Origin of the sequence: Rhodonellum sp. (assembly GCF_030656585.1) — a bacterium.
In the GTDB taxonomy this organism is placed as follows: domain Bacteria; phylum Bacteroidota; class Bacteroidia; order Cytophagales; family Cyclobacteriaceae; genus Rhodonellum; species Rhodonellum psychrophilum.
On the sequence record NZ_JAUSPP010000037.1, the window covers coordinates 1 to 56,685 of the forward strand.

At 43.5% G+C, this 56,685-nt stretch carries 41 protein-coding genes; 26 read left to right on the top strand and 15 right to left on the bottom strand.

Annotated elements, in window-relative coordinates; genetic code table 11:
- On the top strand, positions 1 to 1,271 hold a 1,271-nt coding region (fucP, locus tag Q7J63_RS10300; RefSeq protein ID WP_304885908.1), incomplete at its 5' end, for an L-fucose:H+ symporter permease.
- Between the two features lie 48 nt (positions 1,272 to 1,319).
- On the opposite strand, the gene Q7J63_RS10305 is transcribed toward fucP, so the two are convergent.
- Positions 1,320 to 2,081 carry an SDR family NAD(P)-dependent oxidoreductase gene (locus Q7J63_RS10305; RefSeq protein WP_304885910.1) on the bottom strand — a complete coding sequence of 254 codons (762 nt, stop codon included), beginning with the start codon at positions 2,079 to 2,081 and terminating at the stop codon, positions 1,320 to 1,322.
- A 362-nt stretch (positions 2,082 to 2,443) separates the two neighbouring features.
- Here Q7J63_RS10305 and Q7J63_RS10310 point away from each other — a divergent pair, with 362 nt between their 5' ends.
- The 3 genes from Q7J63_RS10310 to Q7J63_RS10320 are packed head-to-tail and all read left to right on the top strand — an operon-like array spanning position 2,444 to position 6,638.
- Positions 2,444 to 4,060 carry an ABC-F family ATP-binding cassette domain-containing protein gene (locus Q7J63_RS10310; RefSeq protein ID WP_019598649.1) on the top strand — a complete coding sequence of 539 codons (1,617 nt, stop codon included), beginning with the start codon at positions 2,444 to 2,446 and terminating at the stop codon, positions 4,058 to 4,060.
- A 12-nt stretch (positions 4,061 to 4,072) separates the two neighbouring features.
- The gene (locus Q7J63_RS10315) at positions 4,073 to 5,470 is read left to right on the top strand and encodes a sodium:solute symporter family protein (protein WP_304885912.1); all 1,398 of its coding nucleotides are present in this window, start codon (positions 4,073 to 4,075) and stop codon (positions 5,468 to 5,470) included.
- Positions 5,454 to 6,638, top strand: a complete 1,185-nt coding sequence (locus Q7J63_RS10320) for a class I SAM-dependent rRNA methyltransferase (protein ID WP_304885914.1) — start codon at positions 5,454 to 5,456, stop codon at positions 6,636 to 6,638. The genes Q7J63_RS10315 and Q7J63_RS10320 overlap by 17 nt, the downstream gene beginning before the upstream one ends.
- A 280-nt stretch (positions 6,639 to 6,918) precedes the next feature.
- On the opposite strand, the gene Q7J63_RS10325 is transcribed toward Q7J63_RS10320, so the two are convergent.
- From Q7J63_RS10325 to Q7J63_RS10340, 4 genes are all read right to left on the bottom strand, one after another.
- The gene (locus Q7J63_RS10325) at positions 6,919 to 9,657 is read right to left on the bottom strand and encodes a M14 metallopeptidase family protein (protein WP_304885958.1); all 2,739 of its coding nucleotides are present in this window, start codon (positions 9,655 to 9,657) and stop codon (positions 6,919 to 6,921) included.
- A 72-nt stretch (positions 9,658 to 9,729) separates the two neighbouring features.
- Positions 9,730 to 10,356, bottom strand: a complete 627-nt coding sequence (locus Q7J63_RS10330; protein WP_019598653.1) for a hypothetical protein — start codon at positions 10,354 to 10,356, stop codon at positions 9,730 to 9,732.
- 64 nt (positions 10,357 to 10,420) lie between these two features.
- Positions 10,421 to 12,007, bottom strand: coding sequence for a SusD/RagB family nutrient-binding outer membrane lipoprotein (locus Q7J63_RS10335; RefSeq protein WP_304885917.1), 1,587 nt, complete (start codon positions 12,005 to 12,007; stop codon positions 10,421 to 10,423).
- Between the two features lie 20 nt (positions 12,008 to 12,027).
- On the bottom strand, positions 12,028 to 15,279 hold the full coding sequence (locus tag Q7J63_RS10340) for a SusC/RagA family TonB-linked outer membrane protein (RefSeq protein WP_304885919.1): 3,252 nt from the start codon (positions 15,277 to 15,279) through the stop codon (positions 12,028 to 12,030).
- Between the two features lie 762 nt (positions 15,280 to 16,041).
- Between Q7J63_RS10340 and Q7J63_RS10345 the strand changes: the two genes are divergently transcribed.
- On the top strand, positions 16,042 to 16,476 hold the full coding sequence (locus Q7J63_RS10345; RefSeq protein WP_304885920.1) for a hypothetical protein: 435 nt from the start codon (positions 16,042 to 16,044) through the stop codon (positions 16,474 to 16,476).
- 190 nt (positions 16,477 to 16,666) lie between these two features.
- On the opposite strand, the gene Q7J63_RS10350 is transcribed toward Q7J63_RS10345, so the two are convergent.
- Together Q7J63_RS10350 and Q7J63_RS10355 are read right to left on the bottom strand one after the other, a co-directional pair.
- Positions 16,667 to 17,569, bottom strand: a complete 903-nt coding sequence (locus Q7J63_RS10350; RefSeq protein ID WP_304885922.1) for a DUF1684 domain-containing protein — start codon at positions 17,567 to 17,569, stop codon at positions 16,667 to 16,669.
- Between the two features lie 116 nt (positions 17,570 to 17,685).
- Positions 17,686 to 18,573 (bottom strand): neutral zinc metallopeptidase, encoded by an 888-nt coding sequence (locus Q7J63_RS10355; RefSeq protein WP_019598660.1) that lies wholly within the window; start codon positions 18,571 to 18,573, stop codon positions 17,686 to 17,688.
- A 369-nt stretch (positions 18,574 to 18,942) separates the two neighbouring features.
- On the opposite strand from Q7J63_RS10355, the gene Q7J63_RS10360 reads away from it, so the two are divergent.
- The 3 genes from Q7J63_RS10360 (at position 18,943) to Q7J63_RS10370 (ending at position 24,046) form a co-directional block, all read left to right on the top strand.
- Entirely contained in the window at positions 18,943 to 19,716 is a 774-nt protein-coding gene (locus tag Q7J63_RS10360) for a DUF1080 domain-containing protein (protein WP_304885923.1), read from the top strand.
- 978 nt (positions 19,717 to 20,694) lie between these two features.
- Positions 20,695 to 21,948 carry a polysaccharide lyase gene (locus Q7J63_RS10365; RefSeq protein WP_304885925.1) on the top strand — a complete coding sequence of 418 codons (1,254 nt, stop codon included), beginning with the start codon at positions 20,695 to 20,697 and terminating at the stop codon, positions 21,946 to 21,948.
- An 859-nt stretch (positions 21,949 to 22,807) separates the two neighbouring features.
- The gene (locus Q7J63_RS10370; protein WP_304885927.1) at positions 22,808 to 24,046 is read left to right on the top strand and encodes a polysaccharide lyase; all 1,239 of its coding nucleotides are present in this window, start codon (positions 22,808 to 22,810) and stop codon (positions 24,044 to 24,046) included.
- Positions 24,047 to 24,852: 806 nt separating this feature from the next.
- Here the strand turns inward: Q7J63_RS10370 and Q7J63_RS10375 are convergent.
- A complete protein-coding gene (locus tag Q7J63_RS10375) occupies positions 24,853 to 27,069 on the bottom strand; it encodes an acyl-CoA dehydrogenase (protein WP_370691890.1) in 2,217 nt (738 codons plus the stop codon).
- 344 nt (positions 27,070 to 27,413) lie between these two features.
- Between Q7J63_RS10375 and Q7J63_RS10380 the strand changes: the two genes are divergently transcribed.
- Positions 27,414 to 27,752 (top strand): antibiotic biosynthesis monooxygenase, encoded by a 339-nt coding sequence (locus Q7J63_RS10380; RefSeq protein ID WP_304885931.1) that lies wholly within the window; start codon positions 27,414 to 27,416, stop codon positions 27,750 to 27,752.
- A 289-nt stretch (positions 27,753 to 28,041) separates the two neighbouring features.
- On the opposite strand, the gene dinB is transcribed toward Q7J63_RS10380, so the two are convergent.
- From dinB to Q7J63_RS10395, 3 genes are all read right to left on the bottom strand, one after another.
- Complete coding sequence (gene dinB / locus Q7J63_RS10385; RefSeq protein ID WP_019598674.1) at positions 28,042 to 29,130, bottom strand: DNA polymerase IV; 1,089 nt, start codon at positions 29,128 to 29,130, stop codon at positions 28,042 to 28,044.
- A gap of 17 nt (positions 29,131 to 29,147) precedes the next feature.
- Positions 29,148 to 30,398, bottom strand: coding sequence for an anthranilate synthase component I family protein (locus Q7J63_RS10390; protein WP_304885934.1), 1,251 nt, complete (start codon positions 30,396 to 30,398; stop codon positions 29,148 to 29,150).
- 85 nt (positions 30,399 to 30,483) lie between these two features.
- The gene (locus Q7J63_RS10395) at positions 30,484 to 31,206 is read right to left on the bottom strand and encodes a YceI family protein (protein WP_019598676.1); all 723 of its coding nucleotides are present in this window, start codon (positions 31,204 to 31,206) and stop codon (positions 30,484 to 30,486) included.
- A gap of 143 nt (positions 31,207 to 31,349) precedes the next feature.
- Here Q7J63_RS10395 and Q7J63_RS10400 point away from each other — a divergent pair, with 143 nt between their 5' ends.
- From Q7J63_RS10400 to Q7J63_RS10445, 10 genes are all read left to right on the top strand, one after another.
- Positions 31,350 to 31,865, top strand: coding sequence for a gamma carbonic anhydrase family protein (locus Q7J63_RS10400; RefSeq protein ID WP_026333728.1), 516 nt, complete (start codon positions 31,350 to 31,352; stop codon positions 31,863 to 31,865).
- A 349-nt stretch (positions 31,866 to 32,214) separates the two neighbouring features.
- On the top strand, positions 32,215 to 32,721 hold the full coding sequence (locus tag Q7J63_RS10405; protein ID WP_304885937.1) for a hypothetical protein: 507 nt from the start codon (positions 32,215 to 32,217) through the stop codon (positions 32,719 to 32,721).
- A gap of 481 nt (positions 32,722 to 33,202) precedes the next feature.
- Entirely contained in the window at positions 33,203 to 33,916 is a 714-nt protein-coding gene (locus Q7J63_RS10410) for an alpha/beta hydrolase-fold protein (RefSeq protein WP_019598680.1), read from the top strand.
- A 16-nt stretch (positions 33,917 to 33,932) separates the two neighbouring features.
- A complete protein-coding gene (locus Q7J63_RS10415) occupies positions 33,933 to 34,889 on the top strand; it encodes a RimK family alpha-L-glutamate ligase (protein WP_304885938.1) in 957 nt (318 codons plus the stop codon).
- 2 nt (positions 34,890 to 34,891) lie between these two features.
- Complete coding sequence (locus Q7J63_RS10420) at positions 34,892 to 35,998, top strand: carboxylate-amine ligase (RefSeq protein WP_019598682.1); 1,107 nt, start codon at positions 34,892 to 34,894, stop codon at positions 35,996 to 35,998.
- A 177-nt stretch (positions 35,999 to 36,175) separates the two neighbouring features.
- Positions 36,176 to 37,015: a type 1 glutamine amidotransferase gene (locus Q7J63_RS10425; protein ID WP_304885940.1), complete on the top strand. Its 840-nt coding sequence runs from the start codon at positions 36,176 to 36,178 to the stop codon at positions 37,013 to 37,015.
- Between the two features lie 14 nt (positions 37,016 to 37,029).
- The gene (locus tag Q7J63_RS10430) at positions 37,030 to 38,220 is read left to right on the top strand and encodes a hypothetical protein (RefSeq protein ID WP_304885941.1); all 1,191 of its coding nucleotides are present in this window, start codon (positions 37,030 to 37,032) and stop codon (positions 38,218 to 38,220) included.
- 367 nt (positions 38,221 to 38,587) lie between these two features.
- Entirely contained in the window at positions 38,588 to 39,712 is a 1,125-nt protein-coding gene (locus Q7J63_RS10435; protein WP_304885942.1) for an NAD(P) transhydrogenase subunit alpha, read from the top strand.
- Positions 39,713 to 39,714: 2 nt separating this feature from the next.
- Positions 39,715 to 40,032, top strand: coding sequence for an NAD(P) transhydrogenase subunit alpha (locus Q7J63_RS10440; protein ID WP_019598687.1), 318 nt, complete (start codon positions 39,715 to 39,717; stop codon positions 40,030 to 40,032).
- Positions 40,032 to 41,438, top strand: coding sequence for an NAD(P)(+) transhydrogenase (Re/Si-specific) subunit beta (locus Q7J63_RS10445; RefSeq protein ID WP_304885960.1), 1,407 nt, complete (start codon positions 40,032 to 40,034; stop codon positions 41,436 to 41,438). Before Q7J63_RS10440 ends, Q7J63_RS10445 begins: the two co-directional genes overlap by 1 nt.
- 629 nt (positions 41,439 to 42,067) lie before the next feature.
- Here Q7J63_RS10445 and Q7J63_RS10450 read toward each other — a convergent pair.
- Positions 42,068 to 42,814, bottom strand: a complete 747-nt coding sequence (locus tag Q7J63_RS10450) for an NUDIX domain-containing protein (RefSeq protein WP_304885943.1) — start codon at positions 42,812 to 42,814, stop codon at positions 42,068 to 42,070.
- Positions 42,815 to 43,121: 307 nt separating this feature from the next.
- Between Q7J63_RS10450 and Q7J63_RS10455 the strand changes: the two genes are divergently transcribed.
- A complete protein-coding gene (locus Q7J63_RS10455) occupies positions 43,122 to 45,221 on the top strand; it encodes a M28 family peptidase (protein ID WP_304885944.1) in 2,100 nt (699 codons plus the stop codon).
- A 234-nt stretch (positions 45,222 to 45,455) separates the two neighbouring features.
- On the opposite strand, the gene Q7J63_RS10460 is transcribed toward Q7J63_RS10455, so the two are convergent.
- From Q7J63_RS10460 to Q7J63_RS10470, 3 genes are read right to left on the bottom strand one after another with little or no spacing between them, the layout of a single operon-like run.
- Positions 45,456 to 46,628, bottom strand: a complete 1,173-nt coding sequence (locus Q7J63_RS10460; RefSeq protein ID WP_304885946.1) for a class I SAM-dependent RNA methyltransferase — start codon at positions 46,626 to 46,628, stop codon at positions 45,456 to 45,458.
- 57 nt (positions 46,629 to 46,685) lie between these two features.
- Positions 46,686 to 47,513, bottom strand: coding sequence for a DUF4249 family protein (locus Q7J63_RS10465; protein WP_019598693.1), 828 nt, complete (start codon positions 47,511 to 47,513; stop codon positions 46,686 to 46,688).
- A 16-nt stretch (positions 47,514 to 47,529) separates the two neighbouring features.
- Positions 47,530 to 49,926, bottom strand: a complete 2,397-nt coding sequence (locus tag Q7J63_RS10470; protein ID WP_304885948.1) for a TonB-dependent receptor — start codon at positions 49,924 to 49,926, stop codon at positions 47,530 to 47,532.
- A gap of 715 nt (positions 49,927 to 50,641) precedes the next feature.
- Between Q7J63_RS10470 and Q7J63_RS10475 the strand changes: the two genes are divergently transcribed.
- The 6 genes from Q7J63_RS10475 to Q7J63_RS10500 all read left to right on the top strand — a co-directional run bounded on the left by Q7J63_RS10475 (position 50,642) and on the right by Q7J63_RS10500 (position 56,505).
- The gene (locus Q7J63_RS10475) at positions 50,642 to 51,607 is read left to right on the top strand and encodes a VWA domain-containing protein (RefSeq protein ID WP_304885950.1); all 966 of its coding nucleotides are present in this window, start codon (positions 50,642 to 50,644) and stop codon (positions 51,605 to 51,607) included.
- 80 nt (positions 51,608 to 51,687) lie between these two features.
- Positions 51,688 to 52,476 (top strand): hypothetical protein, encoded by a 789-nt coding sequence (locus tag Q7J63_RS10480; protein ID WP_304885952.1) that lies wholly within the window; start codon positions 51,688 to 51,690, stop codon positions 52,474 to 52,476.
- A gap of 119 nt (positions 52,477 to 52,595) precedes the next feature.
- On the top strand, positions 52,596 to 53,774 hold the full coding sequence (locus Q7J63_RS10485) for an acetyl-CoA C-acyltransferase (RefSeq protein WP_019598700.1): 1,179 nt from the start codon (positions 52,596 to 52,598) through the stop codon (positions 53,772 to 53,774).
- Positions 53,775 to 53,873: 99 nt separating this feature from the next.
- The gene (locus Q7J63_RS10490) at positions 53,874 to 54,992 is read left to right on the top strand and encodes a toxin-antitoxin system YwqK family antitoxin (RefSeq protein ID WP_304885954.1); all 1,119 of its coding nucleotides are present in this window, start codon (positions 53,874 to 53,876) and stop codon (positions 54,990 to 54,992) included.
- Between the two features lie 59 nt (positions 54,993 to 55,051).
- The gene (locus Q7J63_RS10495; protein ID WP_304885957.1) at positions 55,052 to 55,993 is read left to right on the top strand and encodes a phosphoribosylaminoimidazolesuccinocarboxamide synthase; all 942 of its coding nucleotides are present in this window, start codon (positions 55,052 to 55,054) and stop codon (positions 55,991 to 55,993) included.
- 131 nt (positions 55,994 to 56,124) lie between these two features.
- A complete protein-coding gene (locus tag Q7J63_RS10500) occupies positions 56,125 to 56,505 on the top strand; it encodes an STAS domain-containing protein (protein WP_019598703.1) in 381 nt (126 codons plus the stop codon).
- Positions 56,506 to 56,685: the final 180 nt, after the last annotated feature.

The following is a 56,685-nucleotide window of genomic DNA, read 5'->3' on the forward strand; positions in this document are numbered from 1 at the left end:
AATCCCTCCTTGTCCCGTTTATCCTGATCACTTCTCTTTTTGCCCTGTGGGGATTTGCGAACGACATCACGAACCCGATGGTGGCCACTTTTAAACGGGTTTTGGAATTGAACAATGTTCAAGCATCTTGGGTGCAGATGGCATTTTATGGCGGTTATTTTACCATGGCTTTGCCGGCAGCAATTTTTGTGAAGCGCTATACCTACAAGAAAGGGGTGATTTTCGGCTTGTGTCTTTATGCTTTTGGGGCACTCCTCTTCTACCCTGCCGCAGCTTGGGAAAGCTATTTCTTTTTTCTCATTGCATTGTATATCCTCACCTTCGGACTTGCCTTCTTGGAGACCACTGCCAATCCCTATATCCTTTCCATGGGATCGGAAGAAACCGCTACCCAAAGATTGAACTTTGCCCAAGCCTTTAATCCTATGGGCGCACTGGCTGGATTATTCGTTGCCAAGGAATTTATCCTCGACGCTTTGGAATCCAACAACAGAAGTTCTGATGGCAGTTTGCTCTACGACTCCCTGGATGTTTCGGCCAAGGCAATTGTCCGCAGCAATGATCTAATGGTCATCCGAGATCCTTACGTGCTGTTGGGTATATTCGTGATCTTTATGATCGTTCTGATCTTGTTGGTCAAAATGCCTGAAAGCAAGGAGAAAAACGGGAATTTAGACTTTTTGCCTTCCATGAAACGATTATGGACGAATCCCAATTTTGTGGAAGGAGTAATTGCCCAGATGTTTTATGTAGGCGCTCAAATCATGTGCTGGACCTATATTTATCAATATGCGGAAGTATTGGGAATAGAGAATGCCGATGCCGTAAATTACGCTTACGCTGCATTGATTGTCTTCTTGACAGGAAGATGGATCTGCACGTATCTTTTGAGATTCATCTCTTCAGGAAAACTCCTTTACTACTTTTCCATTCTGGCCATGATCCTTGTCTTGGGGACTATGTTTATACAGGGCATGGCAGGATTGTACTGCTTGGTGGGCGTTTCCTTTGCGATGTCACTGATGTTTCCGACGATTTATGGAATTGCTTTGGAAGGTCTGGGGGAAGACGCAAAATACGGCGCAGCATTCTTGGTGATGGCGATCGTGGGCGGTGCCATCATGCCGACGCTTCAGGGAATGATCTTGGATATCGGAGGGACAGGTTATGCCGATACCTTCATCCTTGGCGTTCCGGAAGTCAATTTCTCCTTTATCCTTCCCTTGCTTTGCTTTGCTGTCGTAGGTGTCTTTGCGTTCAGAAGGATTTGAAAAGGGGGAAGTCAAGCCATGCTAAAAATTTCCCATTCAAAACCTATATTATCCTCCCGCCAAAATCCCGCCGTCAATGGTGTAGGAACTGCCAGTGATCCAACTCGCATCCTCTGAACTCAGGAAAAGCACCAATTTGGCGATATCCTCAGGGGCACCCAATCTCTTGAGCAAGGTGGCTTTTCCGGCATTGGCGACGGCCTCTCCGGGATTGGGAAAAGCGACTGCCGAAGCATGGATAAACGGGGTATCCACCGGACCTGGACAAACACTGTTGATCCGGATAGTCGGGCCATAATCCACTGCCAACTGCTTGGCCAATGCCACAAGAGCCGCCTTGGAAGCACAATAAGCGGGGTGATTGGGAAAGGATTTAAAGGCTGCGATAGAGGCATTGACCACTACGGAAGCCGATGGTCTCTTCAGCATTTCCGGCAAAGCATATTTGAGAAGAAAATAGACACTGTCCACATTTGTACGGAAGGTATCGTCCCAGACCTCCGGGGCCAGATAGGTGAGCGAACCCAGACCGAGCATTCCAGCATTCGTGACCACACCATCCAATTGTCCAAAATGCGCTATGGCCAATTCCACCAGATTTTGATTGAAGGCAATATCTCCCACATCACCTGCCAAAAAAATGCATTCCCCATTCAAGGGCAGCAATTCCTCCAAAAGCACCTTGCCTTTGTTTGCATCCCTCCCCGTGACGAGTAGGCTGGCTCCCTCCTTCGCAAAACTTAAGGCAATGGCCTTGCCCATGCCACTTGTGGCTCCGGTGATGATAAATGTCTTGTGAAGAAGTTTCAATTGCTCTTGAATTTTGGTAAAACCTGAGAAATAATATCCAATACAAATATGTGGAAATTGGGATTTTAATTGTCCACTCCCCCTGGTTTTCTTTCATCCTCCTGCTTATCATCCTCTGCGGCATGTAGTGGAAGGATTTAAAAAACAAAGCATTTGCACACTGCAAAGTTTTCAATAGCGCTTTCCCATGGCCCGCCATCAACTAACTTCATTGTATTAAAGTCAATTCTGCAATATTCCCGAATAATATTGATAATCTATTGGTTATGCATGATACAAATTACAATAAGGGAATGCATAACGCTTTTTCTTTTGGAATTTCGTATCTTTGTGACTTCAAAAAAACAAGGAAAAAAAATTAAATGATTTCAGTCGACAATCTCTCTCTCAAATTTGGCAAAAGAACCCTATTTGATGAAGTTAGCCTTAAATTCATCCCCGGAAACTGTTATGGTGTCATCGGTGCCAACGGTGCAGGAAAATCCACCTTTCTGAAGATTCTCTCTGGGGAAATCGACAGTACCAGCGGAGCTGTCAACATCTCTCCCGGCCAAAGAATGGCGGTTTTGAGTCAAAATCACTTTGAATTTGATGAGATAGAGGTATTGAAAACCGTCATCATGGGGCACAAAAAGCTCTACGCCATCTTGGAAGAAAAAGATGCCATCTACATGAAGGAGGATTTTTCCGAAGCAGATGGGATCCGTGCTTCTGAATTGGAAGGTGAATTTGCCGAAATGGATGGTTGGAATGCAGAATCAGATGCTGCCTCCATGCTTTCCGGATTGGGCATATCCGAAAACCTTCACAATCTGAAAATGAAGGAACTTGCCGGAAATCAAAAAGTAAGGGTATTATTGGCCCAAGCCCTATTTGGCAACCCCGACATCCTTATTCTGGATGAACCTACCAATGATCTGGATTCAGAAACCATCAATTGGCTGGAAGATTTCTTGGTGAATTTCAAAAACTTGGTCATCGTGGTTTCCCACGACAGGCATTTTCTGGATGCTGTTTCGACCCATATCGTCGATATTGATTTCTCCAAAATCAGGATCTACTCAGGAAACTATACCTTCTGGTATGAATCTTCCCAATTGGCAGCCAAACAGAAGACTGACCAAAACAAGAAAGTGGAAGAGAAAAGAAAGGAACTCCTATCCTTTATCGAACGATTTTCCGCCAACGTGGCCAAATCAAAACAAGCCACTTCCAGAAAGAAAATGCTGGAAAAACTCAATGTGGATGATATCCAGCCTTCCACCCGTAAATATCCGGGCATCATTTTCAAACCTGAAAGAGAAGCCGGTGATCAAATCTTCATGTCTGAAGGATTGGAATTGAAGGATGATGAAAACATCTATTTTACGGATGTCAACCTGATGTTGGAAAAAGGAGATAAAGTAGCCTTCGTCTCCAAAACCAAACAGGCTGTAACCAAATTCTTCCAAACGATCATGGAAGAAATACCGGTTCAAAAAGGCAGTTTCAAATGGGGGGTTACGATCAACAAAGCCTATTTGCCCAACGACAACTCCAAATATTTTGCGACGGATCAAAACCTGATCAATTGGTTGAGCCAATATTCCACCAATCAGGAAGAAGCCTATGTCCGTACTTTCTTGGGCAGGATGCTGTTCACGGGAGAGGATTCACTCAAGAAATCAAGTGTGCTCTCAGGTGGTGAAAAGGTGCGTTGCATGATCTCCAGGATGATGCTCCAGAATCCAAACCTTTTGGTTATGGACGAACCGACCAATCACTTGGATTTGGAATCCATCACCGCATTCAACAATACCATTATCGAATTCAATGGCACCGTGATGATGACCTCCTACGATTATGCCTTTGTGGAATCTTCCGCAAACAGGATCGTGGAATTCACCCCAAAAGGGACCATCGACAAGCGCATGCCTTATGAAGATTACTTGGCGAGTGAAGAAGTAAAAGCGCTCAGGGAAAAAATGTACAGCAAATAAGCAACCCTTCCGTTGTTACTCACAGCTGTCATTGTTTATATTTTCATCACCGTGGCGATAGGTGCCTGGTCGTCAAAACTGGTCAAGAATTCCAATGATTTTGTTTTGGCGGGCAGGCAGCTCCCACTTTTTTTATCTGCATCTGCACTGTTTGCGACTTGGTTTGGTTCGGAAACCATCTTTGGCGCTTCCTCAGAATATCTGGAAAATGGCCTCCAAGGAGTCATTGAAGACCCCTTTGGCGGAGCACTGTGCTTGATCCTTTTTGGGATTTTTTATCTCAAACCCATGTACCGCATGAATGTGCTGACCATCGGGGATGTTTACAAAAGGATCTTTGGCAAAAAAGTGGAGTTTGTCGCTTCCATTTTTATGATCCCAGCCTATTTTGGTTACGCGGCGGCGCAGCTGGTGGCGCTTTCCTTGATATTTTCCAGCATCGCCGACATTTCGATGCTGCAGGGAATCCTTATCAGTGGTGGCATTGTGGTTTTCTACACCTTTCTTGGGGGGATGTGGGCGATTTCGATCACCGACTTCATCCAGACCACATTGATTGTGGTGGGCTTGATATGGGTTGCCGTCATGGTCGCCCAGCAAGCCGGGGGCGTCATGCCCATCCTGGAGTCAGCTCCTGAAGGCAGTTTTCAATTCTTTCCCGATGCCAATCCCATTTCCTGGATCAATTACCTTGGCGCTTGGATGATCATCGGCCTTGGAAGTATCCCCAGCCAGGACATCTACCAAAGGGTGATGTCTGCAAAATCCGAGAAAGTGGCGGTCAGATCCACCTATTTGGCCGGTGGGTTTTATGTGACTTTTGGCCTTCTTCCCTTGTTCATTGCCTTGGGCGCCAAGTACCTGTACCCTGAAATCTACCTGGAAAACAAACAAATGCTGCTGCCAGAGATGGTCCTCAGGCATGGAGGCCTACATGTCCAGATCCTTTTCTTTGGTGCCTTGATCTCCGCGATCATGAGTACCACGAGTTCAGGTCTATTGGCGCCAGCTGCCATCGTATCGGAAAACCTGATCCGGCCCTATTTCGGCGGGAAACTGAAAGACAAACACTTTCTTTGGATTTTGAGATTGAACATTATTGTTGTAGCCATTATTGCCACGCTATTGGCACAATGGAAATCCAATATTTATGAATTGGTAGCGGAAGCCTCCATTCTGATGTTGGTTTCTCTTTTTGTTCCCCTCACGGCGGGTCTCTATTGGAAAAGAGCTTCAGAAATGGGCGCTTTGTTGTCCATCGTGCTGGGAATGATCTCCTATTTGGCATTTTCCACTTTAGAACTGCCTATTTATCCCCATATTGCAGCACTCTGCGTCAGTGCATTGTCGATGCTTTGCGGCTCCCTTATTTTCCCCAATAAAACAAATCTTCATGCTTCAATATCCTAAAATCACCCTCCTCAAAGGAAAAGAAATTTCCATCATCAGAAAACACCATTGGATCTTTTCCGGTGCGATCGACAAAAAAGATCCCGATTTGGAAAACGGACAATTGGTCCAGGTTTTCAGCGCCAGAGACCTATTTTTGGGAATCGGACATTACCAAAACGGATCCATCATGGTGCGGATGATCTCATACGAGGAGGCGCCAATTGATCTGGATTTTTGGCAAAAACGAATTGGGTTGGCTTACGCAATGCGACAAAGCTTATTATTGACCAACAGTCAAGAGACCAATGTGTACCGGTTGATCCATGCAGAAGGCGACGGATTGCCGGGATTGATCATTGATTTTTACAATGGTACCGCTGTGATCCAGGCCCATTCCATTGGGATGGTCCAGCATTTTGATGACCTTTCCAAAGCCCTTCAAAAAGTGTACGGAGACGGTTTAAAAGCCGTTTATGACAAAAGCGCAGAGACCCTTCCCAAAAACCTTCCGGGAATCCAAAACAAAATGCTCTTCGGGACACCCGAAACCAATCTTGTTCAGGAATACGGTTGCACCTATGCCATCGATTGGGAGCATGGCCAAAAGACAGGTTTTTTTGTTGACCAAAGGGAAAACAGAAAACTTTTCGGCAGCTACGCAAAAGGGAAAAAAGTCCTGAATGCATTCTGCTATTCGGGCGGATTTTCGGTTTCCGCCTTGAATGCGGGCGCAAAAGATGTGCATTCTGTGGACATTTCTGCCAAAGCGATCGCCCTAACCGAGGAGAATGTGGCCTTAAACCCGGGTTTTGAAGGCACGCACAAAGCCATTGTCGCGGATGTGGTCGAGTACATCCGGGAAATCGACTTGGATTATGACCTCATTGTCTTGGATCCACCGGCATTTGCCAAGAACATCAAATCCCGTCACAATGCCATCAAGGCGTATAAAAAGCTGAATACGGAGACGCTTAAACATATCAAATCAGGGGGGATTTTATTCACCTTTTCCTGTTCACAGGTGATTGACAAACAGCTTTTTGCCAACACGATCACTGCCGCCGCAATCGAATCCGGGAGGAATGTCCGAATCCTCCATTACCTCTCCCAGTCTGCCGACCATCCGATCAATATTTTCCATCAGGAAACCGAGTATTTGAAAGGATTGGTGCTATTTGTGGAATAGTGGAGTATGGAATCAAATAAAACGGGAATTTTCCATTGTTAACCAATAAGGCGCAATCAAAAATAATCAACAATTGATTGTCAGTCAATTACAATATTGAATTGAGTCCGAATTGCATAAAACGGGTTAAACGGTCTGGCATGTACCACCCATAAGTATTCATAAGAAAAATAATCAGTAACCTGACGTCCAATTTGTATCCTTTGGGCTTGAGGTTACGATGGAAAGCATAAAGAAACGGCACGGAAAATCCGTGCCGTTTTTTTACTTTATAAACCTATTACTTCACATTATACAAATTGTTGAAAAGCATTTTAAAAGTGCCGTGGGACTGGGCCCTAAAGGTAATTTCAGGACTGTAAACAAATAAACTGCCTTTTCCAACCGGTGCCTTAAAAGCAAGTACACCATCCTCAAGATAAGATTGGCCCCAAGCCCATCCACTTTTCAATGGATCCGGTCTATCAAACCAGGCCAAAGGTTCAAGGCCAATTTGTTTTGCTTCAGGCTTCAATTTAAAGACAAGGCTGTTATTGAACATGATATCGGAATAGGGTTTCATACCCCAGTTGGCAGGATTTGAAGTTTCCATCTTCGCTACCATCACACTGCCGGGCACATAATATTTTTCACCTGGCAAATTAGATTCCTTCCCATCCCTGCCGATTTCCATCAAGGCATTTTTCACGGGCAAATCCAAGTGAAAAGCCAGTTGCGCACTGCTTCCCACGGTCAGTACATCTCCGCCATTTTCAAGAAACTTCTTGATTTGTGGGATTGATTTTTCGGGCGTGATTTCACCCAACAAGTGATGGTATTGGGATGGAATTTCCTCAGGAGTGGGCATTCTTCTGGCATAATTGGAAGGCGCTTCTCCATCATTTAAGGAAGGAATACCTCCACTGATAAACAAGAGGATATCATATTTTTTATGAAGTTCTCCTGCATCGATATCCTTGGCATACACCACATCAAAATCGAAATGGTATTGTTCCAGCATCCACCTTACCCAACCGGACGGCATGGATCCTCCATAGGTATCAAAAAGCGCGATTCTTTTGGCCTTGACTTTCACCAAGTCTTTCGGACTGTTTTTCATCGCCAAAACAGGAATCCCGAGATTTTCGGTCAATTTCCCAAGGGCGGTTCCACCATTGCTGGGAATATAAAACGAACCCTCAGGCAATCCTTGGAATGCACTTTTGGTCCTGAAAACATCAACTTTTCCCTTGATCAGTTCATTTACCAATACGAAAGCATCATTGACGTGCGCACTGATCATGTATCCTGATTTGGAGGATTCAAACTTGGAAACCGGAATCCCCTGTAATTCTCCATAAGAAAGGGTTTCGAATGGCCCATCAAATGCTTCCATTATCCGATCAAAACCCACACCCATCTGGTAGGCCAAAGTCCAACCCGCGGCATCATAAGGTCTGATAGGAGGACCTCCTGGATATTGGAAGTCATTTGGATAATCCTGAGGCTCAAACATGTCAATTACATGGGGACGAAATGCCTGGTCCGTTTTGACTACATAAGCCCCTTTCAAATATTTTTTTCCGTTGACTGTAAAATCTGCCATGGCTTTTTCAATCCTTATCCCTGTTCTGACAAGCGCATTGACAAACTTAACCGCTGTGGCAAAATCTGTCTGATCGGCAGGAATGATGAAACCTCTGGGATCACGCTCCATTGGTGCCAAATAGATACTGTCATAATATTTGGATGGGATCACACCGCCTCTGGCTTCCCTTCTGGTATTTCCGGCGGCTTGTTTTGTCAAGTCTGCTTGATGTGCTTTTTTGATGGCATCGATTTTCCTTGGAAAAGCAGTCCAATAATCCATATTCCCTTTACCAATGGAGCTTTTACCCATTGCATAAATATTGTAAAGCAAATGGTCCTTGTTTCTGGCGGCATAATCCAAAAGCGCAAAATTCAGCGAAACAGAATAATCGATGGATTGCTGAAAGTGCCAGGATTTTTGGGGCATCACCGGAAATGGTGTGTTGCTGTTAGGAATCATTCTGTCTGGCACCAAAGGAATTTCTTCCGGATTTGGTCCGCCGATAATTTCCGTCAGGATTCCGATCATGTTGTGAAAGTGGGTGTTGGTCCGAAGGCCTCCATTGTACCATGTAGAGAAAGAAGATCCATCCATTCGGGTAAATCCAGGCTTATTTTCGGTGATCAAACGGTTGTACATCGCGGCACCAACTGCATCGATACCTGTCACCATCAGCGGATCAAACACATAATTGAAAGGATCCCTGTAAGGAGGTCCGGCCAAAACTGACCCGGCAGGCCCTCTTTGATGATGGTTGTACATGACTTGTGGGATCCATTCGACAAACAATTGGTAGCCCATATTCCGGGATTCCTTCATGTTTTGGATATAAAAATCCCTATTGTTGTCATGGCCGATATATTTCTGGTACAACACAGGCAAATTATTGAGGCTGCGTTTTTCAGGTACTGAATCTTTCATGTACCAATCTCCGATCAATTCATGTCCATCTGGATTTGCGTGCACAAAAAGAATGATTACATCCTCCAAAATCCTTTGTGTTTCGTCGTCCTTTCGGCTCACCATTTGCCAGATAGTCTCTATAAGTTGGTGGGTAGCCACCGTTTCCGTGGAATGCAATCCACCATCTATCCATACAACTGCTTTTCCTTCTTTGGCCATAGCCCTGGCCTCGACCTCACCAAAAGCCTCTGCTCTGGCCATCTTGGTTGAAATTTCTTTGTACCGGTCCAGTTTGTTGTGGTTTTCAGGAGAGGTTACGATGAGCATATATTGCTCTCTGCCTTCCTCAGTTTTACCGATCGATTCCAACTTCACCAGATCCGAAGCTGCTGCCACTTTTTTGAAGTAAGCCTCGGTTTGGGTATAGTTGGCCAGATGGTAATCCTTTCCGATTTTAAAACCAAAATGTGATTCCGGTGAAGGAATCCCCTGTCCAAAGGCTAGGGAGTAGGCAAATAAAAAGAAAACTAATATCCTTAATTTCATCATGCTTTTTAATTTCTTTTGGGTGAATAAAAAAGTGGAATACCGAATATCGGCATTCCGCTTCAAAGGATTTTATTTTAGATTTTTGAATCGAACCCCCACTCTACAGTCGCACAATTCCCCCCTTGATTCGTCACAAGAGTTGTCATTGTACTGGGTTATCCTTGTACCATCTGACATGACGACGACAAACTTGAAGAGGAAATAGTCATTCACCCCGATGGTGGCTAAATTTGTTCCGGTGAGAGAAGCCAGCTCAGCAGGAGTAAAACTGTAACTTTTGGGGAAAGAATTCACCTTTTCGAAAAGTTTATCCGTGGCCCTAATCGTGCTGGGCAAAGGAAATTGACGTTCGTTGGGATGAACTTTTGCCAGAGACAAAATGACAGGATAGACAGGTACGTTGTTTTCCCTTTTGTTGAAGCTGACATATACTTCAATTTCAGAAACCGCAGCCCTTCCACTCGCATCATGGAAGTCCAATTCCCATTCAAATTTTTGACTTGTTGCAAAATCAGGGTCCGCCATATTGAAGAAGGATACTTTTGCAGAAGAAAAGGTAGGCAATGCCGAAGCCGCAGCATTCAAATTCACTTTGGGTGTGGGGGCATATTTAAAGTCCTCCCAATCGTAGTCTACCGTTTTACAGGACAAAGAGAGTAAAACTAAAATCCAGGTATAAGAAAGATATTTTTTCATAAATGTTTATAAGTTATTCAGCGGGGAATAAAGATCCGCTGACGTTATGAATTCAGATTAAGATTTATTTTTTCCAGAAAACAGGGACAATTTGTTGATCCCTTTGGAGTTGATCTCTCGTGTCCACTACTGTTTCATTTGAGGTCAATTCCGTTTCCGAGTAATAAAACCTTTCCGGAAAAACATCAAGTGGAGCAATTAGATCCTGCAATTCAGGAAGGCCGGTTCTTCGGTAATCATTGTAGGATTCCACACCGTTGCCATACATTGCAATCCATTTTTGCATCATCACCAACTCCAACTTGCCTTGCGCGGTAGCACTTGCAAAATGTTCGGAAAGTCTGTTTATGAAACCTGTACTTGTCGCAGGAGCAATCGGAAAAGCAGGGGAAAGTTCATTGATTGCCTGAAAATGGGCTGCTACCGCTTGGTTCATCAATAATCCTGCATCCTCACCAGTATTCAAAACCAATGCGGCTTCGGCTCGATAAAATTTAACCATTGCATGGGTAAGCAAAGGCAAGATTCCCGCACCGGATCCATCTCCATTTGCAAACAAGGCAATTTTAAATGAATTTCCAGTTGTCCCGGTAGCTGCACCTATATTGTTCAGGAATATATTATCATCACCTAAGGAAGGCATTGCGCCATTGTCAAAGAGACCAGCTGCCGGATAAATCCCTACAATGGCCCTCGTGTTTTGATCGGCAGGCGATGCTGCACCATCTCCCGGATAGCGGCCATAATAGCCTTCACCCACCTGAGAGTTTGCCAAACCTGCTTTTGCGTTGATCCTGAATATATAATACCGAAGTCGAGGATCATCCTGTTCCTTTAAGCGATCCACCACAACCATGCTTACATAACCGTCACGACCAGGAGCGTACCCGGTTGTGAACCATGGATGTCTCGTATTTGGGGCAGCATTGGTTCCGAACAAAAATGTGAAATCATCACTGTTGTTATCGATAAGAACTCCTGCTTGCACCAAGTTGGAAATCGCCAATTTAGATCTTTCAGGATTGACCAGTCTCATCTGCATGTAAAGCTTCAATTTCAAGGAGTTGGCCATTTTTTGCCACTTCAGTTTGGATCCCTGGTAGAAAAGGTCAGAGGAAGAAACCACTGTGAATCCCCTGTCCATATCCGACAAGGCCTCATCGATCAATCCGATCAAATCATTATAAATCTCCTCCCCCTTATCAAACTTAGGATCAGCTACTTTTGCAGCATCGAAGTAGGGAACATCCCCCCAAACATCAACCATTGTACTGTAAAGAAAAGCTTTTTGAATCTTGGCAATGGAGACATATCCCCAGCTGGATTGCGCTGTGCCTTCTTGTATGATGGTTTCCAAATCCGGTATTGCCTGTGTATAGAACCCAAGCCAGGCTGCCTGGAAAGTAGTCCCACTTTGATCATATCTGTTGAGACTCCCCGCAGCCCTATGTTGGATCACATTGGAGGCTCCCCTGTTGATATTGTCAAAATTTCCCGCAATCGACAGCTGGGTTGCCGGTAGGAGCAAACTCAGTTGGGGAACGGTCGGATTGTTGGGATCATCATTGATATCGATGAAATCATCGCAAGCAGTAAACAGGAACTGAATGGCCAAAAGGCAAGTCCCAAGTATATATGTTGTCTTTTTCATGGTTTTCTAGTTTTTTCAGATTAAAAACTTGCTCTTAGGTTTACTCCGTATCTTTTGGTGGCAGGCACGCCCAAATCGTCATATCCAGGATTATTGGACCCGGCAGTACTCACTTCCGGATCATAATTCATGGCCTTTGGCGTGTTGGGAGCCAGGTACCAAAGGTTCCTTCCGCTTACGGAAATAAAGATGCTCCCAAAAGGCGTTTTTCGGAGCATAGTGGATGGCAACGAATATCCCAAAGAGACTTCCCTCAATCTGATCACAGTGGCATCGAAAATGGTGGCTTCACCGATATAACCTGCACTGGGGCCACTTGGGCCGAATCCACTTCCAAAGAAATAATCATTGTAATTCAATGCTGTATTGTTCGGGATCTTATTCCCGTTTTCATCCAGCAAAGGCAACCTGGTGTTCACATCTCCCAGTACACCTTGGCCGATCCTGAATGAATCCCTGTCTTCGGTATCTTTCAATACGCCTCGGGCATAGGTCTCGCCAATGGTTGTAGATAGCAAATCACCTCCTTGTTTCCAATCAAAAAGAAAATCCAAAGTCAGTCCTTTTAAAGTGAAGGTATTGCTCAGACCAGCGATGAAATCAGGATTGGGATCACCGATTGGACCATTTGTGGTGGCCAAAATTGGCTTTGCCGTCTGAGGATTTACGAGGATATTTCCTTCATCATCTCTGGCATATTGGGTACCAAAAATCATCCCATATGGCATTCCGGCAATATGGACGTTTCCACCATAGGTCAATTGGGCAAATCCGCCTATGTTTTCCACCCTGTTTTTGTTCCTGGTGAAATTACCCGAAACACTCCAATTCAGGCCATTGTCGGACATCAATGGATTGGCTGTCAAGCCAATTTCAATTCCTTTGTTGGATGTTTCGCCAAGATTGATGATTCTGGTCAGGAATCCTGAAGAAGGAGCCGAGTTCACCACAAAAATCTGCGAGGTACTTAGTTTGTCATAATAAGTCAAATCCAAAGTGAGGAGGTTTTGAAAAAACCTCAATTCAGTACCGATTTCAAATTCAGTGATAAACTCTGGTTTTAACCCCCCATTGGTCAAGCTATTGGACAATGTCTGCGTACTTACATTGGCACTGTTTGCATTGGAGAAAGGAGAACCTATTCCACCAAAACTTGCATTGGCATTGAAAACATTGATGGTTTGATAAGGATTGGCTTCATTACCAACTTTCGTGTAGCCCATTCTCAAGGAACCGTGATTCAAAACGCCTTTGGGCATTTTCAAAGCTTCCGTGAAGGTAAACTGACCGTTTACACCTCCGTACAAATAACTCCTGTTGGCTGCGGGAAGGGTCGACGATACATCATTCCTACCAACAAAGTTGAGGGAAGCAAACGATTTGTAGTTAAAGGTCATGTCAGCAAAGAATGCATAAAACCGTTGCTGAATCAGTGCCTGATTGTTGGGAATGCTTGACAGGGTGATGGTCGTAGTGTTTCGAATATCATTGATTCCTGACACGATGATTCCATCTCCTGAAAAAGCAGACCTTCTCGTCGTTCTCTGATTGATGTTGTTTCCCAAAATACCGGTAAAGGAAAGGTCAGGGGTAATATTGGTGGAAATGGTTGCCATTAAAGTGTTGTCCAACTCTTGACGATTGATATTGTCCGTGTTGATGGTTCCATTGGCATATACGCTTGATCCTTTTCCAAGAACAGAAATACGGGCATCCGTAAAGCCGTTAAAGCCGAATGTGTTTTGAATGGTCAGCCATGGTGTCACTTTTTTTCCAAGAACAAAACTCCCAAAATACCTGTCCACGCTACTTGTCGAAGGACTGTTTTTGACAGACCAATAGGGATTGTCCAATGCCCTATAATAAATATTCGCACCAGTAATCGGATGTTCAAATGGATAGCTTGTCAAATCATAACTCGTAGGCATGAAGAGCAAGTTGCCCATCACGGAACCGGACCCACCAATTGGCGGACTTTGCTGGTCCGTTTTTACATAATTGATGGTACCCCGCACAAAAAAACCATTGTCAAGGTTGGCATTACCGCCCACATTGAAGGAGGTTCGAGTGACTTCGTTTCCTGGCACAACCCCTTTGTTTTCGGTGCGACTGGCTCCGACCAATAAGCTGGCTTTTTCTGTCCCCGTATTGATGGTAACAGCATTTTCGTAGACATTACCGGTTCTGAAAAAATTACGCTGGTTTTCTCCTGCATAAGATCTGTAAGGGACCTCTAAAGGAGTGACACCATTACTTTCATAAAATTCCGGAAACACACTTGAAGGATAGGCTGTAGAGGCCAATGGATGCGGAATAGTAGGTCTAGAACTGTAGGGAGAACCATATGAACCGTAAACGCCCGCCCTGTAATCGCCGTTGGTCCCTTGCCCATACAATTGTTGGTAGTCAGGCAATCCAGATAGTTTCTCTGTGGAATAGGATGTGCTGTAGGTGATTTCCATTCCCTTCCTACTCCTTTTGGATCCGGATTTTGTAGTGATGATGATTGCGCCATTTGCAGCACGTGAACCATATAATGCAGAAGCAGCCGCTCCTTTAAGAACAGTCATGCTTTCGATGGTATTTGGATCAATGTCAAAGGCCCTGCTGGGCGTTGATTGATTGGATTGGGTCTGCCTAGATCCACTTGGTTCAAAAGTGGAATTGTCAAATGGAATCCCATCCACGACAAACAAGGGTTGGTTATTGTTTCCCAATGAAGAATTTCCTCTGATGGTGATGTTCGTGGATCCGCCTGCAACGCCACCGCCTCCCTGTACATTGACACCGGCGATTTTTCCAGTCAGTGATCTGATGGGATCCGGCTCATTTCTCTGCGCTACCTTATCGGCATTAAGCGTGGTGACAGCATAGCCCAAGGTGCTTGCGTTCCGCTCAATACCCGCAGCAGTGACAATGACTTCACTGAGTTGAATATCTCCACTAAGTTTGACGGTGACCTCGCTTCGGTTTCCAACAGCCACTTCCATCTTTTCGTAGCCGATATAAGAGATGACTAAGATGTTTTCCGAAGGTCCAATTTCAATGGTGAACCTTCCATCAAGATCTGAAATCACACCTCTTGTTGTCCCTTTGACGAGAACATTTGCACCGGGAATCGGCAAATTTGCTTCATCAAGGACAACTCCTGCCACTTGCCGCTGCTGGGCATAAATTTTTTCATTTGCATTGATGAGGATTATCCCCAAAATCAGGAAGAGTATCTTCCAGTTTTTCAGTGAAATCCCCGATTTGGTAAAATCGATTTTCATAAATAAAGGGTTTTGAGTGGTTGGTAAAAGGGTACAGACAACAAGGCATGATTTCTCCTAAGAAAAAACATCTTTGGCAAATGGCTAAAATTGGGGTATATAAATGGTTATTTTGGGAAAAATAAAGTGTATTTAAGAAGTAAACAGGCTTAATACACGATTATAAAACTACCAAGATCCTTCCTAAACAATGCACCATTCAAAAAAATAGAGATGGATTTGAATAGATTTTTGCTTTTAAAATGAATATGTTTTTATTTAAAAATTACATTGAATTATTATATTTAAAGATTATAAAACAAAATAAATATTATTTTTTTTAAAATTTTTTAAATATTAAAAAAATGAGCACTTTATACGCAATTCCACTTATCACAATCTTATATTTACAGCACAATGAAAATAGCCATAAATTCATTTTTTTACTTAAAAAAGTTAATTCAAGCATCATTAATAGACCTATATTTTAATTATTGCACTATTAATTGAATAAAATAGTTAATTTTTAAACCGACCATTCAATTTTATTATTTTTAAGCATCAAAAAATAACACAAATAAACATTTGATGTAAAACCCGCAAATCGCAATACAATTTGAACTCACGGCTATTTTTGGATCAAAGAATTAAATGTTCATACAACTACTTCACAAAAACGAATAGACCTAAAAATTAGACGAACGCAGGTATAATTCAAATTAATACAGAGAAATTCTCCCAAAACAGACTTAATTCCTTAATTTCACCACAAAAAAAGAAAACATGTATACAGGATTACAACACCTACACTCAGCATTGGCCTATCTCGCACTTGCGGTGCTTTTCATTGTGATTATTTTAGCGCTTGTGGGAGCCTTGAGCAACAAGACTTTTAATGAAAAGGACAGAAAAATTGCAATGGCAGGATTTATCATTTCCCATGTGCAATTATTGGTTGGCTTGATTCTTTATTTTGTCAGCCCTCTGGGATTTTCACTATTGACCGGTGGTGGCGCCATGCAGGATCCCGTTGCGAGATTGACAGCTTTAGAGCATCCAGTCATCAATATCATTGCAATTGTCGTCATCAGCGTTGGCTATATCAGGTCCAAAAACATGTTCCTGAGCAAATCCAAGTTCAGGTCCATTTACATGATGTACGCCATCGGATTGGTTCTTATCCTATCAAGAATTCCTTGGGGAAATTGGTTGGGTTAATTCAGAATATCAAAAAATCTGAAAGAAGAAACTGCTGTTTGGTACTCAATCCAATTGGGTTTTGGGTTTTTTGAAAAACATAACCCAAATCGAATTTCAATTTTACCTTTCCCGAAAAAGACCTTGATGCAGCTATTAAAATAGTTTCATCAAGGTCTTTTTTGCATTCCACAAAATCCTTTGGGACGCTTCAGTGTCTTCCATAATTTTTTTCTCCTGCTGTGATGGTGATGTCCAACACATTCTGCCGCGGTGGAAGTGGGCAAGTGGCGTGTGGCGTAAAAACACAGGGAGGATTGTAGGCCATGTTGAAATCCAAAACCGTCTTTCCACTGGCCGAAGGCTTTTTGATGTAAATATATCTTCCGCCACCATAGGTTTCCTCACCGCTCGTACCGTCCGCAAAGATCAAGAACAAATCCTCCTCTCCCCCATCCAAAGCATCCAAACGGTAGGTGCTTCCCGAAAGCTCAAATTCAATTGCTCCAGGGGAAGGATTGGGAGTGGTTTGGCCCAAAACGTTTGTGATATCGATCATCTTCACAGGATCATAGGGGATGAATGTCGCCTCCAATCTCCAGTCAATATCCACAGGATATCTTTCTATTCCATCAAATTGGCTGACTGCATCTGCTTCCAAATCCCTGAGCCGAAGACCGATGACTTTGTCCCTTTTGATCAAATTGAACCGTAGGCTTTCATAAGCCAATTGAGGCCCTATCCCATTTTCAAAATTGGACACAATGGTTTTCTCCCTTAACTTTTCCCCTTCCATAACAATCCCTTCTTGTACCGGAATAAAAAAAACAAGACTGTCTTTCAGGAAGAAGGAACCCAATTTTTCAGGCATGCCTGAAGGCAAGACAATGACAGTCCCGGCCTTGGAGCCCATTTGGTTCTCACCTTCCTCCAACCAAAACAAGCCGATAAGATTCAGCCAGCCCTCGGGAGATTTGAGACTTGCCACCCGCGCCTGATACCAGTTCTCCACCAGTGCGGAATGCGCTTCGGGACTCAGCGTCTCGGCTCCTTCGCCTTTCCCACAACCCATGGAGAATACCAACAAAAGACATATCGTAAAATAACTACGCATAAGGCAGCGGATTTGGGATCATGAAGGAAGGTTAATATTTGCCCACAAAGGACGGTATCAGATAGATGAACCACTAATACAGGCAATCCAAAGAAGACAAAGTTGGTGATGACGCATTATAGATCCGTAGCACTAAAGGTATCTCCCTGAGCAAAATCCCCGGTTGTAAAACCCTTTTTAAACCAACGCATCCTCTGTGCTGAAGTGCCGTGGGTAAAGGAGTCCGGGACTATTCTTCCGGTAGATTGTTTTTGGAGCCGATCATCCCCGATGGCATTGGCTGCATTCAGGGCTTCCTCAATATCTCCGGGATCCAGGACGTTCTTCATCTTTTGGGTATGGTGTGCCCAAACCCCGGCAAAAAAATCAGCCTGCAATTCCAATTTGACCGACAGCTCATTGTATTCCTTGTCGCTTATCTTTCCCCGCATGGATTGGACCTTGCCACTGATGCCCATTATATTTTGGATATGGTGTCCCACTTCATGCGCAATCACATAGGCTTGCGCAAAATCGCCCGGTGCATTCAATTTTGTTTTGAGATCCTGGTAAAAACTCAGGTCTATGTAAACCATTTCATCTGCCGGACAATAAAAAGGACCCGTCGCCGAAGATGCTGACCCGCAAGCCGAACTGACACTTCCCGTATACAAGACCAATTTTGGTTCTCTATAATCCTGAATCAACTCATTCCAGACATCTTCCGTATCGGCAAGTACCACAGCGGTAAAATCTGCCAATTCCTGTTCAGCCGGACTGGATTGATAATTGGCAACATTGGTCATGTTGCCACCCCCCATAAATTGTTGAATCAAGGTGAGGGGATTGGTGCCAGTGATCCACATCAACAATAAAAATCCCGCGACGATGACCATTCCCATCTTTGAGAACAGCAACTTGATCAGTGGTGCGATCAAAAATGGGGAAATCCCTCCCCCGCCACCACCCGAGCGACCTCTTCTGTCATCGATATTGCTACTTTGTCTTCTTCCTTGCCACTTCATGTTATCTGTTGTTATTTGATCTAAAATTACATTAAATTTTTGTTCCAATTGTTTTTGAATTGCAGAAGCAATACCTGAAATCAGCGCAATCCCATGTCCCTATGAAGGAGAGGATTACATTTGGCCAAAAGGCCATTTCCCAACCCCCTCTCAAGATAGGTTTTGGCAGTTTTTTCTAGAATGAGCCTACTTTCTGCATGTAAAAAGCTTGAAGAATTTTCAATTCTTTTTTTCAAAAAAAAAGCAGTCAAATTTCAATCCATAAAATCCCCACCTCTGGAACGATCAGCAACCTCCGTGTAAAAAGCCTTTTATTTAGGATGCCTCGGATGATTATTTTCTATATTTCTGAAATAAACCTTAAAACCTATGGAAAAAAGAAAGTATTTCACAGCCTTATTTTGTGTACTCGCATTTGTATTGCCACTTACAATGAAGGCGCAAACTGGAGTAGGCATTTCAAAACCAAAAAAAGCCAAAATGCTTTTCGATGGCAGCCGCGAAATGTTGGATTCGAAATGGACCTATTGGAACGGCCCACGATTAAAAGCCGAACTCCCCATCAAATGGGAAATTGTATCGGACCCCGTTGATGAAGGCTTTGCGATGAGCAGCAACGATCCATCAGGTGCGGGGGGATTGTACGGAGCGGCAGACATCGTGACCAAGGAAGAATTCAAAGATTTCAGGCTTCATGTGGAGTTCTTGGTAAAACAAGAAGGGGGAAACTCTGGTGTGTACCTCCAAAACCGATATGAAATCCAGATTCTGGATGGGGATTATGGCCTGCATGGGATGGCGGCCATCATCAATGAACATCTTCCCACTGAGGAAGCCTATAATGGAATTGGAAAATGGAATGCTTACGATATCCTTTTCAAGGCCGCAAGATTCAAGGACGGCAAACTCTTCGAAAAAGCCCGTGTGACAATTTACTTCAATGGCAAGAAAATCCATCAAGACAAGTCCATCGATCAAGTATGGGGAGGCCCCAATTCGGGACAGGACGGAGGGAACGATGGTGGGAAAGGAATTACCGACCGACCCGGAGGAATCAAACTCCAAGCAGAGGGACATGAGGTGCTCTTCAGGAACATCTGGATCACGCCAAAGAAACTGAAAAACAGCGGAACAGATTTTTAAATCATCAGGCCATTTGGGTTAAAAATCCCAAATGGCCTTTTCTATTTAAAATCCAAAAAACATTTAAAAAAAATGCAGATTAATCTATTTTTACCACTATCATTTTAATTATATTTTTTCATTTTTTATTTATTTTTTTAAAAAGTCAAATCACCTACTCCTAAAAGTCAAGGAATTACACAAAAATACCAATACAATCCCCAGAGCAACATCTTAAAAATATAAAGCGTTAACTAGCTGTATAGAAATCACTTAAACTATCTCATTCGATCTAAAAAGGTGGTCATTCGAAGTGTCTTCTAGTTCTGTTATTTTTTGCCCTAAATGGATTTATATTTTGTTAATTGAATTATTTATTATTTTATTGCCCTAATAAATATAACAATACAAATATTATCAGAAGGCGTTCAAAAACCATAAAATTATATTTTAAATAATAAAAGACAATTAAAATGGTGCGAAGGACGAAAAAAACAGCAACAAAATGGGTATCAATTCATCAGTTTTAAAACACCAAATCCCCAAATAAAAATACCGAATGAATCCAATGAAAAACACAAATCATGAAATAGCCAAGCCACAGTGGATTTCACCCTCCATTGAGCGTTTTCAAAATTAGGATCAGCCTAATGGCACAAAAATTGTTTTTTGCCGTACCACACCCAAAAAAAATTATAACTAATTATTAATCAGTAATATGCAAAATTAAAAAAAGTAAAATCACCTTTCGAGAACACAATTTCTATTCAATCGATTGTTTTTAGAAATTAATTTCGGGATGTAATCACCCCTTATATTGCCCGGAACCAGAATCACCCATTCTCCCTCTTAGGCAAAAGCCAATTTACCCAAAACCACTCATGATATCCATGAAACAATATTCTATTGCCAAAAACCAACTCTTATTTAATTAAACCAAACCAAAATTAATGACAGACAAAAACCAACTCTTATTTAATCAAACAAAAACCAATTAAAATGAAAAACCAATTTCTTAAAATCACCCAACTATTCACCCTTTTGCTACTTGGCTTTGGAATCATTTCCTGTGACGTGCAGGAAATTGAAGACCCCTTGGCCGAATCAGAACAATTGTCCTTTTTAGCCACCAGCATTCTGGACGCTGACGGAGAAACCGATCCCAATCTCCGGGTTGCCGCCAATCTCATTTACGATGAAAACTTCGAGGGAAGCAATCCTTTGAGCTTTACTTGGAAACAACTTGCTGAAAGTTATTCTTTTGGAACGGTTACCAACCCTGCATTTCAGGGAAGCAAAGCCGGTAAATTTGAACTGAGGTATGGTGACAAGGTTGTGACCAATTCCGGAGTAAGAGCAGAAGTATTGTTCCCTGCACAAAACAACCGAGAAAGATGGTATTCTTTTGCAGTGAATTTCCCTGCAGATGGATTTCAAAAAGACAACGATACTGAAATCATCTCTCAGTGGCATCAAGAAACATTGGGAAGTCCAAGTGCTTCTTTGAATGTAAAAAATGACAGATTGATCTTGATTGTAGGAAACGTACAAAATGTCGGATCAAGCAAGAAAGACAATATCGATTTGGGTCCCGTACCAAAGAATTCCTGGAATGAATTCGTTTTCCATTATGTACACTCAAACGGATCGGATGGTTTGATAGAAGTATGGCAAAACGGAAAGAAAATCCTAACCAGAAAAGGTGGGAATATTTACCCAGGTGCGCTTCCAAAATGGAAAATCGGGGTTTACAAGTGGACTTGGGCAAGCAAGAAAACAGATGTTTCAAAAAGAGTATTGTATTATGACAATGTGAGAATGGGCAATGAAAATGCAACATTCAACGACATGAGTTCTTCTGGAACAACTGCAACAGCACCAGCCCCAACTAGCCCTACTTCAACTACTCCTACTAACACTACCTCAACATCACCAATCTCAAGCTTTACCTTGATTGCGGCCAATTTGAACAGAGACTTGCAGGTGATCAGCGAGGGGAACTCAATTTCCACCAACACGCATAAATTGAATATCCGTGCCAATATGGAATCCGGTTTTAAAGGAACTGTAAAATTCAGTTTGTCTGGAACAAGAAGCCATACCTACACAGATAATTCAGCTCCCTTCTCTATGTTTGGAGATGATGGAAAAAGCAATTATTACTTTGGTCCTGGACTTTCCAAAGGAACTTACACCTTGGTGGCCACACCTAGCACAGGAGCTTCCAAAACCATCAAATTCACCATTAAATAATTTCACTTATTTCAATCAAGGGCTGCCTTATGGGCAGCCTTTTTTTTTACCCAAAAACCAAAACTAGTCATCCCCTGACATTTCAATATTTTTTATATGCCCCCAAACTCCCCTTTCTCAAATCTTGAAACCCGAAATATGCAATAGGTTTCCAAATGGAATTGAAACGGAAAGAAAATCAGATCATTGGGAGAATAATTCCAGACACCAATAGGGTGAAGTCAAAAATAGTCAACACCTAATTGATGATCAGTAAATTAAAATATTAGATGTAGTCGTAATGCATAAAACGGGTTAAATCATTAAGAGGAAGAAAAATGTTGAACATTTTTTTCGCTGAACCAATCCTTTGCTTTTTCCCTAAAACTTTAATCTGTGGATTGTCCTTTTTATTTCGAAAAAAAAAAGATCCAAAAACCAATTCAAACTAACTTTTAGATGGAAAAGCCTTTTGTTCATGTTGCGACATGGTCTAGGAAAATTTTCATGCGGTTCTTCGTTTGAAAATCCGACAAACTATATTTCGCCCAATTAATAAAGATCCTACCTGGGTTCGCATCTAGCCATCGCTCATTTTCCATGAAAGGTAATGGCATAGTAATTGTTTTTCCGTCAAAACCAATACGCACACAAACCACTAAAAATCAAGGGGGTACAAGAAGTTAGTCATAAAACAATTTTGTAAAGTCAAATTGATAAATCAAAGATCTGGACATCCATCACCTCAATTATCCAGAAAAACGCTCTTCTATTGTTGCATCTATTGTTGAGAGTGAAAACTATAGTCGTAAATAGTTACTGTTTTATTTATAACCAAATTTTATCAATGCATTAAAAACCAACTAAAATGAAAAGTCAAATGAGAAAAACCACCAACCAATTGATCATCATCTTGCTAAGTTTAGGAATTTTTTCCTGCGAAATGCAAGAAATCGACAGCCCGATTGCCGAGGCTAACGAAATGGAATTCCTAGCGACCAGCATCTCGGATTCAGAAACGGACCCTAACCTTAGGGTTGCGGCCAACCTTATCTTTGAAGAAACATTTGAAGGAAACAACCCCTTGAGCTTCACATGGAAACAATTGGCTTCCAGTTATTCCTTTGGGACACCTACAAATCCAAAATTCCAAGGAGCCAAATCAGGTAAATTTGAGTTGAGATATGGCGACAAAGTTCAATCCAATTCGGGGGTCAGGGCAGAAGTACTCTTCCCCGCACAAAATCACCGGGAAAGATGGTATTCATTTGCTGTTAATTTCCCTTCGGATGGATTTCAAATGGATACCGACACGGAAATCATCTCCCAATGGCATCAAGAAGGAATGGGAAGCCCAAGCGCTTCCTTGAATGTGAAAAATGACCGATTGATATTGATCGTTGGCAATGTTCAAACCGGATCCAGCAACAAAGACAATATAGATTTGGGTCAAGTTCCAAAAAATTCCTGGAACGAGTTTGTCTTTCATTATATCCATTCGAACGGGTCAGATGGCTTAATTGAAGTATGGCAAAACGGAAAGAAAATCGTGACCAGAAGAGGGGGGAATATCTACAAAGGCGATCTTCCAAAATGGAAAATAGGCCTATACAAATGGACTTGGGCAAACAGAAAAACCAATGTCTCCAAAAGGATTATTTACTTTGACAATGTCAGAATGGGAAATCAAAATGCCTCATTCAACGACATGACTTCCTTCGGGACAACCCAAAGTTCTTCCACAGATACAGCAGAAAGCAGTCCAAAGAGCACCACTACAACTTCTTCTGGATCCTCACCAATCACCGGATTTTCATTGATACAATCCAATATCAATAAATACTTACAGGAAATATCAGCTGGAAACGTTATCCCGACCACTACCCATAAAATGAACATTCAGGCCAATATGGTCACTGGCTTCAAAGGATCGGTAAGTTTTTCCTTGACAGGTGCTTCCACCCAAAACTTCACGGATCAAACCGCACCTTTTACTTTATTTGGTGATGATGGAAGAGGAAATTATTATTTTGGTACTGGCTTGCCCAAAGGGGATTATACCTTGGTGGCTATGCCGAGCACTGGAGCTTCAAAAACCATCAAATTCACCCTCAGATAAATTCATAATCCTTATAAAAAAAGGGCCACCTCAATGTTTGAGATGGCCCTTTTTTTATAAGTCTAGTTGAAAGGGATTTTGATTTTTTGGGCAATATTTTAATGTAAACCCCTGATTCACCCTACTTTTTTATTATGCCTAGAACCCGAAATATGCATCAGGTTTCCAATTGGGCTTGAAACCTTAAGAAAATCAGGCGCTTGGAGGGCAAGTCGTTCAACCCATATGATGATGTCGAAAACAGCAAACAACCGACTGATTATCCATTAATTTCAGGATCGAGTCCAATTGGAAATGCATAAGACAGGTAAAAACCCGAGATACACGGGTTAAAACCCGGCGTAACAGGCCAAACCCGACTGCAATCTTTCACTGGAAACCTTCCACATTTTACCTTTCCTGAATGGATTTTCATACTTTTTTTCAACCCGACAACCTATAAAAACTACCCGTATTGATATTGTCAAACATACATTAGGGATCAAAAGGCTTTGGTTAATCATCCAAACCAAGGAAAAAGTAACCCTTGTGTATCAAAAAAACATTGGGACCAAAAAATATTTGTAGAATCCCACCTCCTCAAATTGTGGAAACAATGTACAAATCGAATCCACAATCCTTTGAGATGATTTCTCCAGAAAAAAAATATTTGTATTCCAGAAAAATATTTTCGGGCAAATAAGGCAAATTCAATGAACCCAATCCTTGAATAACCTTGGGTTCATTGAAAGGAATCTTGATCCAAATGACTTCATCTTCCATTTTCCAACAGCTCATTCCTCCACATTGAATCGCTGGGAAAGGAACTACAAGGATTCCCTTTTTGCTATCGGGGCAGAAAGACAGCTTTCGGGAATTGCAAAAGCATCTGTAAGCGCAATGGCATCAGGCCGGATTTCCCAACAGAGTTGGTTGACCATTTTCCTGATGGCCTTTGTTTTCACCCCCTCCATATAGTCTTGTTCCAAAAACCACCCACGGTTTTTTTCCAAGGTGTGGAGTGCATACAATTGACACATTTGGGTGAGTGCTTTTTTACTGCCTTTGTCCGCTATGCTTTTTATTTTCTCCTGAAACTGTTCCAAAACAACCCGCTCGATATATGCCTGACCTACATTGATCAAATGGTGCTGGCAGACATTGAAGGCATCAAAAGAATCCATTCCCCCATCTATCAGCCGCTTCAGTCTACTTGCTGCCGAACCCAAAATTGCTTGCTCCCTGTAACGGAATGCATTAAGGTGAAAATCAAAATCCAGTAAATGTTCAGGATTTGTACTCCTGATGATAAGGGGATTTTTTTCGGACACGTAGGTCATGGCTTTGTCCGTTACAAAGTTGAAAATACCGAATACGTTCATGTCGCCAAACTCCTGCCTGAACTCGGTCAGCCTGCTTTTTGCCACCAATTGCATCAAGACCGTATTGTCACCTTCAAAAGTGGTGTAGATTTCAGTGTCGTTTTTAAGTGCGTCAATCCTATTTTCGGACAAATACCCCTTGCCTCCACAAGCCTCCCTTGCCTCCTGAAGGGTGGCGGTGGCAAACCAAGTGGTGTAGGCTTTCAACCCTGCTGCCAATGCCTCGATTTCCTGGGCCTCCTCTTCGGCTTTATTCAAAAACCTCTCCGTCAAATATTTCAATGCAAAATGCAAGGCATAGGAAGTGGCCAAAGGGGGAATCAATCTTCGCTGATGCATCCTGTAGTTCAAAATCGGCACTTCTTCTCCCCCTTCGGGACCAAACTGTCTTCGCTTGTCCCCATATCGGATGGCGATGGTCAATCCCGATTTTGCCGCCGTAAGAGCTGATCTGGGAATTCCAATCCTTCCGCCAACCAAGGTCCCCAGCATCACAAAAAACCTCCTGTTGTCACTGGAAATGGGACTTTCAAACTCCCCTGCCTCATTCACCGAGGCATACTTATCCAGCATGTTTTCTTTCGGGATGATCACCTGATCAAAATAGATCACACCATTGTCAACGCCATTGAGGCCCATCTTCCGACCACAGTCTTCTATTGTCACGCCATTCTCTAATTTTCCTGACTCGTCCCGCAAAGGAACCACAAAAGCATTGACCCCATAATCTATCCCATCGATGACCAATTTGGCAAAGACCGTGGCCATTTGTCCATGCACAGCAGCATTGCCAATGTACTCCTTTCGGGAAGAAGGGTCCGGACTGTGGATGGAAAACGTCTGATCTTCATGATTATAGGTCGCGGTCGTCCGAATGCCTTTTACATTGGAGCCATGGCCAGTTTCCGTCATGGCAAAACATCCGGGAAGGGAAAGTGAACCGATTTCCCGAAGATATTTGCGATGGTGCTTTTCCGTACCGAGGTAATAAACACTCATTCCCCAGAGCCCAAACTGGACTCCAAACTTGATCACCAAGCTGAGATCGTGATAGCTCAGGGTCTCCATAATGGTGAAATAACCTTCCATATCCCCCTTGCCACCATCTTCTTTGGGAAATCCCCAGCTGCCAAGACCATGATCTGCCAATATTTTGCACCAATCAAAAACCTGCTGCCTGTATTCATTAAAAGGATCCGGGGCTACATAAGCGAAATCTGGGGCGGAAATTACACTTTTCACCTTTTGGATCAGTGCTGCCTGATTTCCTTCCAATATGCCTTGGAGTGCAGACACATCAAAGCTTGTCGCGGAATCATGTTCCGAAGTAAGCGTAATGTGCCCTTCCTGAAAGGCAAAGCCTGTATTCCTTTCCAAAAACCCAAGCTTTCGGGAGGTCTCAACGAATGCCAATTCGCTTTCTTTGTCCAATTCCCTATGCTGTTCTTTTGCTTGTTTTGCAGCCAGTTCGATTCCAATTGCAGGCAGGTTTTTTTGACTCGGGTCAAAGGATTGGAGGATCAAGGAATTCCAAGAGTGGAGTGTTTTGGGCCTAGGTGGATGCAGTGGATCAATCTGCTCCATCAAAAATGCTTTCTCTTCCTCGGCTAACCAATTTTGGCCATTGATCAGCTCCTTTATAGACCTGATCTCTTCAGACATTGGGCTGGAATCCATCCAATACCGATAAAAAATTGGGAGAAAATAATATAATTTCGGGTTTTTTTTAAAATATGGGGATGCAAGCATAGTTTTTTTTTGAAATGCCGATGAGCAGTGCTAAAACTTACTCAAATGAAAAGAAGATACCCAATTCAAAACGCAAAATCGAAAAGGATGTTCCCTATCACAAGTTAGAAATGTTGGTTTTAACCCGTATTTTTCGGATTGAATCGGTAGGTCAAATTCTTTTTTGCCTTTTTTTTCCGTTCAAAAAAAAGCACTTAACTTACTATCCCACCAAAAGAACCGGGAGACCAAATCGCCCATAAAACCATCGTCCAAAAATGACACAAAATGACATTGCCAAAACTCCTCACCCCCCCTATTATGCGGTGATTTTCACTTCCCACCGGACCCATATCGGAGGCGAGGAATACCTCAAAATGGCCGAAAAAATGGTCAGCCTCGCCCAGAAGCAACCTGGATATTTGGGACACGAAAGTGCACGCGAAGACCTGGGCATCACCGTCAGCTACTGGGAATCCCTGGAGGCCATCCGCAGTTGGAAAATGAATGGTGAACATTTGATTGCCCAAAAAATGGGAAGGGAAAAATGGTATTCTGCCTTCAAAACGAGGATTTGTCTGGTAGAAAGGGATTATGGGATGGAGGAATTAGGATGATGTTTCATTGTGGCCAATAGTTGAACCCGAAATATGCAATAGGTTTCCAATTGAGATTGAAATTGAAAGAAAACCAGACAATTGGGAATCCAATTCCTGACACCGATAGGGTGAAGTCAAAATAAGTCAACAACGGACTATTTATCAGTTAATAAAGTATTGAAAGGCATTCGCAATGCATAAAACGGGTTGAAAAGACCCGAAAAAAACATGGTTTTGATCGGCAGGCCAATGCATTGAAAAAACAGCTTCAAATCCCAAGATTAGCATCAGCAAAAGCAATATTTCCCTATTCTGACAAAGGATCGAAGTCAAGCCAAAGCTGCTTTCCAAAAAGCGTTTTTTCTTCCGTCAGGTTGAGATTGGAAAGCCCCAAGCCCAGCAGTCTCACTGATCCCTTCAGCTCTTCCTGCTGCAAGAGTTCCATTGCTGTTTCCCAGATGACCTCCATTTCGGGATATTGTTCATAACTTTTGCTGCGGGTTTGGATCGTGAAATCACTGTATTTGATCTTCAGCGTCACTGTACGGCCCTTGATGCCGGTTCTTTCTATCCTTCGTGTCAATTCTTCGAAGATCTTGGCCAACTCCTCTTCCCATTCACTTTCCTTGGAAAGGTCTTTCTCAAAGGTATTTTCGGCACTAAGGGATTTACGGATGCGATTCGGCTGTACCTCACTCAGGTGGATCCCTCGGACAATGTTGAAGAAATGCAATCCAGACTTCCCAAACCGCTTGGTCAAAAACTGGAGCGAAAACTCCTTCAGATCCCGACCGTTGTGGATCCCCAGTTGTTTCATTTTATCTGCAGTCACTTTTCCGATCCCAAAAAATCGCTCGATGGGCAATTTCTCCAAAAAATCATGTGCGTCTTTGGGAAGGATTAAGGCTTGCCCGTTGGGTTTATTGAGGTCAGAGGCGGTCTTGGCCAGAAATTTATTGTAAGAGATTCCAGCAGAGGCATTCAGCCCAACTTCCTTCTTGATCCTGTCCCTGATTTCTTGGGCGATAAGAGTCGCTGAAGGGTTGTTGACTTTGTTCTCCGTGACATCCAAAAATGCTTCATCGAGGGAAAGGGGTTCCACCAAATCCGTATATTCAAAGAATATTTCCCTGATCTGACCTGAAATCTCCTTATACCGATCAAATCTAGGCTTTACAAAAATCAATTGAGGACATTTCAAGGCCGCCATTTTTCCGGACATGGCAGAACGAACCCCAAATTTTCTTGCCTCATAACTGGCCGCCGCCACCACTCCCCTTTCCATATTCCCACCGACTGCGACTGGTTTTCCCTTGAGTTCAGGAAAATCCATCTGCTCGACGGAAGCATAAAATGCATCCATATCCACATGAATTATTTTTCTGATCCCTTCCATTCATCCTTTAAAATTGGTCAAAACCCCTCCAGCACTTCCCGAATGGCTTCGGACTTGAGCAGACATTCCTGATATTCATATTCCGCATCTGCGTCATGGGTGATGGCACTTCCCACTGCAAAATAACCTTTGCCGGAGGCTTTATCAAAAACGATACTTCTGATGACGACATTCAGGTCAAAATCCCCATTCGCTTCAAAATACCCCAAAGCGCCTGAATACCATCCCCGCTTGAAATCCTCGTGCCGCTCTATCAGCTCCATGCACATGATCTTGGGAGCGCCCGTCATACTTCCCATCGGAAATGTGGCCTGGACAATGGTTTCCAGGGAAAGGTCACTTCGCACCTTGGATTTCACTGTGGAGATCATCTGGGAAACCTTTGGGAATGCATAAATCCCAAAAAGCTCCTCCACCTCCACGGAGCCGACTTTGGATACTTTGGAAAGATCATTTCGCATCAAGTCCACGATCATCAGATTTTCGGCCCGTTCCTTTTCGCTGTTGGCCAAATAATCCTGAAAAATGCTGTCCTCTTCTGCATTGGCCCCTCTTTTTATGGTGCCTTTGATCGGTTGGGCAATCCATTGATCCCCCGTTTTTTTCAAAAACCTTTCTGGAGAAGCACAAACCAAATAAAGATCTTCGCCCCGGAACAAAGCTGAAAAAGGCATCGCAGACCGCTTCATCAATGCCTCAAAACCTTGAATGGGATCCCATTTTTTTTCCTCAAAAGTAAATCCCATGCAATAATTCATCTCATAAAGGTCTCCCGAGATGATATGGTTTTTAATGGATTGGATATTGGAAAAATACGTTTCTTTGTCTGTCATTGCAGTCACTAAAACGTGTGGATTCGGGATCAAAGGATGCGAAAAAGCCAATATCTCCGACATCAGCTGGTCGCCATGCTCATGGATTACCGAGATTTGATTTTCCTCAATGAGGATCTCCAGTTCGGGCAAGAAAAAAACAGATTCCGGACAATCCACAGGCGCCGGATGATCACTGGTCAATTTTTCAACAACGTTTTTGTAATCATATCCGATGATACCCACCATCTTTTGTTTCCCATAAATAGCTGTGGCCTCTTTGAGGGGAAATGCTGATTTGGCAGCGTAAAACTGGTGTTTGAAACCCTGATGGGGGTATGGAATCCCATTGTCTGTAAAATAGGCAAAAAAGGGATAGTGGTGATTCGCCCAATTCAACAATTTAGAAATCCAAATGGGATCATTGGGCAATGGAAAGGTGTTTTTTCCTGACATGGCCTAAAATTACAGCTTTGGATGGGATAAAAAAAAAGAGGAAATCCGAAGATTTCCTCTTTAATACGTATTGTTCTTGTTGCACTTATTTCGCGTTGATATCAAACATCACACTTACAGTGTTGTAGATGAACTGATCTTTTGCTTTGTCCACGGCAGAACTTTCGTCACCGTAAGACAAACCCCAAGAAGTTCTGTCAATGTTGAAACCAGCTTTCGCGGCTACTGCGCCATCAGTGATGGAAACTGTTGCCGGGAATTTGATGTTTTTGGTAGTTCCTCTCATGGTCAAGTTACCAGCGATCCAATGTGTTGGATTTGAACCGGCCAACTCAGAATCAGAAGCGGGAGTGTTGTCAGAAGCGAATTCGTCTTTGTCAGCTACGCTATTGTTTGACGTGTAGGCAGTCACTTCCGTTACTTCGAAAGTTGCCTGAGGATGATTGGCAGCATCAAAGAAATCTGGAGACTGCAAATGGCCATGAAGTTTTCCATAATCTTCGGATCCTTCGGCCAAATCTTCGATTTTAAGATCAGGAATGCTGAATACAAATTTGCCTCCAGTGATTTCTTCTCCAGCGACTACCAATTCGCCAGAAGTAACGGGGATAAAACCGTAATGCTGACCAGATGGCTTGTAACCTTTCCAATTCACTTTGCTGGATTGATTGTCGATCACCAAGGTCTCGCCAGTAGCTTCACCTACCTCTTGCGCGTCTGTAGTTTCTACAGTGTCACCTGACTTTCCACAAGCTACCATCATAAATGAGGCAGCCAATACCAAACCTGTTTTTTGAAGTAATTTCATAGTTTTGTAAAATTTTTGAATTTTCGATATTAAATGTACGAACATGAAAACCAATTATTGACAAAAAAGTTCAACCTTCAACGAAATTAAATTAATTTTAGTCCTCAAAAATTAATGATTCATCGAAAATTAAGCAAAAAAATATGGCTTTGATAAAACGTGTCAATGGGCATCTCCCGATGCTGGGCGAAAATTGTTGGTTGGCTGAGAACGCCACGGTGGTGGGCGATGTGGTCATGGGCAAAAACTGTACGGTTTGGTTCAATGCCGTAGTCAGGGGTGACGTCCATGAGATCAGGATTGGAGATGACACCAATATCCAGGATGGGGCCATCATCCATTGTACCTATAAGAAAGCAGGAACGTATATCGGCAACAAAGTTTCCATTGCCCACAATGCCGTCGTGCACGGTTGCACCATACACGACAGCGTCCTGATCGGCATGGGAGCCATTGTGATGGATGGAGCGGTCATCCATTCTGGAGCCGTGATTGCGGCAGGTGCCGTTGTCCTTGCGGGCACGATCGTGGAAGCCAATAGTATATATGCAGGAATGCCTGCAAAAAAAGTGAAAGATACCGGACCAGAAATGCTCGAGGTGATTGAAAGGACGGCAAAAAATTACCCAATGTATGCAGAATGGTACAAGGAGGAATAGACGACAAGAGACCCAATGATAACCTGGAGACTGGGGCTACATGGAAAAAACACTTTCCCTAGAATCCTTTTTGTCCTCCATGGTTATCCAAACATTTTGACGGGAATCGTTTTGACCAAGTTGGAGAGGATTCATCCTTAACACTAAAAAATGAAGTAAAATCAATATTTTTTAGTTTAATTTTTTCCTGTTTTTTTCATATAAAACAACTTTTTTATGGTACAAAAGATTTTTTTTTATATATAAATATCGATATTTGAAATGGCAGTCGGTTCCCGAGACCCCTGGGTTTTCGGGATGTTAAACGTGATTTTTTCATATTCTATTCTGGCATTTAATATAGAATGACATGAAAAATTTTCTTGAGAGGTTTTCCAGTGGCAAAAACATCCTCATTTTGTTTGTCGCCTTTTTTGTTTTCAACATGTTTCTCTTTCCTTATTATATCCCCATCAATGAGCCCCTGGATTTGAAATTTGCATATTCATCCAAACAAGCCTACCAATTGATCGAAGGCTATGGGGAAACAGACAGACAAATTTATGCGAATTGCCTGATCTATATCGATTTTGTCTATCCAGTAATCTATGGTTTGATGTTCAGTTTTTTACTTTTCCGAATCAAGAAAAGTGTGATTTTGGCCCAAATCCCCTTGTTGGCAAGCCTTGCAGATTTCATCGAAAACATTGGGATCATCACCCTCTTGCAATATTTTCCGGGTAAGAATCTTTTGCTTGCGGGAATGACCAGCATGTTCACCACCTTGAAATGGTTTTCCATCATGGCTTCCCTTTCCATTTTGGCTATTCTGCTTGTCCAAAAATTGATCAAAAAACCTCAAACAGTGGAATTGTAGTCAGAAAAGCATGAATGACCATTTGAACCCGAAACATGCATTCGGCTTCCCGATGGGATTTCAACTGCATAAAATTCAGATTATTGAAAATAATTAGTGTTACCAATAGGCTGAAATCAAAAAGAATTCACGACTGAAGCTTATTCAGCCATTTCAGGCGGGGATAGAAATGGCTATGGAGCAAACGGGGCTCAATGAATCTCATGCAACTCTGACACCTTGATTCGTTCCCTCCTGACTTCTAAAGCCTTAAAATTCGGCAGTGACTCTGGCACCGGACAGAAAGGAAAGTCCTGGGATAAAAAAAGGGCGTTTAAAAAACCAACAGCTTAAAATCAAGACCTAATGATCCCAATTTGAATTCCTATCCACAACTCCCGGAAAATTTCAATTTTTTCAAAAAAAGTGGAAAACTTTTTAATATTTTTTTGTGATTGAACAAAAGCCTCTTAATTTTAATAAAACTAGAAACCAAAGTTTTATGAAGGAAGAATATTTCAAATGGCATTCCCCTCACCTCCACAGAGAGGTCGAAATGATGGTTTTTGGCCATTCAGGGTACCCCGTAGTACTTTTTCCTACATCCATGGGGTCATTTCACGAAAACAGGGACATGGGACTCATCTCCGCAGCACAGTGGTATATTGATCAGGGATTGATCCAAATATTCTGTCCGGAAAGCAATGACCGTCAGAGCTTTTACAACAAAGGCATCCATGCACACCAGCGCATCCAAAACCATCTGGCCTATGACAAAATGATCTGTCATGAAGTCGTGGAACGCATCCGGCTGAACACTGCCGTTGGCAAAGTGGTGATGGCAGGCTGTAGTTTTGGTGGATATCATGCCGCCAATTTTGCCTTTCGACATCCCGGCTATTGTAGCCATATGTTTTCGCTGTCCGGAGCCTTCGAAATAAGGAATTTTATGCATGGTTACCAGCATGACGATATTTTCTACAACTCCCCTTTGGAATTTCTGAAGCAACTCAATGATCCTGAGCTTTGGAAGATGGACATCATCTTGGGAACCTCCAATTGGGACATTTGCTTCGATGCCAACATCAAACTGAGCGACATCCTTGAAAGTCGAGGCGTTCGCCATTGGCTGGATGTCAGGAAAAATCGCCATCACGATTGGCCACTTTGGAAGGAGATGTTCCCCCACTACCTATCAAGAATCAAATTCGATTAAACAAAAATCACCTCATATGAAAAAGATTGGAATATTATTTGGCATGGAAGACACTTTTCCCCATGCATTCGTGGAAAGAGTAAATGAGAAAAAAGAAAGCGGCATCTTCGCGGAAGCTGTTCTGATCGACAAAGTGATTCAAAACCAATCCGACGACTATTCAGTCATCATCGATAGAATTTCCCAGGACGTCCCTTTTTACCGTGCTTATTTAAAAAATGCGGCTCTCACCGGTACCGCGGTCATCAACAATCCTTTTTGGTGGAGTGCAGATGACAAGTTTTTCAACAATGGTCTGGCCGACAAACTTGGCGTGCCCCTACCCAATACGGTGATTTTACCATCCGCAGAACACCCAACAGACACGACTGGAAAGTCCTTCCGAAACCTTGCACTTCCAATGGATTGGCAGTCTATTTTTGATTATGTGAAATTCCCTGCTTACATGAAACCCTATGCAGGTGGTGGTTGGAAAAATGTTTACCGTTTGGAAAACAAAGAAGAATTTTTCAAAACCCATCCTGAAACAGGCCAACTGGTCATGATGCTTCAGGAGGAAATCGTTTTTCAGGAATATTTCAGGGTCTATTGTTTGGGTGGAAAAGCTGTCCGGATCATGCAGTACGAACCCCGAAATCCCCACCACCTTCGCTACGTGGTAGACGGTCCGCCTGCTTCCAAAAAATTATTGGCAACAGTAAAGGATTATACCATCAAACTTTGCAAAGGATTGGGTTATGATTTTAACACCGTGGAATTTGCCGTAAAAGACGGAATACCCTACGCCATTGATTTTGGCAATCCGGCTCCGGATGCCGACATCAACTCGGTAGGACAAGCGAATTTTGATTGGGTGGTAGAGGAATCCGCAAAAATGGCCATCGCCTACGCCAAAGCACAAAAGCCTGGACAAATCAATCTCTCCTGGGGTACGTTCATGAGAGATGCAGTGCAAATGGCCCAAAGATTTTGATCATGAAAAAACTACCAGTTTTCACACTTGGAGTAGAAGAGGAATTCCAGATCATCGATCCAGAAACCAGGGACCTCCGCTCCCACATGTCCAAGATCGTGGACGGTGCAAAAATCTACTTGAAGGAACAGGTTAAATCCGAAATGCACCAATCCGTTGTAGAAGTGGGAACCAACATTTGCCATAATATTGCAGAAGCCCGGAAGGAAGTAGGTTTCCTCCGGCAACAGATTGTGGAGTTGGCCGACAAGCAAAACCTCATCGTCGGGGCGGCAGGAACACATCCCTTCTCAAAATGGCAGGAACAATCGATCACGGATGATCCACGCTATCACAACATCATCAATGAACTCCAGGACACAGCAAGATCCAATTTGATTTTTGGGATGCACGTCCATGTAGGCATCGAAAACAGGGACATTGCTTTGCAGATCATGAATCAAGCCTGTTATTTCTTGCCCCACATCTATGCACTTTCCACCAATTCCCCTTTTTGGGAAGGCCGAAACACAGGGTTCAAGGCATTTAGGGCAAAGGTTTTTGCGAAATTCCCGAGGACGGGACTGCCTGAATACTTTGACTCCGTCCAGTCCTATGACAATTATGTGGAAACATTGATCAAAACAAATTGTATCGACAATCCCAAAAAGATTTGGTGGGACCTTAGGATGCATCCTTTTTTCAGTACGATTGAATTCAGGATTTGCGACATGTGCCTTACAGTAGACGAAACCATCTGTATCGTAGCCCTGATACAAGCGGTGGTCGCCAAACTCTACAAGATGCATTTGATGAACACGAGTTTCAACATCTATCGCATCGCCCTGATCCGGGAAAACAAATTCCGTGCAGCCCGATATGGGACCGAGGGAATGATGATTGACTTTGGCCAGCAAAAGGAAGTGGTGTACAAAGAATTGATGATAGAATTGCTGGAGTTTATCGATGACGTGGTAGACGAACTTGGAAGCAGGGAGGAAATCAACCATATCCATCAAATCCTGGAAACAGGAACTGGTGCTGACAAACAGTTGAAGGTTTATGAGGAAACCCAAGACCTCAAAAAAGTGGTGGATTTTATCACAGGGGAATTTACAAAAGGCCTCTAAGCAGAAAATCCTATGGATTTTGACCATTGTTGTTTGGGCAAAAAAAGCAACAATGGTTACGTCCATGATTTCTTTTGTTTCATCCAGTGTGGGATAAAAGAATTTGTTCACGACCTTTGCGGATGACTGAAAATCTCCAAGCGAGAACACTAGCCCTGCCAGTCAGAAAAAAATAAAATGCAAATGGAACCAAAGGAAAAAATCAAACTTGCTGTTTTGGATATGTATGACGCTGAACCCAATCAGGGGATGCGCTGCATATTCGACATTGTGGGCCGCTTTCAGGATGAAATCAGCTTTACTGTTTTTGACGTCAGAGGCAAAAATGAGCTGCCCGCCATAGGTGATTTTGACATCTACATCTCCACTGGAGGTCCTGGAAACCCTTTGGAAGGAAACGGGGAATGGGACACTGCCTATTACCGATTTATCGATACCCTATGGAATTGGAACAAGGAAAATGCAAACAAAAAGCACCTGCTGTTGATCTGCCATTCCTTCCAAATGGCTTGTAAGCATTTTGGTCTTGCCGAAATCACAAAAAGAAAATCCACTTCCTTTGGTGTGATGAGAATCCCAAAAACAATCGATGGATTGGAAGACCCCTTGTTTGAAGGGCTCCCCCAGCCATTTTATGCCGTTGATTCCAGAGATTACCAAGTGGTCCAACCAAGATTGAATAAATTCAAGCAAAAGGGTGCTTCCATTATTGCATTGGAAAAAATAAGGAGCCATTTGGAATATGAGCGCGCCATCATGGCCGTCCGCTTTTCAAAAGAAGTAGTAGGTACCCAATTTCATCCGGAAGCGGATCCGATCAGCTTCATGAACCACCTGAAAAAGCCGGAAGTTAAAGAGAAAATCATCCAACTGAAGGGAAAGGCAAGGTACAGAACCATGCTGGAATATCTGATGGACGAGGACAAGATCTACAAGACCAATGAAACACTCATCCCCAATTTTCTGAGAAATGCCTTGGATGACGTCCTAAGGTATCAACAAGCGTTTTCACATTAATCCTTCCATCCAATATGCTCAAAAATTACCGGGAATTTTTCAACAGCCAATTCAGTCAAGAAAAATATTTGGCTTTTTTGGATGACATCAGGCGTGATTTTGATTATTTGCCAACCTTTAGAATTGCAGAAACGCCATTTTTTATTTCGAAGGAATTGCAGGCGAAACTCATGGAAGGTAGTCAGCAGGTGATCGACTTCATCCAAAAACCTGGTTTTAAAGCATTGACCGAAAAATCCCTGGCTGTCAATTCCTCCGTTCCCAAGGAAGATGGACATCCGCAATTCATGGCCATCGACTTTGGCATCTGTGAGGAAAATGGGGAGATCGTCCCAAAATTGATTGAAGTGCAAGGCTTCCCTTCCATTTTCAATTTTCAGATGAACCTGTTTGAAAAACTCACGAGCCACTATCCATTTCTTGGGGAGCTGACCCCATATCTGAACGGAATGGACAAAGACAGTTATCTGGAAAAATTAAAGGAAGTCATCCTGAACGGTCATCCCAAGGAAAATGTGGTTCTCTTGGAGATCGAGCCCGAAAAACAAAACACCAAAATTGATTTTTATTATTGCAAGCAGGATTTGGGGATCCCCATCATATGCGTCACGGAAGTGATCAAAAAAGGAGATACGCTTTTTTACAAAGACGAAGCGGGAAATCTTATCGAAATCAAAAGGCTATACAATCGCGTCATTTTCGATGAATTGGAATTGAGAAAGGATTTGATCCTGGACTTCAGTTTTTCGGATCACTTGAATGTGGAATGGGCCGGCCATCCGAACTGGTTTTTCAGGGTAAGTAAATTTATCCTCCCCTATCTCAAAGGGGAATATTTTATTGAATCAACACTCTTGAGTGAGTTGGAGGAAATCCCCGAAGACTTGGAGAACTATGTATTGAAACCACTTTTTTCATTTTCGGGAACAGGTGTGGTGTTCCACGTCAAAAAATCAGATGTGGAAGCAGTTCAGGAAAAAGATCTTTATGTGCTTCAGAAAAAAGTAAACTATGCCCCAATCATCCAAGCGCCGGAAGGAATGATCAAGGCAGAAGTTCGTATTTTGGCCGTTTGGCCGGAAAAGGACGAAAACCCCACTTTCATGTCCAATTTGGTCCGCCTCAGCCGTGGAGAAATGATTGGCGTCAAGTTCAACAAAGACAAGGATTGGGTGGGTGGCACCATCGGGCTTTTTGAACATTAAAAAACCGAAAAATTCATTCCGATTCTTTATCAGGTTGAAACTACAGGAAAATCAGACGATTTGTAGAATATTGCGCAGCCCCGATGGGATGAAGTCAAAAACAGCAAACAACTACCTGATTTTTAATTAATTTCAGGAGGGAGTGAAATTGGTAAAACACTGCGCGGGTCAAATCAAAATCAATGACTTCCAGACTGTAGCCACCAAGTGAAATTCCTACTCTTTGGTTGCCCATCCCATTTCACCTCCACTGAAAAGAAAAACCATTCTTTTATCAAGAATACCTTTTAATTCCATAACTTTTTGATAGTTTAAGGGTTATTAAGAACCTTTTAAAAGCTTAATTTTTCCCAATAGCCAAACAATAATGATCATAGGGATAGTAAAAGAACCTGAAGAAGAATCAAGGGTTGCCATGTTGCCTGAGGCTGTAAAAACCCTTAAAAGCTGGAATGTCGAAGTAATGGTGGAAACCGACGCAGGTAAAAGAGCCTTTGCCGATGACGCATTGTACCAAGAATCAGGTGCGGAAATTGTCGACCGCAGCACCCTTCTTCAAAAGGCCGATATTGTCTGCGGCGTACAAGCGCTTTCGATTGCCGAAATAGGGTCAATGGGTCCAAAATCGGTTTTGATGGGCCAGTTCAACGCCCTTTACAATCCAGAACTCACCCATTTCCTCATCCACGAAAGTCGAACTGCCTTCAGCATGGAACTTGTTCCTAGAACAACCAGGGCGCAATCCATGGATGTTCTTTCATCGATGGCAACGGTGGTTGGTTACAAGGCCGTATTGATGGCCGCGAACTTACTTCCAAGATTTTTTCCGATGTTCATGACTGCGGCAGGGACGATTACTCCCTCAAGGGTTTTGATTTTGGGTGCGGGTGTGGCCGGTCTGCAAGCCATTGCCACAGCCAAAAGACTTGGAGCGACTGTTTTCGCATTTGATGTGCGCCAAGCAGCCAAAGAAGAGGTCATGTCCCTGGGCGCCAAATTTGTCGAAGTCGAAGGTGCCACAGATGACAAAAGTGCCGGAGGATATGCCGTTGAGCAAAACGAAGATTTCATCCATCGACAAAAAGAAGCCATCCACGAACAAGCAACGAAAGCGGATGTGGTCATCACCACTGCCCAAATTCCGGGAAAGAAAGCACCCTTGCTCATTGAAGAAAGAACAGTCCTTGCCATGAAACCCGGAGCGGTCGTCATTGATTTGGCAGCATCCTCAGGTGGAAATTGTGCGCTCACCCAAGCTGACCAAACAGTCAGTATCAATGGCGTTAGCATTGTGGGCGTGGGCAACCTTGCTGCTCAACTCCCCCAAGATGCAAGTAAAATGTATGGAAAAAACTACCTCAATTTTTTGAAATTGATCATCAAAGAGGGACAAATGAACCTCAATTTTGAAGATGATATCGTCTCAGGAACCTGTGTCTGCCATGAAGGCAAGCCAGTCAATTCCCGGATCACCCAAATGATAAACAATTAACCATGGAACAGCTACTGAATTATTTTGGCGAAAACATGGAAATGATCTATTTCCTGATTTTAGCAGTCTTATTGGGCGTAGAGGTCATTTCCAATGTCCCCGCCATCCTCCATACCCCGCTGATGTCAGGCGCCAATGCCATTCATGGCGTGGTCGTGGTCGGTGCCATTATCGTCATGCTCCATGCTGCACCTGACAATTATCTTGCCTTGACGGTAGGCTTTTTGGCAGTGGTCATGGGTACGCTCAATGTGGTGGGTGGATTTGTGGTCACGGACAGAATGCTGGAAATGTTCAAGAAAAAACCGAAGAAGTCATGATCAGTTTGAATATATTGGAAATTTGTTACCTATTCGCCTCCCTGACTTTTGTGATCGGACTGAAAATGCTCAGTCATCCCGACACCGCCAGAAAGGGGAATCTCTTTGCTGCGGCAGGGATGTTGGTGGGTATTCTTGCCACTCTTACCCTCTATCAGACATTTGACCCAGACAAAATGGTCAACTATATTTTGATCGGTTTGGGCTTACTTGTTGGATCCGTCATTGGAACTGTCATGGCCAAAAAGGTCAAAATGACGGCGATGCCTCAAATGGTTTCTTTCTTCAACGGGATGGGTGGTGCATGTGCGGCATTGATCGCCATCATCGAGTTTCAGCACCACGATCCAGCCATGGTCAGTTCTTTACTGAATGGAGAAATGTTGGTCATGCTGATGGGACTTGTGATCGGGGGTGTTTCCTTTTCGGGATCGATGGTTGCATACGGCAAATTGGAAGGAAAAATAAAGGACAAAACCCTTCCGTTCAATCAAATCATCAACAACAGCCTATTTTTGGTGATCATCATTCTGATCATCATCCTCATGACCGGCCAATCCATCAACAATCCGCTTTTCTATGTCTTGATGGTGCTTGCTCTGATCTACGGGATATTGTTTGTCATGCCGATTGGTGGGGCAGATATGCCCGTGGTCATTTCGCTGCTCAATTCCTTCACTGGGATTGCCGCCGCCTTGGGAGGTTTTCTGTATGGCAACAAGGCGATGCTCACCGGAGGAATCCTGGTAGGTTCCGCCGGAACCATCCTGACCATTCTCATGTGCAAAGCCATGAACCGTTCCCTGCTCAATGTCCTTTTGGGGGCTTTTGGCGGAACTGCCGGGGGTGTGGGGAAAAGTGTGGACGGAGAACAGAGCGCTCGGGAAATCAGCATTTCGGATACCGCCGTGTTGCTTTCCTATTCGCAACGTGTAGTGATCGTCCCAGGATATGGACTTGCCGTGGCGCAAGCCCAACACAGTTGCCACGAACTCGAGAAACTACTGGAGGAAAAAGGGGTAGAAGTGAGTTATGCCATCCACCCCGTAGCGGGGAGAATGCCTGGACACATGAACGTGTTGCTGGCCGAAGCGGACGTTCCCTATGAGCGGATGCAAGAAATGGAAGAAATCAATCCCAAACTTTCACAAGTGGACGTGGTAGTGGTGATCGGTGCCAACGATGTGGTCAACCCAGCCGCCAAAAACGATCCTTCCTCGCCCATTTTCGGAATGCCCATCTTGGAAGTGGACCAAGCCAAAAATGTGATCATCCTCAAAAGGGGGATGGCTGCTGGCTATGCGGGGATTGAAAACGAACTCTTCTTCTATCCAAAAACCAGAATGCTTTTTGGGGATGCCAAAGACTCGCTTCAAAAACTTGTTGGAGAAGTAAAGGCCATCTAAGCCTCGATACGTTTAGGAATCCAATAGATAAAAAGATATTTGGCGAATGCTTCTCTCTTTCCATTGAAAATTGCGAGCGCAGTGCCAGAAAAACCAAAAAAGGCCGGTAGATTTATCGGCCTTTTTTTGGTGGGATTTTTTCTATAATCTCAAACCCGAAATGTGCAATAAGTTTTCCAATAGGTGTTGAAACTACAAGAAAATCAAACCATTTGGAGAATAAGGTTTTGTGCCAAAACGGCGAAGTCATAAACCGTCGACAAGCGACTGATGATGAAGTATTTTCAGGATGGAATGGGATTGGAAATGCATAAAACGGGTTAAACCCATAATATGCATTCGATTTCTAAAAAAAGGAGTTTATTAAACTCCAAGAAAAACAGACCATTGGAAGAAAAAGTCCTCTTGCCGATATGTTGAAGTCAAAAACAGAGCATAACTGACTGATGATTAAATAATTTCGGGCTGGAATCGAAATGGTCATGCATTATACGGGGTTTAGAACCCATTGAGGTAGGTGAAATTTATGCTTCGCATTTCAAATCCATCCCTGCACAATCCTTTGCTTTATTGTTGGGAAAAATCCAAAGAAAGCCGCATTTCCCTTTTTGATTGGCTGATCCACATTGTCAAACAAAAAACAAGCCCCCATCCTCCAAAACTTCCTCATACCGCTCTTTGTCAAATCGATAGAGAAAAGGGGATTTGTGCGCCAATCCACGTTTGACCTCCTCGAGACGGATGACGATGCCGGATTTCAGAATCTTCTTCTGGAAATTGCGCGGATCAATCTTCTTGTCTAAAACCGCCTCATATAGCCGCATCAATTCGGGCATGGTGAATTTCTCAGGTAAAAGATTGTAACCCAAAGGCTGAAAACTCAATTCCCTTCTCAAAGATTGAATGGCCTTTTCCAAAATGGCATTGTGGTCAAAAAGCAATTTTGGGACTTCTTTCAAGTCAACCCATTTGCACTCATCTGTGTATTTGTCCGGGTTTGGAAAAACCATTGCATAGTCTACCAAAGCAAAATAACCGATGGAAACCGCCCGATCATACCAATGTTCAGTGGAAATGACGTGCCCCAACTTATTCTGTAACTCCTTTTTGTCGTAGCGGTGAAGATCACCAAAAGTATGGAATTGCTTGAGGAAAATTTCAGTAAGACCTGTCCTTTCCATCAAAACCCTATTGGCGGCATCGTCCACAGACTCCCGTTGCAGCACAATTCCTCCCGGCAAACTCCACTCCTCTGTCTCCTTCCATCTGAGCAACAAAATCTTCAATAATCCATCATGGAAACCGAAAATCACACAATCTAACGACAGTTGGGGGATTAAATCCAAACCTACTGCGCCTTTACTATCGTCTTCCATTTTGCAATTTAAACAAATCAATATGTCGCATACAGAAAATGAATACTATTTATTAATTGGTTTTAGTCTCTTTCACTGCCCCATTAACTAAAATATCATTCCTCAATCCGTCAAAAACTTTCTTTTCCAATATTTAGCAGAAAGCCTTTCAGAAATTGATCTTGCAAAATAAAGAAAATAAGAGATGGGCGAGTGTTTTATATTGGGTAAATTTTAAATCAAAAATAAACCATTTAACATTTATAGGGCATTCCTGAATCCTGTTTGGATATATTTGTGTAAAGGCCTTTTCGTTAAAATTTTAATTATGAAAAAAAGACATTTGCTTTCAATCGCATTGGGTGCCATTTTGATACTCCCTGCGCAGGCACAACAAATAGATGGATTTTCCAATGCATCAGGTGAAAAACAAAGAAAAACCGAAGCACAATTTCTGAAAACGGTGGATTTCAGCAGGTTCAAAGAACACCTGACCACCATCACTTCCGAGCCGCATCCCGCAGGTTCTCCCGCCAATGAAAAGGTGAAAGATTACCTCGTGAAAACGATGAAAACCGCGGGATGGGATGTAGTCGTCCACCCCTACGATGTCTACCTTTCCAAGACTCCCGGCGAGTCCTTGGTAGAAATCATCACTCCGATAAGAAAACCGCTCAACCAGCAGGAATATGTTTTGTCCGAAGACCCGTATTCTTCCAATCCGGATCTCTGGAAAGGATGGAATGCCTTTTCGGGTAGCGGAGATGTGACCGCGGAGGTGGTGTATGCCAACTATGGCCTAAAAGCGGATTTCGAAAGATTGAAAGAACTGGGCATCGATGTCAAGGGCAAAATCGTTCTGGCCAGATATGGCGGGAATTTTAGAGGATTCAAAGCAAAATTTGCAGAAGAATATGGGGCGATTGGTCTGTTGATCTTTACCGATCCAGGGGATTCCGGTTATGCAAAAGGTTTGGTCTATCCCGAGGGGATTTATTACAATGAAAGTTCTGTCCAAAGAGGCTCATTGCTTACTTTGGACTGGACAGGAGACGCCTTGACCCCTTTTGAACCAGCATTGCCACTGGATGGAAAAACCAAAATCAAACGTCTCAATCCTGATGAAGTGGGGCTACATACCATTCCCGTCACGCCGATTCCTTATGGCTCTGCCCAAGAAATCATTGCGCAAATGAAAGGAAAGCCTGTTCCGAGTGGCTGGCAAGGTGGACTTCCCTATACCTATCGGTTGGAGGGTGGAAAAGAACTCCGAGTAAGATTAAAAGTGCAGCAGGACAGAGAATATGTGAGAGCCAACAATGTAGTCGCAACCTTAAAAGGAAGTACAAATCCCGACGAATGGATCATCTTGGGTTGTCATTATGATGCCTGGAGTTTTGGCTCCACCGATCCCAATTCAGGCACTTCAATGCTCTTGAGCTTGACTGAAACCTTGGGAAATATGGCCAAAGAAGGTTTCCAGCCTTCCAGATCCATCATGATCGCCCATTGGGATGCCGAAGAACATGGCGTGATCGGTTCCACAGAATGGGTGGAACAATTCAGGGATGAGCTCAGTGCCAAAGCGGTTGCCTATATCAATTTGGATGCAGCAGTTTCCGGAAGGAATTTTGGAGCATCTGCCTCCCCTACGCTCAAGAAAATCATTATGGAATCCGCCAAGGAAGTGGCCTTTCCGGATTCGGCCAAATCCGTATATGAAGTCTGGGCGGGCAAAAAAGAAGAACCCAGCATCGGCAATCTTGGCGGTGGATCGGACCACATCGCCTTTTATATGCATGTCGGCGTACCTTCCCTGAATGGCGGAACGGGTGGACCCACCTTGTACCACACCAACTATGACAACCTCCACTTCTATGAAAAATTCGCTGATCCAACTTTCCAGATGGGCGGAACCGTGGAGCAGCTTGTAGGGATCATGAGCTTGAGGTTGGCCAATGCCGATATCATTCCCTATCAGGTTTCCAGATACGCCCAGGACATGGCGCTCCATTTTGAAAATGCCGAAAAGGGAATCAAAGCCTTTGACACTGCTTTTACCGGATTCGAAAAATCAAAAGCGGCAAACACCGCCATGAAATCCAGTGCAGCAGAATTGGACAGTAAAATCGCCTCGGTCTTGAAGACAAGTCAAGTGGATGCCAAAAAACTGAAAGCCATCAACAAGGATCTCCTGGGATTGGAAAAGAGTTTCATCGATCCCAAGGGCATGTATTTTGGGGATTGGTACCGTTCGCTTTATGCTTCTTCCGATCCATTTAGCGGATATGCTTCATGGGTACTGCCAGGCATCCAATATGAAATCGCATTGAAATCCACAGACCGCTTGATGGAATGGGACGAACGCTACAGCAAGGCGATCTTGGACCTAAAACAAAAAATAGATGCTTTGATCAAGAAGATTTAATTCCTCGAGGGTGAATTGGATTGTTTTGATTATTGGTACAAGCATTTGTTGTTTTCAAAAAAATGAATGCACGGATGAAAAATTATAGCCCAAAATGCCAAAAACCAATTGAGCTTTGTTCTTGTCGGAATTATTCTTGAACTGATTTACGCACAGGTAGTCATTGGGAAGAAAAGAAAAAAGGCCATCGGAAATTCCCGATGGCCTTTTTCTTATTTCCTTGTCCTAAAAAAATCATTCTGCAATCGGCTCTTTTGTTCCGTTGTACAATTCATATTTCAGGAGTCGGCAATCAATCGTTCCGTTGTAAAACTCCATTCTTCGGGAAGCTTTCAGACCGATTTTTTTGGCCAGTTCCAAATTTCCGGTGAATATAAATCCGGTGTAGCCTGCACATCTTTTCTTCAAGAAATCACCCATGCGCTTGTAGGTAAGTTCAAGTTCTTCTTCTTCTCCCAGCCTTTCGCCATATTCAGGATTCAGGAAGACGACCCCGTTTTCCTCTTCCGGCAAACTCGTCTCTTCAAAATCGCATTCCTCCAGCTGCAGCAATGATAAAACCCCTGCAGTTTCGGCATTTTCCTGGGTGAAAGAAATTGCCTGTGCACTGATATCGCTGGCAATGATCTTCAGACCGGGAACTTCTATAATTTCGTTTTGAAGGTCTTCCTTCATTTTAGTATAGACCTCAGCATCATATCCCTGGATGAACATAAAGGAATAATGGTCTCTGTAAAGCCCCGGAAAACGGTTGGTGGCGATCAACGCCGCTTCGATCGCAAGTGTCCCTGCTCCACACATCGGGTTCACGAATGGACTTTTCCTGTCCCAGCCCGTGGCCAAAATGGTCGCAGATGCCAAAGCTTCCAACATGGGTGCAGTTCCCGGGATCTTCCGATAGCCATGCTTGGCAAGTGTTTCACCTGAGGTGTTGATATAGATGGAGGCTTCGGTTTCTTTCCAAAACAATTGGATCACAGCACCCTCATAGGCAGAACCTGAATCCGGTCTGGTACCTGTATTTTCCCTAAAACGGTCCACGATGGCGTCTTTGATCCGCACATTCACAAAAAGTGGATTGTCCACACTTTCGTTGTCCACATGGGAATAAACCGAAAAATAAGTTTGATTGCTGATGTATTCCTCCCAAGGCAAAGATTTTATCCTTCTGTAGATATCATCGGCATGCCTGAGGTAAAAGGATTTGATTTCATAAAGGACATGACTGGCAGTCCGAAGATGAAGGTTCAGAAAAATACATTCGTTGAGAGAAGCGTAAAGCTCTACCCCTGTCCTGAAAACCAGTTTTGGCTTAAATCCCAAATCCTTTAATTCCTTCTCCAAGATGGCGGAGAACCTGTCTTTGCAGGTGATGACCACCTTGCCCTTTGCATTAAAATCTGTCATGGTGCAAAAGTAAGGAATAAAATGCTCCTTTCCTTCACCCATGTTTTTCTTCAGGGTCTACTCCGGTTGGATGACCACCGTTTCGGTGAGTACAGGACTCACCAGAAAATAACCCAAAACCTCTCCACCGCCTTCAAGAATCCGGATATTTGTCTTCGGATTCTCTGGTGGCGGACTGAAAAGCCCTCCGTCGTTAAACAATAAATTCACCAATTGATTGAGGTAATCAAAGGCATCTTGGTTCAGTCGGTAAAGCTCAATCCGCACCTTGTCATTTTCCTTAAACCTGAAGCCGGACAATTCAAATCCCCGATTCAAAATGGATGTCCCAAAGGTATCGTCAAACAAAAGGTAATCGGATCGTCTGTTCAATAAAGTATCGTTTCGCACCAGCCTGACCCGATAATTATTGTCGGTGGTAAATGGAATATCGCCATATAGGGTCAGGTAATATCCCTCATCCCTAAAAATCCTTTCCTCCTTGAATGCGTACGTGATGCTGTCCAATTTTGGCGGTGCCAAAAGTGTTCCGGAAGAGATATAATGGTTCTCCCCCATCAAGACATGAAGCTCATATTTTTCCTCGATTCTCCCGCCCAGGTTATTGACCGGAATGTACCTGGAGACATCTTCGGAAAAACGGAAATTGTACCTAAAACCATTCCCCGAATTGACCACATAAACCTCAGCATTGTCCACCACCTCACCTGGTCCCTCTGAATAATAATCTTTGGACAATGAAATTTTCACCTGGTTCAATCCTCCCACATTTGTCCAAATCCCTTCAATAATGGGGATGGATTCCTTTTTTTGGAGATCAAGAAAAACCTCCTCCTGACAGGAGAAAAAAGGCAACAAGAGAAGACAATATAAAATTCTTTTCATATTCATAACTGTCTTTTCAAAACTTGAAATTATAGGTGATTGCCGGAAGGAAAGTAAACAAATAAGTCATGACCACGCCTGGCCTTCTGGAGAGGACTTCTTCGTTTAATCCGGGATCAAAATCGATTTGCTCATTGATGATGTCGCCAAATTGATAGGAAAAGGGATTTTTTCTCCCATAAAGGTTGTAAATGCTGAAATTCCAACTGCCTTTCCATTTTCTGCCCCTATCCACATTTTTCCAAGTGACCGATGCATCCATCCGATGGTAATCCGGGAAGCGGTCCTCGTTTCTTTTGTTTCCATACAAAGGCAGGCTTTGGTTGTCCACCTCATATGTCCCGATCGGAAAGGTAACGGCCTGACCAGTCGTATAGACGAAGGTAAGGGCCGAGGACCACCTTTTTGAGAATTCATGATTCAAAACCAAAGTCACATCATGCGGTCGGTCAAACCTCGGCCTGTACCAATCCCCCTCACTAATGCCTTCGATTTTCCTCCAAGTCCTGGAGTAAGTATAGGCCAGCCATCCGGTGGTTTTCCCAATGTTCTTCCGCAACAATGCTTCCACCCCATACGCATACCCCACACCTGCCAACAATTCCGTTTCCACGTTGTCTGTGAACAAGACATTGGCTCCCTGCCGGAGATCGATGACATTCTTGAAATCCTTGTAATATCCTTCCAGAGACAATTCCCATTTGTTTTGGTTGAGATTTTTGAAAAGCCCAACCGAGTACTGATCCCCTCTCACTGGTTCAATGTAAGTGCCGGCAGGCACCCACCTGTCGATCGGCAATCCTGCGGAGCTGTTGGAGGCCACCTGCACGTATTGGAAATTCCTGTTGTAGGAAGCCTTGAATGAAAGGTCCTCCCGAATCAGGTAGCGGACCGAAAGTCTGGGTTCAAATCCCTGATAGGTTTTCATGCTTTCCAAAGTGCCAAATGAAAGGCTGTCGGTGATGGAAACATTAGGCCCTGGTTGGTTCCCCTCATAGCGGTACTCAATTCCTTTGCCCACTTGTTGGTAGATCCCCCATCGCAGTCCCGCATCCACCTTCAGTCTTTGGCTGATGTCTCGGGAGCCCGAAACAAAGAAATTGTTTTGGAGCCCATTCCGGGCATTCGTGTTGATGGGTTCAATGCTGGCGCCGGGATCCGGCACAAAATTGATTGGGGCAAAGTGGTAATATTGCGTGTGCATCCCCCATTTCAACTCCGTTTTTTCGTTTGGGACAAAACCCCATTCCGCCCTGGCTCCCGACTCCGACAAAACATTGTCCCATCGAAAACCATTGTCTGCGTCGTCAAAGTTGACGGCATATTTGTATTTGCTGTGATACACGTTAAGGTCAAAATAGGTCCTTTCGCTGATGTTTCGGGTCCATTGTGCTGAAGAAACCCAGTTGTTCCATCCCAATCCAAACTGACCTGACAATCCCAAAAAGTCTGAGCCGAAATAACTGGAAATGGAGATTTTGTCCTTATCACCAACCTTAAAACTGAATTTTCCACTCAAGTCATAAAAATAAAGATCGTTGTTCTTGATATTCGGATCAGAAGAAAGCCTGAGAAACAAGTCGGCATAAGTTCTTCTTCCAGAAAACACAAAGGAGGACTTATCGGAAAAAAGGGGGCCATCCAAAGTCAATCTTGAGCTGATCGTCCCTATCCCACCCTCTCCTTTTATTTTCTCATAGTTGCCTTCCCTCAAAGAGACATCGATCAGGGAGGAAATCCTGCCCCCATAATTGGCGGGTATGTTTCCCTTGTAAAATTCGACCCCACTCAATGCGTCGGGATTGAACACGGAAAAGAAACCGAAAAAGTGAGAAGGGTTGTACACGGGTGCGCCATCCAACTGGATCAGGTTTTGGTCTGCGGATCCTCCTCTGACAAATAGACCAGTCGTCCCTTCTCCGGCTGTCTGTACGCCAGGAAGGAGTTGGAGGCTTCTCAAAAGATCAACCTCACCAAAGAGTGCCGGGATATTTTTAATCGTTTCGATGGGGATGGTCGTTTTGCCCATGTCCAAACTTTTGACATTTTCATCCGGCCTTCTGTCCCGGATGATGATTTCTTCCAGGGAGAGTTCTTCTGCTTTGAGGAAAAACCGAAGTTCCTTACCCAGATCCTTCTCGGAAATCACCCTGATGGACACCGTGAATCCAATGAAAGAAACCACCAATTTGGAAGGAAGGCCTGTTTTCCCAATCAAAAACCTTCCATTTTCATCACTTACTACTCCTTTTTGCGGTTCCGACTCCCAGTAGATGTTTGCGCCGGGAAGTGGCTGGTTCGAATCCATTTCGAAAACCTGACCGGAGATGTTTTCGGGATTTTGGGAAAAAGCTGGGCTTGTGGATGCAAGAAGAAACAGAAAGACAGAAGCCCAAGCAAATAAAAATTTCATAAAACAGATTTCTTTTGAATGGATAACGGTTTCTCCTTTGAATTGATTGGTAAAGGGCAAAAATAATCTTTTTACTTGAGGCAAAGATATGGAATTATGATGGGCAGCAAAGGAAGAAGTTTGTATGAGACATTCCCCAACTTATCGCGGCTCATTTTGAAGCTTCCTGCTTTTGGGGGACATTTTCTTCCGACAATTTCCCTGGTGTATTTGCCTTTGCTTGTTCCGGATATTGGGTTGTTGGATTAAAAAACGTGCTTATGCTCTTGCCTATCTGTTTCCAAAAAAATATTTTCGACCTGATAAAATGGATTTATCCCAAGGGCAGGTCTTTTTTTGGGGTGCAACCGGAAATATGACTTATGGTTCCCAGTGGGGTCCCAGCTGAAGGAAAACTAGACTATTTGAAGAGCAAGGGATATTACCGTTAGGGTGAAGTCAAAAATCTAAAATACCTGATGTCTGATTTTTAGGCATCTCCAGACTCGAATAGAAATGGAAATGAATCATACGGATTCAATATTGTCCATTAAAAATGAATCCTTTGAAAAAAATATCAGGATCCAAATCAAAATGCGGAGACCACGCCGATAAAATTTTGACCGGACAAATTAATTTGCAGATGAATCCGAAAAGATCGGGATATGGATTTCGTTAACATATATTAAATCGAATCCTATACTGGCTTTTCGTTTATATTTTATAATTTCAGGGCATGATTTGGGCATATCCTGACGTTAAATTACTCATAGGGCTGGCAATTGTATTTGGATTGCTTTATGGAGTTTACCTCCTCCGCTTTTACTTTATCAATAAAAAATTAAAGGTACACAAGCACAGGCTTCTGATGAAGATGGTGTTGCGGTTGGGGTATTTTGTACTGTTCTTGGTCGCCATGGCAGGACCTTCCATAGGCACATCCCAAAAAGAGATCAAAGAAGAAGGAAAAGACATCTTCATTGCCATCGATCTCTCCCAGTCCATGAATGCAACCGATATTGGACCGAGCAGATTGCAAAGGATAAAATTCGAGTTGAAAAACCTGGTCAAAGACTTCAGTGGTGATCGTATTGGGCTGATTATTTTCAGTTCCGAAGCCTTTATCCAATGCCCTTTGACCTTTGACCAAAACGTTTTGCAACTCCATCTGGATGGATTGAATTCCGGATTGGTGCCCAACACCGGCACGGACATCAGTGCACCCTTGAATTTGGCATTGGGAAAATTCAACTTGGACGATTCTCCGGAAGTCAAATCCAAGTCGATTGTCCTGATCTCGGACGGAGAGGATTTTGCGGAGAATTTCAGGCCTCTCACAGCGCAATTAAGCGATTCGGGCATAAAGGTTTTCAGTCTAGGTGTGGGGACATCCCAGGGGAGCACCATCCCGCGTGGTAATTCCATCATCATTGACCCCAAAACCAACCAACCCGCCATCACACGATTGCAATCCGAAAACATGAAACTGATCGCGGCCCAGACCGACGGGCAGTATTTCGAAATCAGCGATGAGCTGAATGAAATTTCCGACCTTTCTGCGGCACTTGAAAGAATAGAAGGCACCGTCACTGGATCCAGAATGGTAGAAGCCTCTGCCAACAAATATTTTTACTTTCTGTTGGCTGCGATGGGTTTGGCTTTGTTGGATATGATTTTGCCACTCAAAACCATCCGCCTTTAAAATCGTCTTAGGTATAGAATATGATCTTCATCAGTAGAATTCTTTTTTTCCTCATCCTGTTTGTCCCAGCCTCCTGGACCGTGACAACAAGGAAGAATGCCGCCATCAAAGCGGCGTCCAAGGATTATGCCAATGCCAAGTATGAAGCTTCTGTCGCTTCCCATTTGCTTTTGGGCACAGAATTCGGGATCAACAGTCCCAATTCCAGCTACAACCTGGCCTTGAGTTACCATTATAATGAACAGTTGGAAGAAGCCCAAGCAGCTTATTTGGGATTGATCGGCTCAGCCAACCCCATGATCGCTTCCTTTGCATCCAATCAAAATGGGACCCTCTTGGGAAAACAGGAAAAATACAAAGAAGCATTGGAAGCCTTCAAATTTGCGCTGATCAAAGACCCCCTAAACGAACCTGCGCGATACAATTATGAATTGCTGAGCAGATGGCTCGAGGAAAACGAGGATCAAAATCAGGAGGATCAGGATAAGGAAGACGAGGAACAAAAAGACAAAGAGGATCAGGAGCAAGAAAAGCAGGATCAGGACAAAGACAAGGAAAATAAAAAAGACGGAGAAGGCGACGAAAAAACCGAAGAGGATGAAGCCTCCGAATCCGAGAAAAAGGATGATAAATCCGGGGAAAAATCCCAAGAGGAAAAAGATTCCCAGGAACCCAGTGACATGGAAAGTGACCTGAGTGAAAGGGAGAAATCCAAGGAACAGATGAAGGAAAGGCTCAAAGAAATGAACCTCAGTCCGGAACAAGCTTCCCAAATCCTTGACGCCATGAATGCGGCAGAGTTGCGCTACATCCAGCAAAACAAAAAGAAACCGACCAAGAGGCCGGAAAAAGGCTTGCCGGATTGGTAAGCGTATCGCTATAGAAAGCCTGGAGCGGGAGAATTTAAGCCCTCCAAGTCAAAACCTCCAACCTCAGTGGAAGCCAAATACATTTGAAAAAAGAGTATAAACCCAATAAATATAAACCAATGAAAGAAGTCTATATCGTATCTGCAGTGAGAACCCCATTTGGGAGTTTTGGTGGCAAGTTGGCCGGATTGACCGCAGTGGAATTAGGGAGTTTTGCCATCAAGGGCGCTTTGGAAAAAGCGGGTGTTGATCCCAAAGAAGTGGATGAAGTCATCATGGGAAATGTGATTTCTGCCAACCTGGGCCAAGCACCTGCCCGACAAGCGTCCATCGGGGCCGGAATCGGTTACAATGTGCCTTGTACAACCGTCAACAAAGTTTGTTCCTCCGGAATGAAAGCAGTGATGTTTGCGGCGCAATCCATCATGACGGGACAAAATGACGTAATGGTCGCCGGTGGTATGGAAAGCATGTCCAACGCCCCTTTTTACATTCCCAAAGCAAGATTTGGTTACAAATACGGAAATGGTGAACTAATCGACGGATTGGTCAGAGATGGTCTCCATGAAGTCTATTACGATTTCCCAATGGGGAACTGTGCGGAAAATACCGCAAAAACAATGAAAATCACCAGAGAGGAACAGGATGCCTATGCCATCCAATCTTACACCCGCTCTGCCGAAGCTTGGAAAAAAGGAGCCTTTAAAGATGAGGTCATTCCCGTAAGCTTCAAGGGAAGAAAAGGCGAAACGGTCATCATCGATGAAGATGAAGAATTCAGGAACGTCATCTTTGACAAAATCCCATCCCTAAGACCGGTTTTCGACAAGGAGGGCACCGTCACGGCAGCCAATGCATCCACGATGAATGATGGCGCTTCCGCATTGGTCTTGATGAGCAAGGAAAAAGTGCAGGAATTGGGATTAAAGCCAATTGCTAAAATCCTTGGTTTTGCCGATGCTGCACAGGATCCGATTTGGTTCACCACCGCTCCTTCTCTTGCCATTCCCAAAGCCATCAAAAATGCAGGCTTGACCGAAAACGACATTGACTTTTACGAGATCAACGAAGCCTTCGCGGCCGTTGCGATCGCCAACCAAAGACAATTGAACTTGGATATGGACAAATTGAACGTCAACGGTGGAGCTGTGGCCTTGGGTCACCCACTGGGTGCTTCCGGCGCCAGGATCATCGCTACCCTGCATTCGGTTTTGCAACAAAATGAAGGAAAAATAGGTGTTGCGGGAATCTGCAACGGCGGAGGTGGTGCTTCTGCCATCGTCATCGAAAGACTCTAAGCAGTTTTTTTGAGCCTCGGAAAAAAAAGGAATTGTCTTCAAGATCAAACTGAGCACACCTTTTGTTTCCGAGGCTTTCTCTTTATTTACAAACCTCCCATGTTCAAAAAAACGATTTTTGCCTTTTTATGCTGCATCACCCTGGAAGCTTCTGCACAGAAGTTGGTCAGGACTTTTTATGATGAACAAAAACTTAAAATCAGGGAAGTCTACCCCGAAGTCAACGGTGTGGGACAAGGTGAATATAAATTGTACTACGAAGAGGGTTCACTTGCGGTCGTCGGGCAACTTGAAAACGGGAAGAAGGAAGGTGTTTTTGTGGATTTTTTCCCCGGGACAAAAGACACTCTCAGGGTGATTTCCTATTCCCAAAACAAAAGAGAGGGTCCTTCCAAAACCTATTACCCATCCGGAACCGTCTCGCAGGAACTTTCCTTCAGGGACAACCTGATCGACGGGGAAGTCATCACCTATTTTGAAAATGGGAAAATCAGGCAAAGGACATTTTTTGAGCGGAATCTCCCACAGGGCTTGAGTTATGATTATGATACTTTGGGCAATCTGTTGGAGAAATCCAATTTCGATAGAGGGCTGTTGGATGGCACCAAGGAACAGTATTACCAAGGGGGTGAACTGATGGCCAAGATTTCCTACGAAAAGGGAAAATTGGAAGGCGAACACCTCCAGTATTACCCAGATGGAAGCCTCAAGTCAAAATTCAAGCATAAGAATGGCTATCAGGAAGGCGAAACCGTCAGCTATTTCCCCAACGGTCAATTGGCCAGAATCGGGAAATATAAAAATAGGGAAGCCGATGGAATCTTCAAAAGCTACCATGAAAACGGAAAATTGGCAGAACAGGCCCTCTATAAAAGAGGGATGCCTGTTGGGACCATCCAAAGTTTTTATGAAAGCGGAGCCAAAAGGGAAATCGTCAAGCACGATTCTTCAGGGAAATTGACCCAAATCACGGCCTATTATGAAACCGGAGAACTCCAACAGGAAATTTTCTATCTCAATGGACAGGAAGAGGGAGAAACCATCCGGTATTTCCAAAATGGGCAGGTCCAAGAAATCATCCCTTACCATAAAGGGAGAATGGAGGGCACCTATAAGCTATTCGACGAAACCGGCAAATTGTTAACGGAGAGATTTTTCCATGAGGGAAAGGAACTGAGCACAAGGAATCCCGAAAAAGAAGAAATAATCCACAAATAAAAGGACCCGGCAAACAAGAAAAGGCCAGCTTTTTCTATTTTTGTCGAAAGAAGAAAAAAATGAATACTGCAATTAAAGAAACTCATTTTCAGTTTCCCGGCCAAGTCGGGTTTTACAAAGGAAAAGTACGTGACGTTTATTTTTTTGAGGACAAAATAGCAGTGGTCGCCAGCGACCGCATCTCAGCATTTGATGTGGTGTTGCCAAAACCCATCCCCTACAAAGGGCAGGTTTTGAATCAGATCGCTGCCAAATTTCTTCAGGCCACAGCGGACATTGTCCCCAACTGGGTCACTGCCACGCCAGATCCCAATGTCACTATCGGAAAGAAATGTGAGCCCTTCAAGGTGGAAATGGTCATTCGCGGCTACTTGGCAGGACATGCGGCCAGGGAATACCTGGCGGGAAAGCGATCCGTTTGTGGAGTAAGCCTACCTGAGGGACTGAAAGAAAACGACAAATTGCCGGAACCCATCATCACGCCAACCACCAAAGCCGATTTCGGACATGATGAAGATATTTCCAGGGAGGATATTCTTGCCAAAGGCATCGTAAGCGAGGCGGATTATGCGGTATTGGAAAAATACACACAAGCCTTGTTTGCCAAAGGAACAGAGATGGCAAGGGAAAAAGGACTGATCCTGGTGGACACCAAATATGAGTTTGGAAAATTCGGAGAAGAGATCCTTCTGATAGACGAAATCCATACCCCAGATTCCTCGCGGTATTTCTATGCCGATGGATACGAAGCCAACCAAGCGGCCGGATTGCCCCAAAAACAGCTTTCAAAAGAATTTGTGCGGCAATGGTTGATTGCCAACGGATTCCAAGGCAAGGAAGGACAGCTTGTTCCCGAAATGCCCAATGAATTTGTTCAGGAAATTTCCGGGAGGTATATTGAACTTTACGAACAGATCATCGGAGAACCCTTTGTCAAAGGAGATATTTCCCAACTGGAACAAAGGATCGAAAAAGCGGTTTTAAAGGAACTGGGCGCTTGAAACCTTGACACAATAGGTGGAGACCCTTCGGTTTTGAATAAATAAAAGAGTATATGGGCGAATTCCAGTAGCTTTGTCCTATCGACATCATTGGAAAATGACCTTTTTAAATTTGAAAAACAATCACGATTATGAAATACAGTGTAGATAAAAAAGAGCAATATGTTGTCTTTACGCCTCATGAGGAGAAATTGGATTCATTCCTCTCCCCAAAACTAAAGTCAGAATTGCTGACGGTTCATGCAGAAGGTTATCCCAATCTTGTGATTGACATGAGCAATGTTAAATATGTGGATTCAAGTGGGTTGAGTGCATTGTTGGTTGGAAACCGTGAATTCAGCAAAGACGGGATCTTCATCATTTCCTCTCCGCAGGAACACGTCATGAAACTGATCAAAATCTCCATGTTGGACAAAGTATTCAACATTGTCGATTCCATTGAGGAAGCTGCAGAAGCGATTTTCATGCATGAGATCGACGGCAAAGAAGAGGAAGAAGAAGAAGAAAATTAATTTTGAGGTTTGAAATCACCGTTTTAGGTTCCAATTCCGCCATCCCAGCACATGGCAGAAATCAGACATCCCAATTGGTAGAAATTGGGATGTCTTCCATGTTGTTGGATTGTGGAGAAGGCACCCAGATTCAGCTGCGGAAATTCAAGCTGAAATACGGAAGGGTGGATTTCATCTTCA

Excerpts from the sequence above, each read along its gene's own strand:
- Q7J63_RS10310 (WP_019598649.1), top strand. The coding sequence starts at position 2,444 with ATGATTTCAGTCGACAATCTCTCTCTCAAATTTGGCAAAAGAACCCTA.
- Q7J63_RS10320 (WP_304885914.1), top strand. The coding sequence starts at position 5,454 with ATGCTTCAATATCCTAAAATCACCCTCCTCAAAGGAAAAGAAATTTCC.
- Q7J63_RS10325 (WP_304885958.1), bottom strand. The coding sequence starts at position 9,657 with ATGAAATTAAGGATATTAGTTTTCTTTTTATTTGCCTACTCCCTAGCC.
- Q7J63_RS10330 (WP_019598653.1), bottom strand. The coding sequence starts at position 10,356 with ATGAAAAAATATCTTTCTTATACCTGGATTTTAGTTTTACTCTCTTTG.
- Q7J63_RS10335 (WP_304885917.1), bottom strand. The coding sequence starts at position 12,007 with ATGAAAAAGACAACATATATACTTGGGACTTGCCTTTTGGCCATTCAG.
- Q7J63_RS10340 (WP_304885919.1), bottom strand. The coding sequence starts at position 15,279 with ATGAAAATCGATTTTACCAAATCGGGGATTTCACTGAAAAACTGGAAG.
- Q7J63_RS10345 (WP_304885920.1), top strand. The coding sequence starts at position 16,042 with ATGTATACAGGATTACAACACCTACACTCAGCATTGGCCTATCTCGCA.
- Q7J63_RS10350 (WP_304885922.1), bottom strand. The coding sequence starts at position 17,569 with ATGCGTAGTTATTTTACGATATGTCTTTTGTTGGTATTCTCCATGGGT.
- Q7J63_RS10355 (WP_019598660.1), bottom strand. The coding sequence starts at position 18,573 with ATGAAGTGGCAAGGAAGAAGACAAAGTAGCAATATCGATGACAGAAGA.
- Q7J63_RS10360 (WP_304885923.1), top strand. The coding sequence starts at position 18,943 with ATGGAAAAAAGAAAGTATTTCACAGCCTTATTTTGTGTACTCGCATTT.
- Q7J63_RS10365 (WP_304885925.1), top strand. The coding sequence starts at position 20,695 with ATGAAAAACCAATTTCTTAAAATCACCCAACTATTCACCCTTTTGCTA.
- Q7J63_RS10370 (WP_304885927.1), top strand. The coding sequence starts at position 22,808 with ATGAGAAAAACCACCAACCAATTGATCATCATCTTGCTAAGTTTAGGA.
- Q7J63_RS10375 (WP_370691890.1), bottom strand. The coding sequence starts at position 27,069 with ATGTCTGAAGAGATCAGGTCTATAAAGGAGCTGATCAATGGCCAAAAT.
- Q7J63_RS10380 (WP_304885931.1), top strand. The coding sequence starts at position 27,414 with ATGACACAAAATGACATTGCCAAAACTCCTCACCCCCCCTATTATGCG.
- dinB (WP_019598674.1), bottom strand. The coding sequence starts at position 29,130 with ATGGAAGGGATCAGAAAAATAATTCATGTGGATATGGATGCATTTTAT.
- Q7J63_RS10390 (WP_304885934.1), bottom strand. The coding sequence starts at position 30,398 with ATGTCAGGAAAAAACACCTTTCCATTGCCCAATGATCCCATTTGGATT.
- Q7J63_RS10395 (WP_019598676.1), bottom strand. The coding sequence starts at position 31,206 with ATGAAATTACTTCAAAAAACAGGTTTGGTATTGGCTGCCTCATTTATG.
- Q7J63_RS10400 (WP_026333728.1), top strand. The coding sequence starts at position 31,350 with ATGGCTTTGATAAAACGTGTCAATGGGCATCTCCCGATGCTGGGCGAA.
- Q7J63_RS10405 (WP_304885937.1), top strand. The coding sequence starts at position 32,215 with ATGAAAAATTTTCTTGAGAGGTTTTCCAGTGGCAAAAACATCCTCATT.
- Q7J63_RS10410 (WP_019598680.1), top strand. The coding sequence starts at position 33,203 with ATGAAGGAAGAATATTTCAAATGGCATTCCCCTCACCTCCACAGAGAG.
- Q7J63_RS10415 (WP_304885938.1), top strand. The coding sequence starts at position 33,933 with ATGAAAAAGATTGGAATATTATTTGGCATGGAAGACACTTTTCCCCAT.
- Q7J63_RS10420 (WP_019598682.1), top strand. The coding sequence starts at position 34,892 with ATGAAAAAACTACCAGTTTTCACACTTGGAGTAGAAGAGGAATTCCAG.
- Q7J63_RS10425 (WP_304885940.1), top strand. The coding sequence starts at position 36,176 with ATGCAAATGGAACCAAAGGAAAAAATCAAACTTGCTGTTTTGGATATG.
- Q7J63_RS10430 (WP_304885941.1), top strand. The coding sequence starts at position 37,030 with ATGCTCAAAAATTACCGGGAATTTTTCAACAGCCAATTCAGTCAAGAA.
- Q7J63_RS10435 (WP_304885942.1), top strand. The coding sequence starts at position 38,588 with ATGATCATAGGGATAGTAAAAGAACCTGAAGAAGAATCAAGGGTTGCC.
- Q7J63_RS10440 (WP_019598687.1), top strand. The coding sequence starts at position 39,715 with ATGGAACAGCTACTGAATTATTTTGGCGAAAACATGGAAATGATCTAT.
- Q7J63_RS10450 (WP_304885943.1), bottom strand. The coding sequence starts at position 42,814 with ATGGAAGACGATAGTAAAGGCGCAGTAGGTTTGGATTTAATCCCCCAA.
- Q7J63_RS10455 (WP_304885944.1), top strand. The coding sequence starts at position 43,122 with ATGAAAAAAAGACATTTGCTTTCAATCGCATTGGGTGCCATTTTGATA.
- Q7J63_RS10460 (WP_304885946.1), bottom strand. The coding sequence starts at position 46,628 with ATGACAGATTTTAATGCAAAGGGCAAGGTGGTCATCACCTGCAAAGAC.
- Q7J63_RS10465 (WP_019598693.1), bottom strand. The coding sequence starts at position 47,513 with ATGAAAAGAATTTTATATTGTCTTCTCTTGTTGCCTTTTTTCTCCTGT.
- Q7J63_RS10470 (WP_304885948.1), bottom strand. The coding sequence starts at position 49,926 with ATGAAATTTTTATTTGCTTGGGCTTCTGTCTTTCTGTTTCTTCTTGCA.
- Q7J63_RS10475 (WP_304885950.1), top strand. The coding sequence starts at position 50,642 with ATGATTTGGGCATATCCTGACGTTAAATTACTCATAGGGCTGGCAATT.
- Q7J63_RS10485 (WP_019598700.1), top strand. The coding sequence starts at position 52,596 with ATGAAAGAAGTCTATATCGTATCTGCAGTGAGAACCCCATTTGGGAGT.
- Q7J63_RS10490 (WP_304885954.1), top strand. The coding sequence starts at position 53,874 with ATGTTCAAAAAAACGATTTTTGCCTTTTTATGCTGCATCACCCTGGAA.
- Q7J63_RS10495 (WP_304885957.1), top strand. The coding sequence starts at position 55,052 with ATGAATACTGCAATTAAAGAAACTCATTTTCAGTTTCCCGGCCAAGTC.
- Q7J63_RS10500 (WP_019598703.1), top strand. The coding sequence starts at position 56,125 with ATGAAATACAGTGTAGATAAAAAAGAGCAATATGTTGTCTTTACGCCT.